Origin of the sequence: Paenibacillus sp. EC2-1 (genome assembly GCF_049311625.1) — a bacterium.
Lineage (GTDB): Bacteria > Bacillota > Bacilli > Paenibacillales > Paenibacillaceae > Paenibacillus_AQ.
Window position 1 is genome coordinate 4,040,247 of sequence record NZ_CP186006.1, and the last position, 57,671, is coordinate 4,097,917.

Genomic DNA, 57,671 nt, shown 5'->3' on the forward strand with positions numbered 1-57,671 from the left:
CTTGTTATTCTTGTCTTTCGCTTCCAGGGACAGTGAGAGCATCATACCGCCAAGCTTGTATTGTCCATCATTCGCAGCATTCGCTTGCTGCAACACCTGTTTCGCTTTTTCCTGTACCGCTGCGCTGAGATCCATCTTCACGAGGAGCGTCATATCATCAGCGGATACCGGAACTTTACGCAGCAATGAATCCATCACATCAGCAGAAATTTCCCACTGAGCATTATCCGTCCGTACGATCAGCGACCGTTCACCAAACTGCTCAGCCTGCTTCCTTGTAATGATAATCAGTTCCTTACCCTCTTCCAGCCTAACCTGAATGGAGGAAGCTTCATCATTCAGAGCTTTGTCCGGAAGTGCGATAGCATTCTCCGGTAGCACTGGCTTCGGTTCAGGTGTGACCGGTGGTTGAACTGGTGGTTGTACCGGAGGATTAATCGACGGATCTACTGGCGGCAGTGTCGTGTCCTTCGCCCGTACCACATTTATCACATATGTGTTCGAAGCCGCTCTCCTTCCGAGCTCTCCCATATCGTTTGTATCGGCCTGAATTTCTACATTTGCAGCTGTAGCTGCTTCTGGATCTACTTCTGGATCTACTTCTGCGGTTGCTGCTGTAACGGTTACCTTCACTTCATTATTACCTACGGCCAGGTTTTCACCGCCACTTACCGTGACAGTTGCTTCTGGGTTTGCTGCCGTATACGTGACATCTACCACCGTTGTGCTATATGGTACTTGCACTGTATAGGCCAACTTATCTGGTGCAAACTCACTTACCGTTGTCCCGTTTATTTGCAAGTCGGTTAGTGTTGCAGCTATTTCCACGGGCTCTGCTGCACGCTGTACATTTACAGTGTACGTATTGGTTTTACCATCTTTCGTCGTTACAGTTACTAGTACAGAATTATCTCCGACGACCAGGTTTTCTCCGCCACTTACCTTGACAGTTGCTTCTGGATCTGCTGCCGTATACGTTACTTCCGTTCTTGTTGTGCTGTATGGTACTTGCACCGTGTAGGAGAACTTGTCAGGCGCAAATCCGTTCACCGTCGTACCGTTAATCTGCAAATCTGTCAGTGTCGCATTTTCAGAAGCTACAACTTCACCAGTAAAATCAATTTCACTCATGCTCGTAAAGGTTCCTTGAGCATTATAGGTGTTTGTTACAACAAACTTGACATAGCGTCCTTGTACCGGATTATCGAATGCTAAGTAATCCTTATACACCTTAGTTGTCCATGTTTTCCCAAAAGATCCTGTCACCTTATTAGCAGGATTGCTTAAATATTGAGGATCCTTCAAATCTTCTAGATTGTCCGAAGCATACACTTCGAATTCCCGCGGAAACTCCATCGCGCTCTGATTCAGTCGGCTTGTACGCTCTATTCCGCTTAGCTTGTACGTATTTTTCATATCAATAATTACCCAGTGCGGGAATGGATCAGCTGTACCTTCCCAATGTGTATGCCATATCGTCGATACATCGTTGTCCAATATATTGTGACCATAGCCGTTATCTACTTCAGCAACGGAGTTCACGTCTAAAACTTCAAACCCCGATTTTGGAATGAATGTATATATAATCGATTCTTTGATGGCTTTGAGCGCCCATGTCAGATCAACATAAAATGCATCGATTTGAGCGGGATCACTCTCAGCTGTCATTGCTCTAGCAGCCTCCAGCAACTGAGCAAAACTTCCAAGCATCTGCTCCGGGTAAGTAATGCCTACCACATCATCACTTGCTGCCAAAAAATCATCCGCCTGAGCGATTAATTCAGTCAACTGCTCGAACGTAAAGAACTGTACTGTTTTGTAAGAGTCCGATAATGCTTTCACTTCAGTTGCATTCAGCGCCCGTTTCCAAATTTTCAAATCATCAAGTGTAACATTTGAACCTCCATTACCTTTATTGCCGTCGGTTCCAATATGAATGTTATACTCGGTATCGAGCGTGTTTTCCGCTGGAACAGTAATTTCACCAGATGCTTTCTCAACCCCATCTACATACACTTTTGCAGATTTGTTGGTTCGGTCCACTGTAACAGTGTATAAATGCCACTCATTCCCAACACTTGTCGCCCTAATATCAGAACGATTAGTACCATCGCTCAGGTTCAGGGTCATATCGTTGCCGATCGCCGAACCGACATACCAGCCCATATTTTTGCCTGAACTCCAGTTTTTATTGGCAATAATCGTCTGGTCACCTACAAGATTGCCCGTATGCCAGAAGGACACGGTGTAGTCACCTGTACCGATGTTTACATCCTCGCGATTACCGAGATCTATCGAATCTGCATTACCTGCCGGAATTTGCACGGCTTGTTTCGATTTTCCCGGAACAAAGTTGACGGTACCGTTCGCTTTCGCCTGCCCTGAAACATCCTTCGCATCATCTGCCAAGTTCTCATCAAACTTCATATCGACCACAAGTTCTTTCCACATCGTTTCTGGATCAATCGGTGTCAATTCTCCCTCAGAACCGCCTGTTCTGAAAGATTGTTGAAGCGTCTCGGAACGGTTACCATAGCTGTCTACAGCCGTTACCTTAACGATATATGAAGTGGACGGCGCTAAACCATTTAGCGGGATCGTCATATCCTTCGGAACCGGTGAGAAAAAGTAATCTGCAAATACTTTCACATTTTTCACGACTTCTGCTGTCCGCTTATCCGCTACTTTCACTTCATAATGGTGGGTCATCTGGTCGTCTTTTGCTTGTTCGAAGTGGAGCGTCGGGATATCTTCCGATGTAAGCACCTCGATCTCACTATTGAATACTGGAGCTGACTTATTACGACCGGCATATTTAAAGTTACGTTTAATTTCTTCGTTCGTATCGCCCTTCAATTCAACAACCCATGATTCGCCCGCTGCCACACCTTTACTCAGATAAGGTGGAACAGGCTGACCATTGACGTCGATATCACCGGGGTCTGCGTTCATCGCTACCCGATCCACCTCAACCCGATCCTTATACACCTCTACAAATTGAGCCTGAGAACCTGGTATTAGAACACGATTCTCTAGACCGTTTGAAGTTACTTGCATATAACCATGATCGGATTCCAAGTACGACATCGAACCAAGGTTAATCGATGTAAAATCTTGCTGATGAATGGATCGATCATCATTAATATTCAAGTGTGAATGGCCAGAAAATACAATCGCTTGTGGATAATCCTTCAGATCCGTGTACAAGTTTGCATTCGAGGATTGTTGACCATCCATAACCGTCCCTGAAATTGGCCGATGAATATTAATAAATACCGGCTTGTTCTTATTCTCTTCATTTTTCATAATCTCAGCAAGCCGACGCTTTAACCAATTACGTTGTTTCGTATTGTTTTGATAGTTCTCGCTGTTTAAATAAAAGAAATAATAGCCGCCCAATTCCTTTTCATAGTAGCCGTCGGGATTATCCGTAAACCAATCTTCAGGATAAAACTCTTTAATATAGCGAATTTCATTGTCGTGATTACCCGTTGTTAATTGAATCTTGGTGTCAGTCCAACTCTTCCTCTCTAAATTTTTCTCAAAAACTTCTCGAACCATTAAGTGATCACGCTGCCGACCATCCCAGTTATCGTTAATCATATCACCAATACTAAGAATAGCATCGGGCTTCGGAAAGAGGGATTCAATCGTATCAAAATAGCTTTCATAACGAGCCGATGCGTGCTCCAAATTATAAATATGTACGTCCGACATAACCACAAATTGTAGCAGAGGTTTCTCTTCCGTTTTTATGAAATAAGTATACGTCGCTCCCCTACTCGCAACGCCATTTTTGAAGGCAATTGTACTAAGGTTGGTCGTCTCCACAATATGAATCGGCGAGCCATCATATTTCATGCTGGATTCATCAGGCAGTGTACCGTCTAACGTATAATAGATTGTTGCACCAGGCGTAGTAGTCGTTAAAGACACCTGCTGAGCAGAAGTATATCGTCCAGTCTCAAGCGAAGGTCGTGGATGCTCGATGAATTCAATCTGGACTTCTTCCGCTGCATTTACAGCGTAAGAAAAACCCGGTAATGTTGAAATAAGCATTGAACTAGCTAATAATACTGACGCCATTCTAGTTGCTTTCTTTTTTAACAATCAAAATACCTCCCTAATTTTCATCACAAACTTATACTTCGTTCGAATTGACTCCCTTTTACAGCCCCACCACCTTCCAAATTACCTTCTTCGTTGTTTAAGCTAAGTTGCGACAATCCAATGAAGGCCTTTATCGTCAAGTAGAAGCTGCCACTCTGGTGGTGGCGCAATATTGCTTACAACGATATCAACCTCTCCCATATCAGCAATACGACAATAGTGATTCGTGCCAATTTTCGTATGATCAGCTAGTACGATCGTCTGCTTAGCCTGCTTCATGAACATGCGAGAGAGCATGCCTCGCTCATCGTCATAGCTGGTGACACTACCATCAAGATTCAGACCATCAGCGACCAAAAACGCTTTATCCACATGAAAATTGGCCATAAAATGCTTAGCCAGTGAGCCAGATGTTCGGTAATGCTTCGCATTGACGCGTCCGCCGATAAACACGATTTCTCCATCAAAGATTCCCTGGTTTTTGTAGGCAATCAGCATATTAAGTGTATACACGGAAGAAACCAGTACAGTAAGCCCTTTTTTCAATACAAGTATATCGACCATTTGCAGCGTAGTTGTACCATCATCCAATATGACGATGTCCTTATCCTGTACAAGCGCAGCTGCAGCTTGTCCTATTAACCGCTTTTCCGCAGCTTGCTTCACTTCCCGATTAAAGAAGGAGGGCTCCTCCCGATCAACATTGATTTTGATCGCTCCGCCATAAACTCGCTTCAGCTTATTCGTTGATTCCAACTCTTCCAGGTAACGTCGTATGGTCTCCGAAGACACCTCAAACTTGGTGACAAGCTCTAAGGTACGAACTTTCCCCTGTAACTGTAATAAGTTCAAAATAATCTGCTTCCGTTCTTCTCCAACAAGCGACATATCAGCCCTCCGACTATACCTATATGATTGAACATCCTCATTCTAGAGGACAAACGTAAAACACATGTGAAATCCAAGTAAAAGTTGTGTGTTTAATTGTAATTTATTGCGACAACAAAAAAGCCGCCAATTCGGCGACTTCTCTATTCATATTGCTTTTACATTCCATTAACCTTTCTACTGGCATGAAACACGGAACGCAAATGCTCCATTCAGAACATGATCTGCAGGCAACTTGATCACTAACCCATTATGGTTGCGCGACCACTCCATATCTCCATCGTAACCAATCAGCTCAACCGACTCAATCTTGGCTGGAAGGAGGCGCAAATTATCAGATAGAGAGTGAATAACCACGTAATCACTCGTAGGTTTCGCCAATATGATCGCGTACAAGCGGCCATTTTTTGTTGTGAAACGAATGTCTTGTGCCGTAAATGGACTTCTCTTCGTATCATTGAACGAACCACCTACAATTTCTGTAGGTCCTTCCCCAAATACTTTCCATGGACGTGTGCTATATATGGATTCTCCATACACCGAAAGCCATTGCCCGATTTGACTTAAAATTTCCTGTTCTTGATCTGGAATTGTACCGTCAGCACGGGGACCAATATTAAGTAGCAACGCACCATTCTTACTCACAATATCGATCAGATCGCCGATAATAGAATCTGCTGTCTTGTATTTATGATTGATAATATAACTCCACGAATTTTCTGATATCGAAGTATCCGTCTGCCAGAATGGGTACTGTATATCTGCAAGTTGTCCTCGTTCAACATCAAACACCGCGGTGCCTTCAGGAAACGCATCCTCTTTATAATTAATAGCAACTCCCCGTTTCCAATCCAACCCTTTGTTGTAATAGTATGCAGCGAGCCGTTTCAAATAAGGCTTAAATGCAGGTTGACTAATCCACCAGTCGAACCACAGCAACTGCGGTTCATAGCGTTCGATTAAATCGCAGTTGCGTGCAAGCCAATCCTCCAGGAATCGTTCACTTGGTTGTTGCTCAGGCGTCCAGCCATTCGGGTCACAATGCTCTGCAGGACCATACAGTCCAGCATAACGTGGGTCTAGCACGTCAGATTTAAATGTTCTTCCTCCATTATAAAACCACCAATTTTCCGCTCGATGGTTGGATACACCAAATACAAGATGCTGGCGCTGGGCTGCATCAGACAATTCACGAATGACATCACGCTTAGGTCCCTTTTGCATGGAATTCCAATCTGTGAATGGGCAGTCATACATCGGAAAGCCATCATGATGTTCTGCTACGGGAACGACGAACTTGGCACCAGCTTTCTTAATAACGGATATCCATTGATCAGCATCAAAGTTCTCTGCCGTAAACTGAGTTATAAAATCTTTATAGCCAAACTTATCTTGCGGACCATATTGTTCACGGTGATGTTCATAAGCAGTATTGCCTTCAATATACATATTCCTTGCATACCATTCACTGTTAAACGCAGGTACGGAATATACTCCCCAATGAATGAAAATGCCGAACTTAGCATCCTCATACCATGACGGAATGTGGTAGTTACTTAGAGAACCCCATTCAGCATCGTATCTTCCCTCATTGATCACCGTATCGACATTACTCAATTGTGCAGCGAGTCGTTCACGATATTGCACCAATCTCATCCTCTCCTGAGCTATTTATTCCAGACATTTTCATGCATTACGGTATACCACAAATATACCATCTCATTTTTAGAATAAAATAGCCTGAAATGACGGATTTATACTGTTTTTTGATGTTTGCTCAACGAGAAAATAGGTGATACAACTAGAGTGGTTCATTACTCAAGTTCTTAGTTATACCCGCAAAAGGTAGCAACCTAGTTCATTACACGACTTAAGCTGTCACGCATAAAATGTAGCCGCTCTTTATGCCAGTCCAACAAGCTATGAAGACAATCATCAATCTCTTCGGAATGCACTAGCTTCCTAAAGATATCAATGCCTTCTTGCTCATACCTCTGAATCATGACTTTAGTCTTTTCAAGACTGTTGCGGTAATGCATTGCCTCCCGATCAGACAATACATAATAGCGATGCTTATACAGGTATTTCTCCAACTGCATCATCAAATTATCCATTTTTCTTTGAAGGGAAAATTGCTCCGCCATATAACCATAATAAAGCAGATTATGACGGTTACACTCAGCAGCTTCAGCAAACTGCTGAAACAAATTACTTAGTGATATACTTCTCGGAAGTCGTTGTTGATGACGAATGAGCCAAATGGCATCCGTCACAGCTAAATTCTCAGGAGCCTTGAATGTCTTATTCAAACGATAGAATCTTCTGCAGAATTTTTCATCAAATGCTTCAATCGTTGTTCTATCATGACTCCAGCAATACTCCCCCGCCGCCACAAACTCGTATCTCATCCCTTCTATTAGACCATTCAAAGGATCCATTCCATTGTTTCGTGTCCAGCCTGTAGCAACAACACCAAGAGCTTGATGTTTCACAACAGCCTTTGACCATTCTCTGATATTAGGCAATGCTCGGCTCGGGTCTGCTAGTATCGTGTCTCGCATCATTTGAGCGGCTGATGCACCAATCACTTTAAATCCTTGATCCTGAATATACTGTAGAAATATCGTACTATTGATTTGAGTTGGGAACTTTTCGCCACCGCCATATTGCTCTATAAAATCCCACTCTTCTTGGGATGCGTGCTCGAGAAGCTTCGAGACATCATTAACAACCCCGGGATCTTTTCCATTCGATTTATGCAGCCATTGACTGCTTATCAGGGTTCCATCGAATCCATCTACAGTCGGCATCGTTTCATAAGTGAAACGATAGTTCCAATACATCAATACCGTCTCTTTCGGCAACTTGCACATCAATTCTGGAGCATGGCGTGTAAACATATCATCCCATATAATAGGTGTTTTTCCCGCTTCAATTACGTAGTGACATATCTTGGCGATGTATTCAGCATATAAAGCGTACTTGCCAACTTCCTGCTCAATCTTCGCACAGGATGGACATTCCCCCAATTGATGAGCTTCATCCCCACCTATATGAAAATAGTTACTATTCGGATGTAAACGAATCAGTTCCTGAAACAGATCGCTAAACAATTCAAATGATCCAGGATGGCACGGACACATCTGCTGATTCCAATCATGACTCTCTCTGAGATGGGCATATTCGTCATGCCTAATCATATACTCTGCATGTCCTAAGGCTTGCACCAACGGTATGATCTGAATATGATGTTGGTCAGCTAACTTGACCAGTTGCTGAACATCGGCTTGACTCAGTGCAGACTTTGTTGCCAACTTCGGATGACCCGAATATTGCAGTTTGTCCTCATATTCCATTAGAATCGTATTGATCTTGTAGTGTCCCAATTCTTTAATCAGATCTGCTAAATACTCTCCTGTCGGAACTCCACCTTTTAGATCAAAATGCACACCCCGTATTTTCATATCAGGCCAATCCACAATTTCACACGAAGGAATATTCTCATGGTCTTCTATAATCTGAATCAATGTCTGAAGTCCGTAATATAATCCAGAAGCTTCTATCGCTTGGATCACAATACAATCCGAAGTAATATGAATTCGGTATGCTTCCTCCCTGTCAATTTTCAGTGGTGGCATGAAATATTGATTCGTTTCATCTTCTCTGCACAGAATTATCTCGTACTGATCACCTTGTCTTTGTTGGACATCAACGTTATATTGATTTTGAAGTAGATCAGCTAATTTATGAGACTGCTGATAGACAGCTTCAGGCGTAATTAACTTCAAAGCACCACATATTTTAAAGGAACCTTGATGAAATTGAACCTGTTTGGGCTCCGGTATGATCTTAAACATACGAACCACCTCTCTATTGAAAGAAAGGCTAGCCATATATGTACGGCTAGCCTTTAACTCATCCATTAATTTTTATCTGCGTATTCCGGCCAAATGAATTTCACACCTAGACGTTCCTTGGCCTGTGTAAATTTTTGATTTTTATAATTGTATAAGTCTTCATAACCTAACTTCTCTTGATCTTGGATCATCTTCGCATACAACTGATCTACTTCTGCCTCTGATTTAGCCAAAATCATCTCAGCAACCATCTTACTCGTAAAATCGTTGATTTTTACTTGAATCGCAGATTCCGGAGTTCCACCTTGAATCCGTGTTGCCTCATGAGCTAAAGCATTATAGCTATATTGATCAAAGTAAGCAGACCCCTCTACTTTCGCTTTTTCATGTGGTGTTATCGGATCAGGCATCGTTCTAGCTATCGGCAGCCAAGTTGTAAACCACCCAAACGTATCCATCCCATATTTTATTTGTGCTTTAGCAAAGTCTGTATCGACTTCTTTTCTTACTTCTGGAAGATATTTAACCTTTCCATTATCATCGTAGTCCCACGTTATTCCTTTCGGGCCATACTTCACATTTAAAGACATTTCATCAGCAGACATATATTCAAAGAATTTGATGATTTTTTCTTTATGCTTAGAATTCTTGTTAATAGAAGTGAGTGTCCAGCCGGACAATGAATTCGGAAGAAGGTGTACATCTCCAGACATGGAATCTCCCTTAATTGGACCAATTGGAGTGAAGCTTGCGTTTGGATCTGCATCAGAAAGCGCTCTTGTCATTTCCAAGATTCTGCCGTTGGTATAAGCAAAGACTGCCCCTGCAGCAACCTTCTCACCGATCTCATTCTCATTTAAAGTCACATTATCTTCAGGCAATAACCCTTCCCGATACAATTCATTTAGGAATTTAATGGCCTCAAGATCTGCTTCAGAGCGTTTAATTAAGTTGCCTTCCTCATCCTCAACTTTTCCAGCTCCAAAGAATTGTGCAATATTTGAAGTGTCAAAGTAAGCCGGAATGACTTTGAATCCATTATATTCAATGTTTGCCTCTTTTACTTTTTTCAGTGCAGCAATCGTTCCCTCTTTTGTATCAAAATCTTCTTTCTTAATGCCTAGTTGGTCCATGAGGTCTGTTCTAGCATACATAGCCGTATGAGTAGAGAAAGCATCTCCTTCTTGCATTTTCTCTGCTGGATAAAAGAAATTCGCATATCCATAGAAATGACCGTCATCGTTTCTATACCAGTCCTGCATGGACTGTGGAACTTCATAGGTTGGTGCAAATTCTTTTATTAATTCGTCAAGTGGCGCAAGCATACCCGAATTTTCAAGCATCTTTCGTTGTGGTGCAGAGTGTCCGGCTGTAATCATATCGGGAATTTGGTTGGCAGCAATCATAGCGCTCAGTTTTTCTTCATTTCCTGTCGTAATCTTAAACGTAAGTCCTGTGTTGTCCGTGATCATTTTATCAAGCGCATTATTTACAGCATCCCACTTCTTACTGTAAGACTCCACCGCAATAAACCACTCTACCTCGGTTGGCTTATTACTAGTATTAGTACTCGTATTATCAGAATTCGCTTCATTCTGTGCCGGCGCAGAACCGGATTGACAGCCTGCAAGCATTAGAGAGAACACTAACAAGCATGCCATTGACCATTTAAATCCTTTCATCTCAAATCCCCCTTGTTTTTTGAATTAGCCCTTAATTGAGCCTATTAATACACCCTTAACAAAATATTTTTGTAAGAATGGATAAACAATAATAATAGGTAGTGAAGTGGCAATCATCATCGCCAGTTTTAATGTTTCAGGGCTAATCTGCTTGGCTACTTCTGGCATGTAAGATGCTGCTGCCCCACCCACTGATCGAGCAAAATCGGAGTTGGTTACAATTTTCATGAGAAACAATTGAATGGTCTGCAAATCTGGTGAATTCGTAAACATCATGGAATCAAAGTATGTGTTCCAGTGTCCAACACCGTTAAATAATGCGATTGCCGCGAGAACCGGTTTGGATAACGGGAGAATGAGCTGGAAAAATATCCTGTACTCCCCGGCCCCATCGATTTTGGTGGATTCGATTAAGGTTTCGGGAATCCCTCTAAAGAAACTCATCATAATGATCATGTTCCACACGCTAAATAAGCTAGGAATGATATAGACCCAAAATGTATCTAATAAATGAAGGTCTCGATATAACAAATACGTCGGAATTAAGCCGCCAGAGAAAAACATCGTAATCAGCATGATCACCATATAAATCCCTTTAAATTCAAGATATTTCCTTGACATAGCATAGGCTGCAATCGCCGTGAACAACACCGATCCAAGAGTACCTAGAAGGGTACGAGATACCGTGACGAAATAAGCTTGATAAATAGACGTATCTACAAAAACCGCCTTATAGTTAGACCAAGTAAATTCCCTGGGCCATAAGTACACACCACCACGTGAGTAATCCAGCCCTTCATTAAAAGATCCGATGATCGAGAACCAAAAGGGTGCAAGGGTTACAACCATGACAATGACCATAATGATGGTTATAAACACATCAAAGACTCGATCTGTTTTTGACTTAATGTTGATCATTTAGATACTCACCTCCTTTTGCTAAAATAAGCTGTTATCGGTCATCTTTTTGGACAAATAGTTCGCCAGAATTAACAATATAACGGCAATAACCGATTTAGCTAAGCCCACGGCTGTTGAGTATGAATATCTCATTTGCTGTAGCCCCGTTTTATACACATAAGTATCAAGCGTCTCACTTGTACTTAAGTTCAGTGGATTCTGCATCACTAGAATTTGCTCAATTCCTGTATTCAACATCGCACTGACTGCAAAAATAAACATAATGACGACCGTTCCCATAATGGTTGGAATGGTGATGTATCTGATTTTCTGAAACCTACCTGCACCATCAATGGTTGCTGCTTCATAAAGTCCTGGATCTACCCCGGAAATAGCGGCGATGTAGATAATAGCGCCCCAACCTAGACCCTTTAGCATTTCAGCACCCACAAGAATAAACCAGAAGTAATTCTCTTGCCCGATAAAATTGACGGCATCATCCAAGATTCCTAGTGAAGTCAACAGATAGTTAATAATTCCGTTCGAAGGAGACAACATCGTTAGGATCAAACCACCAAAAATAACCCATGACACAAAATGAGGCAGATAGGAGATCGACTGAACAATACTCTTAAACTTCTTATTCGTAACTTCATTTAATAACAAAGCAAATATAATCGGTGCTGGAAAACCTATGAGCAGACCCAGCCCATTGATTACAAGGGTATTTCTAATTACATTTCCTAATAACGGGTCATTGAGAAACTCCTTAAAGTGAGTGAATCCAGCCCATGATGATCCCATAATACCTTGAAATAAATCATAATCTTTAAACGCAATAACAACACCGTACATCGGTATATAAGAGAATATGATTAAGAACAGGATTGACGGGAGAACCATCGATTGAATTTCAAATTGAGACTTGAGCTTATGCCATTTGTAACTACTCTTTCTTTTCATTTGTGTTGATGAATTCGCCGAGTGTTTTACTTGCAGGGGTCTCACCTCCATCATTAAATTACAGTTGCCATGATTCCTACACAGTGTTAACGCTTTCATGTTTGCCATTCTGTATCACAGCATTAGGTTCAATCTTGACTAAGACTACACAAAGTATAAAAAAAATAAGCGATCCAAAGTTTCAATTTTTTAGGGAAACCTTGCACGATTTCAAGATAAAAAAACATCCAGTTAGACTGGATGTTGAAAGATTTTACGATTGGATACATGGGATCACAATCGTTACTATGGTGCCTTCCCCCTTTATACTTTCTATGTTTAACCCGTACTTATCACCATAATGTAATTTAATCCTGCTGTTCACATTAAAAATCCCTGCTTGTTCCATGCTCGATGATGCTAGCTGTCTCTGAATTTGTAACAATCGATCCTCAGCAATCCCCATGGCATTGTCTCTAATCATAAATTCAATCGTGTCGTTTTTTAGTTGGCAGCTGACCTCAATTCGTATGTTTTCCGTTGTCATTCTAGCGCCATGTTGTATGGAATTTTCTATAACAGGCTGTAAAATCAGCTTTACTGTCTGATAATCCAACACTTTTTCATCCATATTCCATACGCATTCAATGTTACTGAAGCGATAGGACATAATGGTCACATAGGTTTTGGTATAAGTCATTTCATCGCGAATGGATAGGCTCGACTGATCCTTATTCGTAATAAAGCGAAATAACTTGCTTAGTGAGTGGATCATGTCTAAAGACTTCTCAATTTCATTGGACTCCACAAGAAACATTAAATTGTCGAGGGTATTATAGAGAAAATGCGGCTTAATTTGTGACTGTAGAGCATTTACCTGTAGTTCTCTTTTCTCGTATTTCAATTGGATACGTTCTTTATTGGATTCTATTGTCTGCTTAATCAGCTCGTCCATTCGATTCATCATTTTATTGAAATTACGACTCAGCAAATCGATTTCATCGATACCTGATAGTTTTTCCACAACCGAATAATGAGAACCATTTAGATCGAATACATTAAATGATTTATTTAACTGCCCTAATGGCTTCAGTATACGTTTGGACATCCAATAGGAGATAATAAGGATAAACATAAAGATGAATAATATAAGGAAGAAATCGCTCAAAAATAACTGATTAACCTGCTTTTGAATATCTTGATAGTTATACTTCGAAACAAACACCCAACCCAGTTCCCCGATCTTCGTAGAATAAGAGATCGATTTATCCTGATTTACTTGATTTACAAAAGTTCCTACTTTGTTTGGATCTGGATGAGATATTATTTTTCCGGTGTCATCCAGAATGAAAGCTTCATATGAAAGTCCTTTTATCTGTGAGTAGGAGTCAACCAAATTACTATTATCTAAATCTGTCGTGATGTACCCAATCTTTTTAGGGAATTCAGGGATTGAAAAGATGGGGATTCCTAAAATGATTTTAATATGGTCGAATCGATCCTTTTCTATAAAATAACTTATTTTGCTATTCGATTCCTTTAGTAACTTGGAGTAATTCGTATCTAAGTGTGCAGCATGTTGTTTATTGCTCGAAAAAAAGATGTTATTAGATAAACTATAGATGCCTATATTTTTATCGATCTCCATAGCTTGCGTAATTCTCATTAAATCTTGCTCAACTTCTTCATTGTGGCTGTTGTTCAGTTTATTTTGAATGCTTGTATTTAGAGACAAGTGAGATATCGTCAGTTCATGCTGGCTAACTTCATTGTTCAGCATATGAGCTAATCTTTCATGCGCAGCGTAGAAACTCTTTTGCACATCTTGAGAAACAATCTTAGATGTCTGCCAGTAGTAGATACACAGAAATATTAATAATGGGAGTAAAATCGAAATTAAAAAGTAGAAGAAAAAACGTTCATGCAGACTAAACGTAATCGCTCTTCTCTGCTCGCCCGCTAAGGAATCTTTTACTTCTTCTTCTCTAATGCGGTAGTTTTGAATCGTTCTAAGTAATTGGTACAGGGGCCTTAGAATTCTATTCGAAATGATGCCCGAGCTTATGATGCTTACAATAACAGCAAATATCAATGTCCATATGATAATTTTCCACAATTGCCGTAATTGATCCTTGTATACATAGATTGGTTCTGAATATAGAAGCTTAAAATTATAATAAGGGACACTTGCTGCGTATACTTCGACTTCTTGGTCCCTGAAGAATAATCCGTTCTCGCTCTTCTTGTTTTTTTCAAACTGAAGGGTTACTTGTTCACTTACCTGCTTACCCTTATAGAACATCTCATTATTATTCGTGAATAGAGCGATATTCTCAGCATAAAAAATTGAATTCGATAAATTTTCAGGGTTGATAAATATCAATATGGCTCCAGGATACTTTCCATCTGACGTTTCAAGGTTAGCACCAAAGAACATTTTTTCATTCAAGTCTTGTAGAATATAACTCTTATTCCGATGCTCTATATATTGATCTGTATAATGAATACTATTATCCGCTTCCCCTAGGGCTACAAAATAATTATGGTTGGCCACTTCCTCTTTCATTGACATTCCGTCATAAATATAGTCAATCGTTCTCTTATTTGAGCTATATTGCCCATCAGGCATCACTAATAAGATATTCTCTATTAATGGATTATCTTGTTTAACGGAGTATAGATAATTTTGTAAGGTTTGTAGCTTGTCGTACCTTTCAATCGAATCCAGATCTTTGTTATTTAGATCCTTTAAGTACTGAATGACAGATTCATTCGTTTTTAAATTGTTCACCAGATGGTATACTTCTTCAAAATTTGTATTCAGTTCTCTTGCGATATGCTCCATCTTCACTTGAATAGAATCTTGCCTTTGTTTTTCAATCGAATTTTTCGTCTTCAGAAATGAATTACTACCTAGGATCGTGATTAATATCAATACGATAACTAAAGAGAATATCGTTAAAAACTTCTGAAAGGATATCTTTCTCCGCTTACGTATCAGACTTCTCATGAGGTGCCTCCGTAAACCCATTGATTACAAACTTCTTTTTGTACTGTAGTGGAGAGATTTGTTTGATTTTTTTAAACACTCGATTGAAATACGATTCGCTTTGAAAGCCAACAATATAGGATATTTCTTTGATCCTGTATTCATCTTTTCTTAGTAGTTCAGCTGCCTTTTGTACCCGCACCTCATTGATATAATCGATGAAGTTCTGTCCCGTCTCCTCTTTAAAAATGGCACTAAAATAGGCCGGGTGCAGATAAAGCGTTTCCGAGACTTCGGTTAACGTTATTTTCTCGTTAAAATGCTTGCTAACATATTCCTTAGCTTTCTGAACGTACAGACTTCCCGTATGATCACTTGGAGTCATGATTGTACGAGATATATTGTCAAGGATACCGACTAGCCAATTCTTCAGCTCGCTTAACGTTTCCATTAGATAAATATGTTCGATCTTCTTTTGCATTTCAGAAGAATAGGGTTCGTATCCTTTTTCTTTAAGAAGGAACATGACCACAATAATGAGTTCGGTACACGCTCCCCGAATGTCCGTAATATTGATTCCTAATCTATTTCTTAATTCTCCAAAATAATCATCCATGTGATCTGATATTCCATTTGAATCCCTTTGTAAAATAACTTCTATTAATTTCTCTTCGATATGATATACTGATCGGTCTAGTCTTGTACGTTGGGGTGGATTGATTTCATTAACGTAGTTCACCGGTAGATCCTCAAAGAAAATCACCGTATCATAATCATAAAAAAAGGTATAACTGTAAGCGTAAATAGCCTCATTGTAAGATTTTTTAATGTTACCTGTACCCTTGGCAATATTACCGATTCCGACCACAAACGTCTCTTTTTCTAAATTTGTGGTTTTGGTATAAGCACACAATAGAGTTTTATATTTACCAATCAGAAGCCTCAATTCCTCTTTTGATTTAGCTAAATCTCCCTGAATAATCATGATCATATTGTCGCCATGTAGACAACAAAGAGAAGTGAAGCGCTTCCAAAAGTGAAAAGATTCTTCAGCAATAACTTGTCTTAAGGAAGATATTGTTTGTTCCCTAAATAAGCGATTTAACGGGAATATCATGACTCTACTCTCTCCAACAAGTAATTCCTCACCCTCATCATCCTTGCCGCTTCCATTAATCAGATCTAACACCCGTAATTCATGCGATAACATCTCATCTTTATGTACAGAAATGTCTTGTAAATATGCTTCTCTCTTCAGTTCTTCTTTTAACTTACTAAAAGTATCCAAGAAATCATCTTTACTTAATGGTTTTAATAAATAACCCCTTACGTCATAGCGTATGGCTTCTTGAGCATATTTAAAATCATCGTACGCACTAAGAATGATTACCTTAGTACTTGGATATTGAATATGTATCTCTTTAGCTAGCTCGATTCCATTCATCTCGGGCATTAATACATCCGTTATCACCGCATGCGGCTCTAGACGCCTCACCATATCAAGCGCTTCTCTGCCATTTCCAGCCGAACCTACCACTTCAAAATGAACTTGGTCCCAAGGAAAGAATTGAACCATTCGATCTCGAATATACTTCTCATCATCTACAACAATTACTTTATGCATTCCATCTTCACTCCTACAAAATGATCGACTTACCCTAGACAGTTATCATTGACAATATCACTCCAGACTTCCTATATCAACGATTGATTAGACAGCCATAAATCAATAATACATCGCCTCATCATTTTCTTCTGTAAGTTACCTAAGGAACTGGAGGAAGCAATATTTAATCATATATCCGTTCTTACAACGCTTCCTCGTCTAAGGAGTTGCCATGTTACCGCTAAGGAAATGTCACTTCATAAAGGCCAACCGAAATGCTCCGGTTGGCCTTTATCGTAGTACAATGTGCTTTTAAAATATAAATTCAGTTTAGTTTAGATCAGTTCATTTCAATTGAGATCTTCGTTCGTTGATATAAGAAATTTTATTTCACCGTTACCTTAACCTGCTGCGTCGTTACCAGCTTACCACTGTTATCGTATGCCTGGACGATGATCTCAATTTTCTTGCCCTTGTATGGGCTAAAATCGATCTCCGCCTTCCAAGGTAGAGCTGATGAACTCGCAACCGTGCGTCCACCGATCTTATACGTTACCTTTGAGAGCGTTGGCGCCCACGTCTTCACATAACTCGATACCTTTTGCTTGCCTGCAAGAATTGTGCTGTTGTTTATCGGTTTGTAAGATATAGGTGCCTTCTCGCCAATAGAGCCTAAGTAGAACGGATTGGAAACGGCCTTCTTATATGCGTTAAGCAACTGGTCATTGGCTGATAGCATATAATATTTGATTCGCTCCGTGGCATTACCGTTGCTGTCGAACCAGAACACACCTTTCACTTTTGGGTAAACCATAGGCAGAGAAGCGTAAAATTCCTGCATCTTGTATACTGCCCACTTGGTCTTGTCCTGACGTTTCTCCGGGTACATGTAGGACACTCCACCCTCGGAGATGAATACCGGTTTGCGATCTGCATATAGCTTATAGATATAATCGAACTTATCTAGGTGACTTGACCGGTCTTCACCCTGCTTCAGCGGATCTAGCGACGGGTCAAAGATCGAGTACAGGCTGACACCGACCCAATCCACATAAGCATCACCCGGATAATAGGACTCGATCGTATATGTTGGGTTAGCTCCCGGCGCCCATACCATCGCAACATTGTGCTTGGCCTCTTCCCGAAACACCTTCGTGACCAGACGAAACTTCTCAATGTATTTTTTCGGGTCACCACTCCATTTCACCCAGCCACCATTCATCTCATTGGCAAATCGCATAAATACAGGTACGCCCGAATCCCCAATCGTGCGCGCGAAGTCGCGCAGGTAGGCATCATCCTTAACCTGATCCAACCCCTTGATCGGCTGAAGTCCAATCTGTAGTGCCGTTCCGCTAGCCGCCGCACGCTCCAAGTGCTTGGCCAGCAATGCCGGATCACTGCCGTAGTTAAAGTACAACAGATAAGCGGCATGTTTTTTCCCAGTCATGCGAGGGAATTGATCGGTAAAATATTTGCGCTGCTTCGGATCGTTAACCGCTTTGTCCATTTCTGCATACGCACCAATCAAAGCGCCGTTAGCCGGTACAAATTTTGTCCCGCCATAATTTGTTCCTGGGCTGGCAGACTGCTCCACATACAGCTTCGCCGTACTGCGGAGCAGATTGGCTTTCCGCTTCGCGGCAATGCTAATCTGTGTCTGGTTTGCCTTCCCCGAATATTCGGCTTCTAAGTCCCAATTGGCTACAGCGTTATCGTACTGCTTCAGCCCCTTATAACAATCACCGATCCGGCGGTATATCTGCGCGGCGTTCCCGAATTCTTTTTCCTTAATGAATTCAGGTGCAATTTTCTTGTATTTGGTTATCGCCTCATTATATTTCCCTTGAGCCTCCAGCTTCTGCGCGTCCTTGTACACCAACCAGACGTTAGCTGCCTCTGCTTCTCCATAATGAAAAGACGATAAACCGATTACCATAATAGCTAGTGCGAGCACCATTTTGAACAGCCATGCTGCCTTCCTCTGTGCATTGAACTTTAATCCCCGTTGCCTTACTTCCATGCTGTTTCGTTCCCCCGTCTCCCCTGCTACCTGCAGAATGATGATAAATTATGTTGAATATTGTCAACATATAGCAGATGTTATCATACCAGATTATACCACTAGAGGGGAATGAGAAAAATCCAAAGAACCGTCAGGATGCGTTTCTTTGGATTGGGAATAGCAATTAGGGTAGCTTCACACTACATCCAAGCATATGAGTGAGGAAGCCGTTGACGCGCTGCGTTCTTTTTACCGCTTAAAACAAAGCACTTATCTAGCAATTAAGCTATGCTGAACAATATGGTTTTGGCCCCGACCAAAGTTGAACCGCTATTCACAAAATAATAGTTAGATGCCGTGTCTAACGTGATGGGCCCTGTCCATGTTATTGTAGCAAATTGACTACTAAAGATGCCTGAAGGAGTCACGTCTGGAAGCACTGTACCAGAGGTGACATTTCCGTTGATCATAGAATTAGTGATTTCCGAATAACCAGCAATAGTAAGGGCGCCATCAGATCTGCTATCAACCATTCGCTGAATGTTAAGACCGGGATCATTAATTGTATTAATTCTGCTATTGTAAAGATACGTATTCAATATACCCAGATGGGGGTCGCTAGGATCGGGCGCGATGCTGCCTACTACTCTTGCATTTAATAATTGAAATTCAATGGTTGTAAATGGATCCACAGGATCAGTATTCAAGAATGAAATGTTACCACTAATAATGGCTCCGTCAGTATAGTTCGTATGAGTACTGACCGAAGTTCCATTATCCAATGTGCCTATAACAGTAACTGGACGAGCATTAAATGCTGGACCTTGGTTAGTATAAAAATCTTCTGCTGCTGAGTTTGTTTGTATCGTGATGTTTCTAGGAACAGATGATCCAAAATTGGCTAGGCTAGCATCGCCGAGTACCCATGGCCCAAGACCTATCAGTTGTACATGTCTTGCTGGAGGAATAACAATATTTTCATCAAAAGCTGAGTTAGAAGCGATTAAGACAATCATACGTGCACGCATTCCAAATGTGGTTGCGAGTGGACTGGTTACTGCAGCTGTAACAGCAGCTTGCAATGATTTAAAAGGATCATAAGGGGTTCCTGTCCCCGGTCCGGGCGCACTTGAGTCAGCCCAAAAAACTGTTTCCGCTCCCCAGAGAAAAGGCGCATTGCCCGTCACTCCTGTTACTCCCGTTTCTCCTGTTGCACCGGTTGCGCCTGTCGCGCCCGTTGCTCCCACTTCGCCTGTCGATCCTGTTGCACCTGTTGCGCCGGTTGCTCCCACTTCGCCTGTCGATCCTGTTGCGCCCGTTGATCCCTCATCGCCTGTCGGTCCTGTTACGCCCGTTGATCCCGCATCGCCTGTTGGTCCTGTCGCACCGGTTGCTCCCACATCACCTGTCACTCCTGTTGCGCCCGTTGCTCCCACTTCGCCTGTTGGTCCTGTCGCACCGGTTGCGCCTGTCGCCCCCGTTCCTCCTGTTGCGCCGGTTACTCCCGTTGATCCCGCATCACCTGTCGGTCCTGTTGCACCTGTTGCTCCCGTTGATCCCGTCACTCCTGTTGCGCCCGTTGATCCCGCTTCGCCTGTTGGTCCTGTTGCACCCGTTGCGCCTGTCGCCCCCGTTCCTCCTGTTGCGCCGGTTACTCCCGTTGATCCCGCATCACCTGTCGGTCCTGTTGCACCTGTTGCTCCCGTTGATCCCGTCACTCCTGTTGCGCCCGTTGATCCCGCTTCGCCTGTTGGTCCTGTTGCGCCCGTTGATCCCGCTTCGCCTGTCGGTCCTGTTACACCTGTTGGTCCTGTCGCGCCCGTTGATCCGGCATCGCCTGTCGATCCTGTTGCACCGGTTGCTCCCGTTGATCCCGTTACTCCTGTTGCGCCCGTTGATCCCGCTTCGCCTGTTGGTCCTGTTGCACCCGTTGCGCCTGTCGCCCCCGTTCCTCCTGTTGCGCCGGTTACTCCCGTTGCTCCCGCATCACCTGTCGGTCCTGTTGCACCGGTTGCTCCCGTTGCTCCCGTCACTCCTGTTGCGCCCGTTGATCCCGCTTCGCCTGTTGGTCCTGTTGCACCCGTTGCGCCTGTCGCCCCCGTTCCTCCTGTTGCGCCGGTTACTCCCGTTGCTCCCGCATCACCTGTCGGTCCTGTTGCACCGGTTGCTCCCGTTGCTCCCGTCGGGCCTGATAAAGAGGGAGCAGCTAATATGGATTCTAATGAGGATTGAAGAAGTATTTCCTTCTTGGTTACTTCCTGCATAGTGTTTTGTACGCTCTTATTAATCGCGAGCAAATCGCTTATTGTTGCAGGCGTTTCTAGTCCTGGTAGAGTACCAACACTGTATTGAATTTTTTCAGCTTCAGAGTTAATTATATGTCCTAGACCTAGCTCTTCTATAGCAATCGCTGCTAATAATAGATTCAGAGCATCATCTCTAGAAAGATTAATAACAGGGGTAATATTTGGAATATTAGCTTGAGACATGTTTTGTCACCCTCTTATTTTTATTTAAGCCAAGCTATATATAATATGCTAAAAAAAGGTAGTAGTTCCCCTAATTTTGTATAGTCAATCCGTTTTTTTATCGTTCTTAGAATTTATGTCGTTAAAATGCATCACCTAGAGATTCCGCAAAAGATTTTTTTGAATGTGGCTAATGCTTGATCTTATATTCATGGTTTTATCGGACAGGATATGTCATATATGCATATACGTTATTTTCGGTCAATTTGATGAAGGGTTTGGTCTTAATCCGTCTCCAACACAAATATATTAATCATTAACAGTAGTCCATAATGCAAAAAAACCTTGCTATGCAAGGTTTTTAGATATGGAGTCTAGGGGATAGAAACCCTGACCTCATCGCTGCCAGCGATGCGCTCTTCTAATTAGTTCAGAAATATCACCATTCCCACTGTTAGAAAGAAACTGTGCAACATCCAATCTGAAAGCAATATCCACTCTATCTTTAAAGACTTTTATCTCCTCTATAATACCTCTTAGCATCACCTTCTTTTTTTATGGGTCACAACAATCTTTGTTACATCATGTATTTTAGAAATTGATTCTTCAACAAGTCTCGCAGTAGTATTATCAAGTGATGAAGTCCCCTCGTCTATGAGCAGGATTGGCGATTTTCTGATTAAACTTCTTGCAATGGATATCCTCTGTTTTTCACCCCCTGACAGTTTATTTCCGTTTAAACCACAAGAGTAGCTATAACCTTTCTCTTCTATGAAATGAGACAGCCCTGACATTTCTACTGCTGCTTTTATTTCTTCTTCTTCTTCAAAATGATTAAATAATGTGATGTTATCCTGAATATTCGTATCAAACACAAACACATTCTGCTGTATGACCTAGATCAGCTTATACAGGCTCGTTCGCTCTATTTCTCTAAATTCGGCACCATCGAACCAGATATCTCCGCTATAGTTTTTATGATAAGAAATCAGCATGTTTAACAAGGTTGTTTTCCCGCTTCCGCTTGAACCTACAATGGAGTAGTTTTTTCCTTTTTCAAAGGTATAGGATATATTCTTGATCCCTATCTTTCCTGCTTCCTACTCAAAGGATACATTTTAAAATTCGATGGCGCGATTGAATTCCGATACTTTTATCTTTTCTTCCATGTCATTATTGTATTCTGCGTTCTTAACATGCTTAATCACTAATGCTTCAGCTGTCTTATATGCAGCAAATAAAGGACGAAACACACTTATGGGTCCCAATACATAATTCAATAATTCATTAAAAGCAACGATCGTGCCTGCTGAGATTTTCCCCTTGATCGCAAAATATACCCCGACTCCAAAGACAGTGATTACAACTCTTCATTTCTTTTCTTAAATACTTCAATCACTTGAGAGTCTGCATTAAAACTCTTAATGGTAATAAAGCCGGTTAATAAGTCCTTAACGAGTTCGATGAAAGTGGCATTCTTGGAGGAGACAATTTGTTCGTTTTGCATGATCTTTTTCCCAAAAAAAGATGATACGAGGATTGGAAAAGTGCTGGCAAATAGGATGCAGAGGGTAATAATCCAGTTCAAATAGAACATGGCAGCTAATCCGCCAATGAACGTAAGAAGATGCAGAATTAAGTTAAAGTTTCCTTCTAAATAGTTTTCTTCGATCACCTTTAAATCATTAGAAAAACCGGATATGTACGTGCCTTCCCCTTCCTGGTTGAAAGAGTTTATACTTTTTTAAATATTTTCGAGAAAATATTATTTTAAAACTGAAGAATCGCTTTCGCTATAAATTTATTAATAAAATAGTATTTCCCAAAAAAAGAATTCACTTCCCTTGTGTGGAAGCAAAAAAGATTTTCTTAAATCAGGCGTCTTTCTTTTTCTTTTTTTCTTACCTTGCCAAAACCACACAGCGAACCCCTCCTCCCGAGATTTTTGAAAGAGCTAAAAAATGCCTATGGCATCTCCCTCCTTTTGAGGGAAAGTCCGTAGGCATTGATGTCTATCTCATGTAACATGTATGAACCTTAAGCTCGCTGAACGCGCCTAAACGTCGTTTAAGTACACTTGATTTATTGTTATGTCTCGCAAATAACCACTATGTGTAAATTACTATATATACAATAATTCGTAAAGCATAATTCAACCAACGATCTGGAACACCTGGCCTTCCCCGCTTAAATCTAAAATTCCCGTCTCCAATTCGTCCCCAACAAATAACAAAAAACCTTGCATAGCAAGGTTTTTTAAGTATGGAGCCTAGGGGGATCGAACCCCTGACCTCATCGCTGCCAGCGATGCGCTCTCCCAGCTGAGCTAAGGCCCCAGAATATATAGGTTTGTTAAAAACAGTTACCTCAATAATATATCACAGGCATTTATCACGTGCAACCTTAATATTTAGTGGATATCCATCAGTGTTTCTATCTCGAAACACTGTCTTTCACTTGAAGTTATCGTCACCCGCTTGACGCTCAAATCAACTCTCATCTCAACACAAAAAAGCCCTCAAAAATCATGAGGACTTCCCTCTTTATAAGAAGACGCTGAATTGGTTCAGCTATTCGTGTCAGGCAATGAATCTTTGGACAACAAGCCGTTCAGCTCTTTCATGAACATGTTGATGTCTTTGAATTGTCTGTATACGGAAGCAAAGCGAACATAGGCTACTTCATCTACTGTATACAATTGCTCCATCAAAAGCTCGCCGATCTGGCGGCTCTCAACTTCAGCAGCAGCTGTCTTACGAAGTGCACTCTCCACCTCTGAGACCATCATATCCAGTTGCTCTACGGATACAGGACGCTTCTCGCAAGCTCGGATTAATCCGCGCAGTACCTTTTCGCGACTGAACTCTTCGCGACTGCCATCCTTCTTAATGACCATCAGCGGAGTTTCCTCCACCATTTCAAATGTTGTAAATCGACGGCTGCACTGCTCGCATTCCCTGCGGCGGCGAATAGACTTGTTCTCATTGGCAGGACGCGAATCGAGTACCTTCGTTCCAGCGTAACTGCAGTATGGACATTTCATAAAGCGTAATCACTTCCTTCTCAAACTAATTTCCAGAAAATGTAGTACAAATAATTGTAATGAAGATTGCTATTCTGAGACATAATACTTTTACCAACTCAAGGAGGTGAACAAACATGGGACAAGGAAACAACAACTCTAACAACCTGGTAGTACCTCGTGCTAGCCGTGCATTGGAGCAAATGAAATATGAGGTTGCTCAAGAACTCGGCATCAGCATTCCACAAGACGGTTACCAAGGTAACATGACTTCTTACGAGAATGGTTCAATCGGGGGCTACATTACCAAACGTCTGGTAACCCTAGCTGAACAACAATTGGCTGGTCAGCACTCCGGTCAATAATTATTCTTCATCTAAAGAGCGTTGGGGTGGCTTGATGATTTCAAGCCCTCCAATGCTCTTTTTAATAATTAGAACTCATCATATACATCGGTATATTGATTATAATAATAAATTACTCTTTGTACATAATGGCGAGTTTCACCAACCGGGATATCTTTGACGTTCTCATAGGTCCCATCCCATAGCCCTTTTTTAAGCCAGCTCCGCACATTACCTGGACCTGCATTATACGCAGCTATCGCTGCGATTGGATTCCCATCCATTTGATCATGCAGTTTCTTTATATACCAGGTACCGAGCTGGATATTAGCATCCGCTTCATGCTTAATGCTATCCATGGTCACAGAAGGCAGCTTGGCCATTTCCATAGCCCAATTCGCCGTATCCGGCATCAGCTGCATAATTCCAAGTGCTCCCACCTTGGACTCCTTACCCGGTTTATAGTTCGTTTCTACCCGGATAATGGAGGCTACAAGAAATGGATCGACTTCATAATGAATCGCATGCTTGCGAATTTCGTTCTTGTAATAGATCGGATAAAGCCATGTCATCCATATATTACTTAAGAATAACACGGCTATAAAAGAGATCAACAGAGGCAGCAGAACACGTTTTTTACGGAGCCAGCTTAAACTCATCATTCAAACAACCTATTCCATAGCTTGTCCACTTGTTCATGAGTCTCGCCCAAGGTCCCACTATTATCAATAACTTCATCAGCCAGACGCTTCTTTTGCTCGATATCCATCTGGCTATTCAGTCTTGCCAGTGCCCGCTCTTCAGTAATCCCATCACGCTCCATCAAACGCTCAAGCTGCTTATCCCTGGGTACATACACAACAATAACCTTCTCAAAAAGAACCTGCAGCTCTGACTCGTACAAAAGAGGAATATCCACAACGACCAATCGTTCAGGATAGGCTGATTCATACTCAGCCATCTGTCTGCGAATCTCTTGCCTGATTGCAGGATGCGTAATTCCATTAAGCACTAGTCGCTCATTGGGATCATTAAATATAATCTCGCCGAGCTTTTTTCGATTCAATTGTCCATCTTCCTGAATTACATCTTGTCCAAAATGCCCGGCCACCGCCGCCAATACCGGATGACCCGGGAGCATAACCTCCCGAGCGATTAAATCCGCATCAACGAGAAGCGCTCCCTTCCGGATTAGCATGGAGGACACGGTGCTCTTTCCTGTTGCAATTCCCCCAGTTAAACCGATATTCATGTTTTCACCTCATAACAGCTTCATTATACCCATCAAAATTAATAAGAACGCCGGCAGATATGAGAAATATCTCATACCACCTTTCGAGGCAACTCGAAACCCTGTCTTCATTCCAAGTACAAGGAACACCCCACTAAAAAGTGCAACGACCATAGACGTTAATAATGGAGAGAAGCCGAGCATCGCTGCACCTAATCCCGCACCAAAGGCATCCAGTGATAAGGCAATTCCTAACCACATAGCCTCCCATGACGAGATGCTACCGGAGTCATCCAGATCCGCGCGAGATGGACTTCTTAATATTTGAATCACAAGACCAAGCTTACGAATTTCCAATTGAAATACAGCAAGTGGAGGCTGAGCATCCGTCCCCTCCACCAAGACGGATTGATCAGCTTTAGGATCTTGTGACGACACCTGTTCTGTCTCGAGCGTTCGCTCATGTGAGGACCTGATTTGCTGAATGAAGGACCACCCACCTAGTGCAATCAGTATGACTGCACCGATCATTGAAGCGACTTCAGGGGAGAATATGCGCTGCAGCAATGCCCCTGCCTGCATAGAGACATTAAGGACTAGACCAGAACATAGCGAAATAATAATTACCGATAACAATGGAATTTTCGTTTTACGCAGCCCGTATGTAATGCCGGCTCCAAAGCTATCCAGGCTCAATGCCAGTGCCAGCAGTACAGGTGCAAAAAATAGACTAAGCACCCCTTCCCCCTCCTCCGGCCAAATACGTCTGTCATTCACACGTCTTCGGCTAGTTCTAGGAGTAGTATATGGGCAGGGGATAGGATGGGTGCATGCCTATTCGCTCAGCTTGTCTGGTTGACAGCGAGGACAGAAATGGGTGCCACGTCCACCGACGACCGTCTTTGTAATTGGCCCCCCACAATTGTGGCAAGGCTCGTCCTTCCGACCGTAGATACGTAAACTATGTTGGAACATCCCCATCTCACCTTGTCCGTTAACATAAGACTTAATCGACGATCCGCCTGCTTCTACGGCCTCTGTTAACGTATCGATGATCGCATGATAAAGGGATTCTAGCTCGGCATCAGTTAATGTATTAGCCGTCCTTTCTGGGTGTATTCCTGCCCGAAAGAGCGCCTCATCCACATAGATATTACCAATACCTACGACATATGCTTGATTTAACAAGACAACCTTAATCCTTGTTTTTTTGCTTCCTATGATTCGTTTGAACTCATGTAGGGTGAACGTTTCATCTAACGGTTCGAATCCCAATTTAGAGAGCGGAGGACTACTAAATTCCTCACCTGGCGCGAACAAATGCATGGTTCCGAACTGACGAACATCTTTATAACGCAGCTCGGTTCCATCATCAAAATGAAAAATAACATGGGTATGTTTCTCCACCGGTTCATCAGAGGCGTAAAGTCCATATCGTCCCTCCATCCGAAGATGAGAAACAAGCACTAGCCCGTCCAGTTTAATTCTAAGAAACTTCCCCCGTCTTTCAACACCTTCTATGGTATGTCCCTGAAGCATGAAAGCAAACGCTTCGATATCGTCAGGACGCTGTATAATCCGTGGTAAATTTACTGTGACTCGTTCTATATGTTTACCCTTAATAAGTTGATTAAGGGTTCTTTTAACAGTTTCTACTTCCGGCAATTCCGGCATGATGTCTTCACCTCTATCCCATTATAACGGATGCGAAGCGTCAGTCGCCATCAAGGTTTTATGGAAAAAGCCTTCCCGCACCCTTTACTTCGCCTCGTACCAATTCTCACCATAGCTTACTTCCGCTTTTAATGGAACGGCTAGCTTGAGCGCCTTACTCATCACATCTGGCACAAGTGCCTTCATCGTTTCCATCTCATCTTCCGGCACTTCGAATACCAATTCATCATGTACTTGAAGTAGCATACGACTCTTTAACTGACGCTCGTGCAGTGCTGCATCCATATGAACCATAGCCAATTTAATAACATCAGCTGCTGTACCTTGAATTGGCGTGTTCATAGCGGTCCGCTCAGCGAATGATCTGAGATTAAAGTTACTTGCATTGATCTCAGGCAAATAACGTCTACGCTCAAGCAGTGTTTTGACATAACCATCCTGCTTCGCTTGTTTCACAATCTCATCCATATAACGGCGCACACCTTGGTATACTTCAAAATACTGATCGATAAACTTAGCAGCTTCTTTACGCGTAATGTTCAAGTTCTGGGACAAACCGTAGTCACTAATTCCATACACGATACCGAAGTTAACAGCTTTTGCAGAACGACGCATGTTGGAATCCACTTCTTCCTCACTTACACCGAATACATCCATCGCAGTTTTCGTATGAATATCCATATCATGCAGAAAAGCTTCTTTCAGACGGTCGTCATCAGAAATATGTGCTAGAACCCGAAGCTCGATCTGGGAATAGTCCGCTGCGAGGATAGACCAACCCGGCTCAGAAGGCACGAACACCTTGCGAAGCTTACGACCCTCTTCCAGCCTAATCGGAATATTCTGCAGGTTCGGATACTGACTGCTCAGTCGGCCTGTTGCCGCAATCGTCTGACGGTAGTACGTATGAACTTTCCCCGTTTCGCTCGAAATCTCCTTCAGAAGCCCTTCCACATAGGTAGACTGTAGTTTTGCAAGCGTTCGATATTGAAGAATATGCTGGACGATCTCATGATACGGTGCGAGCTTTTCAAGAACTTCTGCATCTGTGGAGTATCCTGTCTTCGTCTTCTTAACTACAGGAAGCTCAAGCTTCACGAATAGGATTTCACCCAGCTGTTTGGGAGAATTCAAATTGAATTCTGTTCCAGCAATTTCATATATTTTCTCAACAAGCGTTTTGATCTGTTCTTCAAATTCTTTTCCAAGCTGCTTTAGAGCATCCACATTGACCGCAATTCCCTGTTTCTCCATATCGGCTAGAATACGGGATAGCGGCATCTCCAGATCGTAGAAAAGTGGAAGCATCTCGTTATCTTTCAGTTCCTGTTCCTGCCGAGGAATGATCTGGGCTACGGCTTCACATTTTCGCGCCAGATGTTTGCTGAGTATCTCTTCATCTGGTATTTTATACTTCGCTCCCTTACCAAATATATCGTCATCCGAAGTAAGGAATGAGAGACCATATTTCGCTGCTAGACCGCTAAGGGTCTGATTGTTATCCGTTGGATCAAGTAAATAAGCAGCCAAGTGAACATCAAAAGACGCACCCGCAAATGCAATTCCTTGCCAGTGCAGGGCCAAGTCGATCCGGTGAAGATCGTATCCGCGCTTGGGCACATTACTATCTGCCAGCCAGTTCCGAATTGGTTCTGCTGCTGCATCCTTAAGTACCTCGAACGGAATATAATAATAGAGTGTTTCAACTGAAAGTACGAGGCCCGTCACACTCGCATGGTGCGGATTATCCCCATGTGTCTCCACATGCATGAATTGCACCTTTTTCAGAGACTCAGATACTTCGGGTAGTAAGTCCACATCTACCGTGACCACTTCAACTTCGACTTGTGGGTGATCCTGTTCAGAAGACCCGGTACCGCCCGCGTCTAGCTTAAGACGTTCTAATAAGGATTTAAACTCTAGCTTTGCGAGTGCAGGGCCAGCCGTTTCCTGATTTAGACCATCGAATTGCATATCTTCCCATGATTGTTCCAAAGGAACCTCACGGAAAATCGTCGCGAGCTTTTTACTAAGGATAGCGGATTCTGCGTTAGTCTCAATTTTTTCTTTCATTTTACCTTTAAGCTCACTCGAACGCTCCAAGACCTGTTCAACAGACCCGAATTCATGGAGCAGCTTAAGAGCAGTCTTCTCCCCAACCCCCGGTACGCCAGGAATATTATCGGAAGCATCGCCCATTAAGCCCTTCAAATCAATAATTTGCTCTGGTGTTAGACCATAACGCTCCTGTATTTGTGCAGGACCATATGATTCAATCTCGGTAACCCCTTTACGCACCATCGCAATCTCCACATGATCAGAGGCTAGTTGGAGCATATCCTTATCCCCGGATACAACCATAACTTTACGGCCCTCTTCATCAGCCAATCTTGTAATCGTACCGATAATATCATCCGCTTCATAACCTTTGATCTCGAACTGAGGTACTCCTAGTCCTTGTAAAAGCTCTTTCAATAGAGGAAACTGTCCAGAAAGCTCTGGCGGAGTTTTCTCCCGCTTCCCTTTATAATCTTGAAAATCTGCATGACGAAATGTCTCTTTTCCTGCATCAAAAGCAACCATCATATGTGTAGGCTTATGCTCGTCAATAAGACGGAGCAGCATCGTAGTAAATCCATAGACTGCGTTCGTCTGTTGCCCACTTGCATTCGTAAGTGGAGGCATCGCAAAAAACGCACGATAAATAATGTTGTTTCCATCAATCACAATCAACTTGTCCATTCAGGCACCTACCCCTTTATAACTTCCTTCCCACATGATAACATAGGTTCCCCTCAAAACCGAAGACTAGGGGACAATACCCTGTATATTTATAGGATAAACCCATGATTCACTCTATATTCCTTCTCTATCCCTACAAAAAAACGCCGGCTTTCGCCGGACGTTCTTGGTCAATGATTCACTTCATTATTATTGGTTCAGATCAGGTCGATGACCTGTTACCAGATATACCGTACTCTCTCCTATGTTTGTTGCATGATCTGCAATCCGTTCGATATAGCGTCCTACCATCACAAGCAGCATCGCTTGGTTCGCAGATTCCGGGTCACCCGTCAGGTGTGAGAACAGATCATGAAGGATAACACTGTACAGGTGATCCACCTGATCGTCATCCTGTGCCATTTTGTAAGCCAGATCTGTATTCTCCGTCAAATAAGACTCAATGGATTCCGCAATCATAGCTCGCACGATTTCCGCCATACGTGGGATATCCACAAGCGGCTTAATGAGCGTCTGCCCTTGCAATCTAATCGTAACTTTGGCCACGTCACGCGCTAGATCACCCATTCGCTCCAGGTCACTTGCAATCCGAAATGCAACAAGAATACGGCGGAGATCCTTCGCTACAGGTTGCTGCGTTACAATTAGACGAGAACCGATGTCCATAATTTGCTCTTCCATCGCATTCAGCTGCGCATCGAGCTTAACCACATTCTGAGCTTTGTCTACGTCCAATGTTTGTAGTGATGATACAGCTGCTACAAGTGCCTCCTCAGTATGCCTGCTCATATCCTGAAGCAATGTTTTCAGTTCATCGAGCTGTTGATCAAACTCAATTCTCCGGATCATAATATCATGCCCCTCCCATTCTTCTTTAACGTTTCATTAGCCAAAACGACCAGAAATATAATCCTCTGTACGCGCATCAGATGGTGTTGAGAACAATACATCCGTATCCGCAGATTCGATCACTTCACCGTTCAGGAAAAATACCGTGCGCCCAGAAATACGCGCAGCTTGATGCATATTATGAGTGACCATTACAATCGTATATTTACTTTTCAACTCTTGAACTAATTCCTCAATTTTAAGTGTCGAGATCGGGTCTAGTGCTGAAGTGGCTTCATCCATCAGAAGAATATCAGGCTGAACCGCAAGAGCACGTGCAATGCACAAACGCTGCTGTTGTCCCCCGGACAGACTAAATGCTGAGCGCTTCAAGTAATCTTTCACTTCGCCCCAGAGTGCTGCCTGCTTTAGACTTTGTTCTACGATTCCATCCAGCTCTGATTTATTACGAATTCCATGAAGCCTTGGTCCGTAAGCGATATTGTCATATATCGATTTCGGAAATGGATTCGGTTGCTGGAACACCATGCCGACCTGTTTACGCAAGGCCTCAACATGGACCTCTTCACTGTAGATCTCCGTGCCCCCAATCTGCACACTGCCTTCAATTCGAGTACCTGGGATCATGTCATTCATCCGGTTTAGCGTACGAAGCAATGTTGATTTACCACAGCCAGATGGACCGATAAATGCCGTTACTGTCTTCTCAGGAATATCAAGATCAACATTTTTAAGTGCATGATACGCTTCATAATATAAGTTTAATTTCTCAATATGAATAATAGGTTCCATAGAATAATCATGTCTCCTTTTTCTGAACATTCACGATATGGATATGGCTGATTTGTCTCAAGTATTAGGTGTTCTTCTGATATTTGTTCCGCAGCCAAATGGCAGCCAGGTTCATAAGGAACAACATAATTAGTAACAGGATAATACCTGATGCAGCTAGATCATGGAATTCCTCACTTGGTCTTGATACCCAGTTGAATATTTGAATCGGCATAACTGTGAATGAATCCAGTAGATTTTCTGGCAAAAAGGCAACATAGGTAAGGGCACCAATCATAATCAGTGGTGCTGTTTCACCGATCGCACGGGACAGCGCAAGAATAACCCCTGTCATAATCCCCGGCATCGCAGAAGGCAGTACCGACTTCGCAACGGTTTGCCATTTTGTAGCCCCAAGTGCGTAAGATGCATCTCTTCGGTTTTTAGGAACAGCACGAAGTGCCTCTTGTGCAGATACAATAATAATAGGGAGAACGAGTAACGTCATGGTTAATACACCGGACAACAGGCTTCGTCCAAGACCCATCCCCCGTACAAAAATCGCGAGTCCAAGAATACCATATATAATAGAAGGAACGCCTGCGAGTGTACTAATATTTAGCTGAATTAGACGCACCCAGCGGTTTTTCCCTGCGTACTCCTCCAGGAAGATCGCGGCCCCCACACCCAGAATGAATGACAGAGGCGCCATGAGCAGCAGGAGATAAATCGTACCTACAATCGGAGACTTCATTCCTGCTCGTTCGGCCACACGCGAAGGATAATTCGTAAAGATTTCCGGTGATAGTCTGTGAAGACCATCCGCGAGGATCGATACAATTAAAGCCATCAAGGCTACAATACCGATACTTGTACAGATCAGAAAAACAAGATGCAAGATGCGGTCGCCACGGCGTCTTCTAGTAATCCCTTTGGTTTCTCCCAGATTCATAGATTCCATCTAGTATTCCTCCCTGAAGCGGCGAGCAACCCACTGCGCCAAGATGTTAAGTAAAAAGGTAATCACAAAGAGTGTCAGACCTACGGCAAAAATCGTCCCATATTCAACCGTTCCCCGCGGAACGTCTCCATTGCTGACTTGAACAATATAAGAAGTCATCGTCTGAATGCTATTCAGCGGATTAGCCGTCAATTGTGGCGTAGCCCCTGCAGCAACCGTAACAATCATCGTCTCTCCGATGGCACGTGAGAAAGCTAACACGAATGAGGATACAACACCCGACATTGCTGCTGGGAGCACAATCTTAAGTGCCACCTCGAAACGAGTTGCACCAAGCGCATAAGCTCCATGTCGCAGACTCTTCGGAACAGCGCGCATCGCATCTTCGCTAAGTGACGAAATCATAGGTAGCACCATAATTCCTACAACAATACCTGCACTGAGTGCGTTGAAGATGCCCATATCCGGAAATATCTTTTGTAGTATGGGTGTGACGGTCTCTAGCGCAAAATAACCATACACAATTGTTGGTACACCAGCTAGAATCTCAAGTATGGGTTTCACAACTCCCCGAACTCGGGCAGGCGCATATTCATTCAAATAAATAGCGGATGCCAAGCCGATAGGCACTGCGAATAAAATCGCAATGCCTGTAATCAGCAATGTGCCGCCCAGTAGGGGCAGCACGCCGAATTCTTTTGGGGAGAGAATAGGGCTCCATACCGTTCCTGTCAAGAAGGACCAGACCGGTACTTCCTTGAAGAAAATGATGGATTCCTGTAGAAGTGTGTACACAATACCAATGGTGGTGAAGACCGATAGCACCGCGCACAATCCTAGAAAAATCGGGATGATTTTATCAGATAGGCGCGTTTTGCCTCTGCGAAATGTCATCTTTCCGGCACTTTCCACCACGGATGATGTTTTATTCATTCTCCTCTTCCCTTTCTATATCATCACTAGGGATGCCCTGTGACTTATTGAGCCAATTTATCTTTTTCTTTCTGGTACTCTTCATCTGGAAGAGCTACGAAGCCGACTTCACTTGCCAGTGCACCAGCATTACTCAGGTAGAAATCCATGAAAGCTTTTACTTCAGGACGCTCTAACTCCTTGTCACTTACATAGATATACAATGGACGGGACAATGGAGCGTAGCTGTTGTCTTTAATGGTCTCAGCACTTGCTGTTACTGTAGCTGTTCCATTGTCAATTGGAATCAATTTCAACTTATCTTTGTTCTCTTCGTAGAAGGAGAAACCAAAGTAGCCAATAGATTGTTTATCACCTGCTACACCCTGCACAATTGCATTCGTGTCAGCACTAAATGTAATTTGGCTGTCATTACGGCTCACTTGAGCTTCACCGTTAATGACTTCAGTGAAATAATCGAATGTTCCGTGATCTGTACCTGGAGAGTAAATTTTAATTTCTTCAGCAGGCCATCCTTCGCGTACATCAGCCCATGTCTTTACTTTACTGTCTGGTTCATATATTTTCTTGAGTTCATCAATGGTAAGTTTATCGATAAAGTCGTTCTCAGGGTTAACCACAACGGCAAGACCGTCATATGCTACCGTAACTTCGTGGTATTCAATGCCTTTTTCCTTCGCTTCCGCCGCTTCTTTATCTTTGATAGGACGGGATGCGTTTGTAATTGCAATTTCACCATTCAAGAAACGTTTAAAGCCTGCGCCTGTTCCACCTGTTCCGATCGGAACGCGTACATCTTTATTCTCTGCACCAAACTCTTCAGCGATAGCTTCTGTCATCGGATGAACCGTACTTGAACCATCAATTTCAATCGTTCCGGAGAGTGCAGTTGATGCGCCATTCTCGCCTTCTGTTTTCTTGTCTCCGCCTCCACAAGCTGCGAGCACTGTGCTAAGCATCATGATCAATACGAGAATTCCTGCGCTTTTACGACCCCTGTTTCTAAACAAACCTATCCACTCCTTAAAATCTGGTCTCTTGTAGTATCTTTTGCTTACTTACATTTTCAATCTTAATCCCCGAATGTAATTTCAGTTATCGAGAATTGTAAACTCTGTGTAAAATCATTAATAATTTAGTAGACTGATAGATTCAGCATTAGAATCATAAGAGATACTTTCGTTCATGCCCGCTAATTCTTCCCTTACACGCTTTACCTGAATGGCTGCTTTTTCAGCCATATCATAAGCCTGGTTCCCAGCATCCTTAACTTCCAAAACGACTTGTTCCATCTGAGTGAACATTCTCCCGCCTTCAGCAACAATACGCTCACAGGCACGAATTTCGGTTAGATTATGATCTGTAGCGGTGGCTGTTTCTTGTACAAGATGTTGAATATATGTGAGAAGACTAGAAATATCCGTGGCCAAACTTCGGGTCTGCTTGGATAAATTCTGTACTTCCCCTGCTACGACTTGAAACCCTCGTCCATGCTCCCCGGCATGCGCAGCTTCAATTGAAGCATTAATAGCAAGTAGACTACTATGATCAGCCAGCTCACTGATCTGCTTCGTCATGGAAGAAATATTCTGTGCATTCTTCAAAAGCTCAGTAACAAAACTAGCTCGCTCTTCCATGTCGCGTACAAGCTCGCTATAAGATTCACTCACTTGTTGCAAGTTCGTTCTACCCGTCTGTGACCATTTCTGCATTCGTTCACTTTTGGTGCGTGTTAAATTCGCTTTTTCAGCTACTTGACTTAAAGACACTTCAATCTCATAAGTATGACGACTGCTCTCACCCAAAATATACTCCCGCTTGTTCTCCGCTTCGATCTGCATCATCGTGGATAATTGCAATAAATCCTTCACTGTAAGAACACCAAGCAACTGATCCTGATCCAGAACAAGCACACAATCGTAGAATTGTGACTCTGGCCTCTGCAGTGCTTTCTGGAGAAGATGAGACAACGAGTCCGAAATATCCACGGCCATAGGATTCATGTTTGTAATATATGAAGCTGGTCTTGGGTCATAGATTTCTCTGAAAAACCTGCCACTCATCCGGTGGTAAAATGCTTCTCGCATGATCAATCCTTCCGGTTTTCCGGACTCTTGACAATAGACAATACACGGAGCCTCAGTGTCCTTCTTGAACTTGTCCATCACTTCACGACAAGTTTCATCCTTCCCAATGATTGGGACCGTTCTGCATAATAGACGCGCTGATATTTCGCTGGTCTGGGGATGGGTTAACTCTGTGCACATTGCATTAACCGTATTTAAAGTGTCATCTGTCCTAAGCTGAAGCAGCGTCATGCAGCCCCACTCCTTTAACTAGTTCTTAAGACGCATCTTAACGAACGAGTATTATCGTACTGTTACGGGAATGTAAACGGAATGTAAACACATAATTATTTCTTTCAAAAATATGCAAACAAAAAAGAACTCATCATTTATGTTAAATGATGAGCGCTTTTTTTCGGGTTCACGACCAGCTTATATCCTACTCCACGGATCGAATCAATAAAGACTGAATCCGGATCAAGCTCAAGCTTCTTACGCAGGGAACTAACATGAACATCGACGGTACGTTGACCGCCAATATAGTCAAACCCCCACACCACATTCATAAGATCATCCCGTGTAAGAACTACCCCTGGCTTTCTTGCCAAATATAACAATACCTCAAACTCCTTAGGCCGCAGATTAATATTCTGTCCACCCAATCGAACCTCGTATTTATCAGGATAAATCTCGAGTTGGCCTAATACTATGACATTAGTATGCTTGTCAGTCTCTTTTACTTCTTCAACATGTCCAGATACTCTCCGCATGACAGCTGTAACTCTTGCCAATAACTCTGATACACCAAAGGGCTTCGTAATATAGTCGTCTGCTCCCATTTTGAGCCCTTGTACTACTTCTTCCTCCGCATTTTTAGCCGTTAAAATAATAATTGGAGTCGTTATACCTTGTTGACGCAGCTTTTCCAGAATCGAAAATCCATTCATTCCAGGAAGCATCACGTCTAGTAAGATCAGGTCAAAGGAATGTTCACATGCCCGGTCATATCCAGCCGTTCCATGCTCCTCCACCGTGACTTCAAAGCCTTCTTGTGTCAAATTGTATGATAGAAGCCGTGAAAGTGTCGGTTCGTCCTCAATAACAAGCAAACGTTGAGCCATGTTAACCCCGCCCTTAAATCCATTATTTTATAATTCGTTATTTATAACACTTGTACCAGTATATCAACGGAATGTTATCTCTATGTTAAATCATAACCGCCTCATCAATCATTTTCCTGTAATAAAGGCATCTCAATGATGAATGAACTTCCAAGTCCAAGCTCACTTTCCACTTTGATCGTACCGTGATGCAAATCAACTAGGTGTTTTACAATCGATAAACCAAGTCCAGTACCGCCTGAGCTTCTTGACCGAGACTTATTTACGCGATAAAACCGTTCAAAAATCCGTGGAAGGTCTTTTTTAGGAATACCCAGACCCGAATCTTTCACAATAAACTGGACCGTGTCACCATGTTCATGCACATGCATATCTCTAACGATAAGCTGGACCCTCCCGCCTTCCTGTGTATAGTTGATGGCGTTGGATAAAAGATTCGTAAATATCTGTCGTAGTTTATCCTCGTCTCCCTCCAAGAACAGCTCTTCCGGCACTTCCATATGCAGGCTGATGCGTTTTTTATTCGATTCAGGCTGCATAAACTCAACCAGGGATTGAAAGAATGGGAATAAATGAATCGGTGAGTATTCCATCGCAATTCGTTTGGATTCAATCTTAGACAGCTCCAAAATATCACGAATTAATCGGTTCAAGCGCTCAGATTCATCATATATAATCTGCAAGAATGATCTTGATGTCTTCTCATCCTCGACGCCTCCAAGTAAAGTCTCTGCAAAACCTTTCACTGCGGCTAGTGGAGTCTTCAGTTCATGGGATACGTTCGCAACAAATTCGCTTCGCATACGTTCCAATCGCCTAATATCCGTCACATCCTGCATCAAGAACAGCATTCCTCGATATGATCCATCATCTTGTACCATCGCTACTCCGTCCATTCGCACAATGGACTCAACAGGGTAGTACAGATTACGTTCTTCCCGAAAATTCGTTCGATGCTCCAGCCCTTCTTCGATGAGCTTAGTCAACTCGTAATGCTGCCTCAACTCTCTATAAGGTTTACCCGTTACATGCTCTGCCTTCACGCCCAGCATTTCCTCTGCTGCCCGGTTTACCAGTACAATGCTTCCATCATAACTAAGCATTAGAATACCGCCGGTCATGTTATTAAGCACACTTTGGAGTAAATCTTCATTATCTCTTATTGTTTTCAGTTGAGTTTGAAGACTATCTGCCATCCCATTGATCGCTAAGGATAACTGTCCAATCTCATCTTGGCGATTAAGCTGAACACGGGCGTCATAGTCCTGTCTCGTAATCCGCCGGGCTACACTTGTGATTTTCTCAAGCGGAGAGGTAAGACTTGCTGCAACTCTGTAACTGACAAATGCCGCAATAATAAACAGAACAATGATTCCAGCGCCCATAACCGTCCAGCCTTGCCGCACACCTTGATCCACTTCTTTCAAGCTCATCGCCAGCCGGATATACCCATCAAAGCTGCCTTGCTTTACAGGAATGGCAACATAGATCATATCTTCTCCAAGCGTGCTACTGTAACGTATTGTACTTCCTAATCCTTCTGTTTCAGCTTGCATCATCTCTTCACGATGGGCATGATTATCCATAGAAGCAGGATCACTTTCGGAATCACCGATGACTGTTCCATCCTTCTGGATGAATGTAACCCTCGCATCAGCCAATGTTTCAAACATTTGCGATTTCTCAGTATAGTACGAAAATTTCTGATCCCCTGTTAGCGGTGGGAATTCCATCGTTGCCTGGATCAACTTGATCTCACGCCCCATATTTTCTTCCTGCAGACCAATGTGAGAACTCTTAAATACATTTGCCATAGCCAAACCGGCACCGAGCATGGATAATCCAATAAGTGTCATCATAATGAGCGTTAATCGATTACGAAACGGTTTCATCAATCTCTTCCTTTAACAAATGTAATATGTTCTGAATTGAACTTACTGAACAAAGCATGGACAATTGTGGCAACCGGTTGTTGGAACATGATGGACAGAACAACAGGTACCGATGCCTGAGGTGAAAAATAAGCCGTTGCAAGTACCATTCCAAGTGATATATTCCGCATACCTGAAGCATAAGTCTGTGTAACTTGTTGCATCCGATTACGGCTGGGAAGAACATAACTGCCGTAATAACCTAACGCATAACATATGCATATGAGTAAGATAACGGTTGGTACAATTCTGACCATCTCTTGCTTCATACTGGCTGCATGAGGCGCAATTGCAGCTGCGTTCAGCATCACGACTAACATGAACGCAATTTTCGATAGGGGCTGAGCAACAGGCGCCGACCACTCTTTAGCTCTTCCTTTTGACAATTCGTATAGCAGAACCCCTACAACTGTCGGAAGGACAACCATTTGAAGCAGATCTACCATAATTGCCTTCATGTCTAAAGACAATGAGTCCCTACCCAGCAGTATTTCCATAAGGGCAGGTACAATCAACGGACTGAGAAGCGTGTCCAACACCACAACAGATAATATAAAAGGCACACTCCCACCTGAACTACCAACCCAAAGTACGGAGGATACACCAAGCGGTATAATTGTAAACAGCACAAGTCCTGTCGTATATTCCGATTGAGATCCGAATACCGCCGCCCCAAGTCCGTATGCTAGTAAAGGTGCAGCTGCATGAGCAAGAAGTAACGTCCATAGTACTGGAAGGGGTTGCTTCATTACCGCACGCAAATGAGAGACACCACAACCAAGTGCCATCACAAGGGTAATATAACCGAACAAATAAGGAATTGAAGATACGAATGGCAGTAGCAGATCAGACAAAAACCAACCTATCACAAGTGAACCGGGTATCAGAATAAATGTATATTTCTCAAACCACGATGCAAATGACAAGCCGAATCGTTTCACAATAATCCCCCTGCGGACTTCAAATCTCGTTTTGTTGTTTATCATAAACCTCATTATATTAATCTGCAACGCTAAGTCTATAAAAAAAGAATCCTTCGACTATATCAGTCGAAGGATTCAAATCCCACGTTATGATTATGTTATATAAATACAGGCTCCTTGAACATTTCAAGTTTCGCTGCTGAATCTTTACTCACATCCGCATGCAGACTGTTGCCGTGTGAATCCATCGTAACAATCGCGGCAAATCCGTCTACTTCCAAATGCCACATCGCCTCAGGGATTCCGAATTCCATAAAGTCAACGCCATTCACATTTTTAATACACTCAGCATAATACTGTGCGGCACCACCAATGGCATTCAAGTACACACCACCATGCTCTTGAAGAGCTTGGAGCGTCTTAGGCCCCATTCCCCCTTTACCAATGACTGCGCGAATGCCGAATTTTTTCAAAATATCACCTTGATATGGCTCCTCGCGAATACTTGTCGTGGGCCCTGCTGCCTTTACATGCCATCCATCTTCATCCTGTAGCATCACAGGACCACAATGATAAATGACGGCGCCATTCAGATCCAGAGGTGCATCGTGATCCATTAAATGTTTGTGTAACGCATCTCTACCTGTGTGCATCTCACCTCGAATGACAACCACATCTCCTACACGAAGGCTGCGAATCTGTTCCTCACTAATCGGTGTTTGAAGAACAATCTCCTTACCATCACGCTCTGATTCAACCATAACAGTTGTCTCAGATGTAGCAGCAGTAACCGCATCGGTCTCCGTATCCGTCATTCGAATTCCGTTCCCCGTTTCATACAGCCATCCCTGAATTTCTCCGTTCTCCGCTTCAATTAGAACACCCTGACGGCGGAACGCCCAGCAGTTATAAGCAACTGAAACAAAGAAACTAGCTGGCAGACGATTCATTGCACCGACTTTGCAGCCGAGAAGTGTAACCTCTCCACCAAACCCCATCGTTCCAATACCCAGCTTATTCGCATTATCCAACACGTACTCTTCAAGTTTCTGCAGATCTGGATTTGGATTCACATCTTCTATATGTCGGAACAACTGCTGTTTTGCGAGCTCATAGCCAGTTGTACGATCTCCCCCAATGCCAACCCCGATAAACCCAGCACTGCAACCTTGCCCCTGTGCCTGATACACAGAGTGCATAATGCATTTACGAATACCATCCAGATCTCGGCCAGCTTTACCCAGCCCCTCAAGTTCTGTAGGCAGACTGTACTGGATATTCTTATTCTCACATCCACCGCCCTTTAATATCAGACGAACATCTATGGTATCCTGTTCCCACTGTTCAAAATGAATGACTGGTGTGCCTGGTCCTAGATTGTCTCCGCTATTCTTACCCGTTAGCGAATCTACAGAATTCGGGCGCAGCTTTCCGTCTTTAGTAGCTCGAATTACCGCTTGGTAAATATCCTTCTTCATTTGAATTTGGTTCGCACCTACAGGAGTATGTACAACAAAAGTCGGCATACCTGTATCCTGACAGATCGGCGAAACTTGAGTCTCCGCCATTTCAATATTTTGCGCGATCGTTGCGAGTGCCAATCCGGCACGGGTAGCAGCATCCTCTGCATCACGTCCACGTTTAACCGCCCTGCGCACATCTCCCGGAAGGTTCGTCGAGGTTTCTACTATGAGTCGGTATACGCTCTCTTCAAAATGCTTCATATTTGTTTACTTACCCCTTTCTTTTCTGAACAGTCAGTTATGTAACTCCATGTTGAAATATTTATAATTTGTCCTATGGTCTATCATACCAAAAAGTGCGTGAAAGGGTTTACTTTAAATTTACTAATCTATCAAAATACTTGTCCGTCCTATGTGCAAACAATACTCTCAATCACCCATCTAATGCGGAACCTTTTAGTTATAGCAAAAATAAGACCCTATCTTATCAGATTTATAGATAAGATAGGGTCTTATACGCCTTACATTCTTGCTCTATGGTTAGTTACATCACTATTATAGAATAATCCATGCACTACCCGTTAATAACTTCTCCACCATTTATATGAATGATCTGTCCACTAACGTAAGATGAATCCGAAGAAGCCAAGTACACATATGCCGGTGCCAGCTCTTCAGGTTGTCCCGGGCGCTTCATCGGCTGACTTGCACCAAATTTACTCACTTCATCTTCTGTAAATGTAGATGGAATAAGCGGAGTCCATATAGGTCCAGGTGCTACTCCATTAACCCGTATCCCTTTATCAACAATATTCAAGGATAGGGAGCGAGTAAAGGATACAATGGCTCCTTTAGTAGCCGAATAATCAATCAGATTAGGACTACCGCGATAAGCAGTAATTGAGGCTGTATTGATAATCGCACTACCTTGTCCCAAATGCGGCATTGCTGCTTGTGTCATATAGAACATACCTAGAATATTTGTACGGAATGTTCGTTCTAATTGATCTTTAGAAATATCCTCTATCTTCTTCTGTGGATGCTGCTCAGCCGCATTATTCACGAGAATATCCAGCTTCCCCAATTGTTCAATCGTCTGTTTCACAGCTTCCGAGCAAAAGGTATCATCTCCGATATCTCCTGCTATGAGGATACACTTCCGTCCCTCCTGCTCCACTTGGCGCTTAGTCTCTTCCGCATCTTTATGTTCACTTAGATAAACGATAGAAACATCTGCACCCTCCTTAGCATAAGTGACGGCAACAGCTCTACCAATACCACTATCACCACCTGTGATCAAGGCAACCTTACCATCAAGTTTACCAGCAGCTTTGTACTGACTGGACTCATACTTCGGAAGTGGATTCATTTCTGTTTCGGATCCAGGACGATGATTTTGATGTTGTGGAGGTAGCGTTTGTTTTTGTCCTTCTTGTGGCATATTACATTTCTCCCTTCAAGTCAGTAAAAGTGTTTATACAATCATAGCTATTATTCCCTATTACGATACTTTAGGCACAGGCATATTAATCACAACAGCTTACGATATGTTAATTACCACATTACATAAAAATTAAACGTCTCTTCTCTAGGAGAAGAGTTCGTAATAGAGAATACAACAACAAAAAGACCGCTCCATTAATAGAGCGGTCTTTACTGGAAAACTTATTTATACAACGGGTAAACCATGAAATAAATCATAACAAGCAAGAGAATAGCAAGCACGATACTGAATGTACGAAGCTTAGCAATATCAGCACCTACTTCACGTTTTTCACGAATGCCAGCAAGTGCATTCTTCAGTGGCTTACCCATAATGCCTCCAAGAGCAAACATGGCAAGAAGAATTAGAGTAATGATAATCATCCAAGCTACTGAATACTCACCCTTCGACATCATATAACCACCCGTGATGAGCTGAATAACCAAGCCATATTGAGCAAATCGATTAGCCACACGAACGGTGTTGATTCCACCTTCTTTAGCGCCTAAAGATAATTTTTGAAGACCACTTACGATGAACGGCAGAATTAAATAAAAACCAAGAGCAGCCGTACCAATCATATGTAGCAGCATAAAAACACCATACATATCCTTATTCCTCCAATTCGAATTAGTGTGATATTTGTTATATCCTTTACACATTCCATATTATACTGAACAAATGATATAAAGAAAAGCAATCCCGCCCCTCAATTGTGGAACGGGATTGCTTTGTCATTCATTCGTCATAATATATGGTGGGATATTACAATTTCACTACAGAAGTTACGCTGCGTACCGATTCAGCTGATTTATCGAGTGCAGTCTTCTCAGCTGGGGATAAATCCAGCTCGAATACTTTCTCAATTCCGTCTCCACCCAGAATTACAGGCACGCCCATGAACAGATTGTTATAGCCGTACTCGCCTTCAAGAAGTGCGATGACTGGGAGGATACGCTTCTTATCCTTCAAGATTGCTTCCGTCATCTGGACAAGGGAAGCAGCAGGTGCATAGTAAGCACTGCCGTTCCCAAGCAGATTCACAATTTCGCCTCCACCGACGCGGGCGCGTTGTACAATCTCCTGAATCCGATCCGCAGGAATCAGTGTCTCGATTGGAATACCACCCACACTAGAATAACGAACGAGTGGAACCATGTCATCCCCGTGACCACCAAGAACAAATCCACGTACATCTTCAACGGATACATTCAGTTCTTGCGCAATAAATGTACAGTAACGTGCAGTATCCAGTACACCGGATTGGCCGATTACACGGTTCTTAGGAAAACCTAAGGTATTGTAAGCTACATAAGTCATCGCATCCACTGGGTTACTCAGCACGATAACAACCGAGTTCGGTGCGTACTTCTTTATGTTCTCACATACAGACTTCACAATTCCTGCATTGGTATTAACAAGATCATCGCGGCTCATACCAGGCTTGCGTGCAACACCAGCTGTAATGATGACCACATCGGAATCAGCGGCATCCTCATAGTTGGATGTACCTACGATGTTGCTATCAAACCCTTGAACTGGACTAGCTTCCATCATATCAAGAGCCTTACCTTTGGTTGGGTTGTCGAGTTGAGGAATATCGAGTAGTACAACATCACCCAGTTCTTTTTGCCCAAGCATAAGTGCTGTAGTCGCTCCCGTAAAGCCGGCACCCACTACCGTAATTTTTTTACGAATAATAGCCACGATGCATTGTCCTCCTTACATGTTCTTGATAATTTCGTTCGCGAACTCGGAGCATTTAACTTCAGTTGCACCTTCCATCAAACGTGCAAAGTCATACGTAACGGTCTTATTGTTAATAGAAGTTGCCATACCTTTGTAGATCAGGTCAGCTGCTTCCTGCCAGCCCAAGTGCTCAAGAAGCATTACGCCGGACAAAATAACGGAACCAGGGTTTACTACATCTTTATCAGCATACTTCGGAGCTGTTCCGTGAGTTGCTTCAAAGATAGCATGGCCTGTTACATAGTTGATGTTCGCGCCTGGTGCGATACCAATACCGCCAACTTGAGCTGCAAGAGCATCAGACAGGTAGTCACCGTTCAAGTTCAGAGTTGCGATTACATCAAAATCAGTAGGACGAGTCAAGACTTGCTGTAGAGCGATGTCAGCAATTGCATCTTTAACGATGATTTTACCTGCATCTTCAGCTGCTTTTTGAGCTGCATTCGCAGCATCTACGCCGTCTTTCTCCTTGATGATATCGTATTGTGCCCAAGTGAACACTTTATCGCCGAACTCTTGCTCAGCAACTTCGTATCCCCAGTTCTTGAAAGCACCTTCTGTAAACTTCATAATGTTACCTTTATGAACAAGCGTTACACTCTTACGACCGTGCTTGATTGCATATTCAACAGCAGCACGTACAAGACGTTTCGAACCTTCTGAAGATACTGGTTTAATACCAATACCAGAAGTTTCAGGGAAGCGAATTTTGTTAGCTCCCATTTCATCTTGTAGGAACTTGATCATTTTCTTAACTTCTTCGGAACCTTCTTTGTACTCGATTCCCGCATAGATGTCTTCTGTATTCTCACGGAAAATAATCATATCTACCAACTCAGGACGTTTAACCGGAGAAGGCACACCGTCAAAGTAGCGTACAGGACGCAAGCAAGTGTAAAGATCGAGTTCTTGGCGAAGAGCCACGTTCAGGGAACGGATACCACCGCCGATAGGCGTTGTAAGAGGACCTTTGATTGCTACGATATACTCGCGAATAGCTTCAAGCGTATCATTTGGAAGCCATTCTCCGTATGTATTAAAAGCCTTCTCACCTGCAAACACTTCGTACCAAGCAATACTCTTGGAACCGTTGTAAGCTTTCTCTACAGCTGCATCAAGAACACGCTTGGATGCACTCCAGATGTCGCGACCTGTTCCGTCACCCTCGATAAAAGGAATGATTGGGTTGCTAGGCACCTGCAGTTTACCATTGTCAATCGTAATTTTTTCGCCTTCAGTAGGTAGTGCAAATTTTTCAAGTTTCATAAGTATGAGTTCCTCCTTAAATTTAATAGATTTCTCTAAATCTCCCAAATAAAAACACGGGGAAAGGGCATATCGAAATCCGCCGGCACGGCATTTACCGCTCAAGCGTCTTCTCTGCCCTATTGTACATGATCATCGGTCAATTAGCGAAGATCGATAGGTACATATTGCTGATCCGTCAAGCCAGTGTACTCTGCACGCGGACGAATAATCCGATTGCCATCATACTGTTCAAGAATATGTGCTGTCCATCCGGACACACGGCTAATTGCAAAAATAGGGGTAAACAACTCATGCTCAATGCCAAGTTGTGTATAAACAGATGCTGAGTAGAAGTCTACGTTAGGCTTCAGACCCTTCTGACCTGTCACAGTCTCTTCAATAAGGACAGATATGTCGTAGAGGGTTGTGTCGCCTTTCATTTGTCCGAGTTCACGAGACATTTTTTGTAGATGCTTCGCACGTGGATCGCCGTTCTTATACACCCGATGTCCAAACCCCATGATTTTCTCACGATTGTCCAGCTTCTCTTGAATATAGGACTCCGCCTTATCAAGAGTACCCACCTCGTTCAACATCTTCATAACCGCTTCGTTTGCGCCACCGTGAAGTGGGCCTTTGAGAGCGCCAATAGCAGATGTCACCCCCGAGTAAATATCGGACAATGTAGCCACGGTTACACGGGATGCAAACGTAGATGCATTGAGCTCATGATCTGCGTGAAGTACCAGGGCCTGGTCCAGAGCTTTAATCGAGGTTTCATCCGGTTGCTCGCCTCTCAGCATATAGAGGAAGTTCTCGGCGATAGATACGCCAGCCTTCGGAGCGATTGGCTCCTTGCCTTGACGAACACGAGAAATAGCTGCAATGATGGTAGGCAATTGAGCTTGTAGCTTAATCGCTTTCTTCTCATTGGCTTCACGACTCATGTCATCCGCGGACTCGTCATACAGTGCGAGGGCAGATACAGCAGACCGAAGAGCAGCCATCGTATTCGCATCTTGTGGATACAGCTTGATTTGTTCTATCAGTTTATCCGGAATAGCTGCGAAGTTGCTCAAATCTTGCTGCAACGATTGTAATTCCTGTTCGTTCGGAAGTTTTCCGAACCAAAGCAAATAAGCCACTTCTTCAAAAATAGCATGTTCTGCGAGGTCATCAATATCATAGCCTCGATATGTAAGAACACCATCAACGATCGAGCTGATCGAGGAAGTAGTGGCTACAATGCCTTCCAAACCCTTGGTAGCTGTCATGCATCATCTCTCCTTTATAATCGGGATAAACTGAGTTCAGCATCATGAAAACATTTTCATGAAGCCGGATAATAAAGAATAACCTTGGAAGAGGCCAATAGCCATGATTTAGTCGTAAAACCTCCTCATATCATACTGGATATTGTCTGATATGTGAACAATGACAGAGCATTCTATCATTAAAATGTTTTATCGACTTCATAAACTATTTTTTGAAAGTACTTACAATTCCATTATAACCATGATAATTGTCATTGTCGAATAATGAAATTTTTTCCTGTAATTTCATTCATAGCACTCATAAAAAAAGACCAACCCATCTAATTTAAAAGTCGGGTTAGCCTTCATAAAATAGGGAGTAAAATGAATTAACGACGAAAGATTCTAATCTTTCCGTTCTTCATATTTTTTTTCATCCATAGTAGTAACAGGTATCGATATAGCGGACGAGTTAGTGGAAAGATCATTGTGAATCCTACTATATCCGTTACAAAACCAGGTACGATGAGCAGAATCCCACCTAAGAAAATACAGAGTCCTTCTGCCATAGATGATCCAGGAACCATCCCCGTATTCATCTTCAGCTTGGCATCCTCCATCGCTTTGCGGCCTTCAAATCGCATCATCGCCACACCGATAGCGGAGGTAAGCAGTGTCAGAAGAAATGTGTACATGCCACCGACCCGCTCCGCTACGATAGAAAATCCGAATATTTCAATGGCAGGCAGAAAAATAAAGGCCGCCAGCATCCACTTCCACATATTATCTTACTCCTTTCCTCCCAAAAGAGAACTCCTTAGAGCATCATACAACTTGGGAGCACATTTATCCAGTCTAGCTGGTTTCCAGTCCTTATTTACCCATACATGCTTAGTTGAACCTGTAACCAGCTCGTGACCTGGCAAACGATCCAGTCCTATTCCTATAGTGCTCAATAAGTCGTGTTCTTCCTCCTTCAATCGCCGCACTTCGTATTCATAATGAATGCGTAGTGGAGAAAATTGAGTCATTCGGGTAAACACCGTTACGTGATCATCGTAACGCGCTGGACTTTTATAATGAATATCTAGATCCACAACAGGAAGTAAGACCCCCTCTTCCTCCATCCCACGATAGGTAAATCCAAGCGCACGAATCATTTCAGTTCTCCCAATTTCAAACCAATTCAAATAATTCGCATGGTACACCACGCCCATCTGATCGCTTTCTTGGTAGCGCACACGGAAAGAAGTTGTAAACCATCGACTCCATTGTTGTTTCATCATTCTAGACATCTATTCACCCCATCTATAGAAAAAGCAATGGACGATTACTCGGCCATTGCTTTTATCTCATCTATTGTTACCCAGATCAGTCAACTAGTTCTGAGCAGGGATTTGGCTAACTTTAACCAAGTTTGTAGAACCGGATTTTCCAAGCGGTACTCCAGCTGTGATAACAACCAGGTCCCCTTCTTTAACGATTCCGGATTTTTGACCACCTTGAAGGGCATATTCAAACATCTCATCCGTAGAGGTTGCTAGTTCGCCTTTAACCGGCGTAACTCCCCAAGTCAATGCCAAACGTCTAAGTGTTCTATCTTGAGTCGTTACAGCGACGATAGGAGCCTTAGGACGGTACTTGGAAACCATACGAGCAGTTTGTCCGGATTCTGTGGAAGAAATAATCGCTTTTGCGTTCAAATCCAGTGCAGAGATTGCAACAGATTGGCTGATCGCTTCTGTGATGCTAGTTTCTTGAGCAATACGTTGCTTCAAGAATAGTTCACGGTAGTTCAAAGCGGATTCCGCTTTTTCTGCAATACGGGACATGGTCAGAACGGATTCTACTGGATATTTACCAGCAGCTGTTTCACCTGACAACATGATTGCATCTGTACCATCAAAGATCGCATTGGCAACGTCACTTGCTTCCGCACGAGTCGGGCGAGGGTTACGCTGCATGGAATCAAGCATTTGTGTAGCTGTGATAACCGGCTTACCTGCAATGTTACATTTTTCGATCATGCGTTTTTGCGCAAGAGGTACTTCTTCAGCTGGAATTTCAACACCCAAGTCACCACGAGCTACCATCAAACCATCAGAAGCTTCAAGGATTTCATCGAGGTTGTCCACACCTTGTTGATTCTCGATTTTCGAGATAATTTGTACATGTTCAGCGTTGTGTTTTTTCAACAGTTCGCGAATTTCTAGTACGTCACTTGCTTTACGAACGAAGGAAGCTGCGATAAAATCGATGCCTTGTTCGATCCCGAAAATGATATCGTTCGCGTCTTTTTCAGTAATACCTGGGAGAGAAATGTTCACACCCGGTACGTTTACGCCTTTTTTGCTCTTAATTGTTCCGCCATTGACGATACGGCATTTAATCTCCGTGCCCTGAACTTCTACGACAGTAAGACCGATCAAACCATCATCGATCAGAATCGTTGATCCCGCTTGAACATCTTCCGGCAGCTCTTTGTAAGTGATAGAAATACGATTCTTATCACCAAGGATTTCTTCCGTTGTCAGCGTGATGAATTCATCCTGTACAAGCTCAATTGGTTCTACTTCCAATTTGCCGGTACGGATTTCTGGCCCTTTTGTGTCCAAAAGAATAGCCACCGTTTTGTTCAATTCCTGAGAAGCTTGACGAATCGTTTTGATTCGGTTGCCATGCTCTTCAAAATCGCCGTGGGAGAAGTTCAGACGAGCTACGTTCATGCCGGCCATAATGAGCTTCTTGGTGTTTTCCAACGATTCACTGGAAGGACCGATAGTACAAACAATTTTAGTTTTACGCATTTGGGTTTCCTCCATTTTCCAAGTGTTCTCTATATCTCTTATCCAACAACTAAATCTACTACAAAATTTCTCGTTTGTATAGGAATATTGTCATATCATTCATTTTCTTATACGTTCAATGATCCTCTCAAACGATTGAATCAGGTGGTTCTGACGGTGCAAAATCGAAACTACCGATCTTACGGAACTTCTGATATCGGTCTTCTTTCAGCTCACAAACATCCATCACCGAAAGTTCTTTCAGATGACGAACAAGAGCGTCTTGAATAGCAGAAGCTGTTTCTTCATAACCACGGTGTGCTCCACCTTTAGGTTCTGGAATGATCTCTTCGATCACTTCCATCTCAAGCAAATCTTGCGCTGTGATTTTCATTGCCTCTGCAGCTTGATCTGCTTTCGATGCATCTTTCCAGAGGATGGATGCTGCACCATTCGGCGATATAGCCGCATAAATGGCATGCTCAAGCATCAACACACGGTTACCTACAGCCAGCGCAAGGGCACCGCCGCTACCGCCTTCGCCGATGACCACACAAACAACAGGCACTCCAAGTGCAGACATTTCCCGCAAGTTACGGGCAATTGCCTCGGACTGACCTCTCTCTTCAGCAGTATTACCAGGATAAGCGCCTTTAGTATCAATAAATGTAATAACTGGACGCTTAAATTTCTCAGCTTGCTGCATTAGCCGCAAAGCCTTCCGAAAGCCTTCCGGGTGCGCGCTTCCGAAGAAACGGGCAATATTATCCTTCGTATCTTTTCCCCGTTGCTGGCCAAGAACCGTAACCGGAACACCATTTAGCTTGGCCAACCCGCCAACAATCGCCAGATCGTCACCATATAGCCGATCTCCGTGCAGCTCGATGAAATCCGTAAATACAAGCTGAATTAGATCAAGTGAAGTAGGCCGTTGCTGATGACGGGCTAGATGCATTTTTTGTGAAGGTGAAATGGAGGAATAGATCTCTTCTTCTAGACGACTATAGCGTTCTTCTAAACGAGCAATTTCATCCGTGAAATCTATACCTTTTTCCTGACCGAATTGTTTCAATTCCTCAATCTTCTTACGCATCTCTGCAAGGGGCATTTCAAAAGGAAGTTCGCCTGACATCAAAATCCTCCTTTCGAAGTATGCATTTCGATCAATTTTCCAAGCATGTTACGCAGATCCTTACGATGCACGACCATATCAAGCTGTCCGTGTGCCAAATTGAACTCAGCCGTCTGGAAGTCATCTGGAAGCTTCTGACGGATGGTCTGCTCAATGACGATGCGGCCAGCAAAGCCAAATACCGCTCCTGGTTCGGCAATATTAATATCACCCAGTGTAGCGAAGCTTGCTGAAACACCACCTGTCGTCGGATCGGTAATCACGGATATATACAGTCCACCGCGTTCGTTGAAACGTGACAAAGCCGCACTTGTCTTAGCCATCTGCATCAAACTCAGGATACTTTCCTGCATCCGCGCTCCACCTGAAGTTGAAAAAATAATAAGTGGTAGACCATGCTCTGTCGCATGTTCAATCGCACGTGTTATTTTTTCCCCGACAACCGATCCCATACTTCCCGTGAAGAAGTCAAAACTCATCACAGCGACAACAACGGGCTGTCCAAAAATCGAACCTTTGCCCGTTATGACCCCATCCCGCAACCCAGATTTCATCTGTTGCTGCTCAAGCTTCGCTGCATAGCCTGGAAATTGAAGAGGGTCAACAGAGATCATATCGGCATCAAACTCTTCAATTCCTGTCTCATCCAGCGTAACGCCAATACGCTCCCATGCATTCAAGCGCATGTGGTGGCCGCATTCGGGGCATACCTTCAAATTCTTCTCAAGTTCCTTACTATATTGAATAGTGCCGCATTTGCTGCACTTGTTCATCAGACCTTCCGGTATTTCCCGTTTCGGACGTTCGCCCTCTTCAGGCTGTCCTTCCCGTCCAAGACGTTCCGAAGGAATTGTCGCATATTTTCTTTTTTTCTGAAATAGATCTTTAAACACAACTACACCTCTCCAGCCGCAAATTTGAATGGCCGTAAACTTAGCAAATCTATAAATCCTTTAAACAAGCTTCGCTATGTATCCCTTTAAGCTAGGGGTGCAAAATCGAATTTAACACTTCCTGTACTTCCTCAAGCTCTCCGGAGGGAACCAAAATCTCAAATTGTTGTTTGGAAAGATTTACAGGACGGCTCTGAACCAAAAAACCTTCTATCGTAAGTTTGGCTTTGATCATTTCCGCAACCTTTGCGGTTGGCGCAATATAGATTACCGTCCACATGCCTTTCAGATCCCCCTAATCTCGTGCCATAGGCATATCCTGAGCCGATATAATGGATAATGATAACATACTTCACTTTTTACCTCAACAAAAGAGGAAGGGGGTTGAAAGCGCATTTTCCCTTATTTTCTAGGAGATGCAACAGCGAATTTTAATCTTTATCAATCGTATAACGAGTAGCATCAGGGTTATTATGGGCAATACGGGAAGAAGCGGCAGCGGCAATTCCAGCAACAAGATCATCTAGAAAAACATGTATGCCATCCTTCTTTTCGTTCAAAGTTTCAATAACCCCAATCTTTTCTTTATCCAAATAGCCGAAGCTCGTTAAACCGATCATACCATAAATACTCGTGACACCGAGTGCCATTGTTTCGTCCACACCATAAAGCGGCTCATCCTGCTCCATAATGGATTGGAGTGGCTGTGGAAGCAACTTTTGTTCAGCTAGCTCATCGAGTGCGATTCCCGTAAACAAAGTATACTGCACTTCTCGTTTGCCAAGCACAGCTCTTACACTTTCTTCACACTGCTGCATCGTTAATGCCGGATGATACTTTCTCTGCAGACGATATACAATATCCGCGATTGCAGTAACGCTGACTCCTCTTCTGCTCAACATAGCCTCAGCCAATGCCATTGACATAATAATCCCTCCCGCTTTTACCGGAACGTTCTGCAGCACTTTGAAAAGGATAAAGGCCTCTTGGATGATATTCCGGACCTTGTTGTCCTGTAGTGTCCTATGTTTATGCGGGAGGAAGGTGAAACGTTCATGAATTTTATTAAATTAGAGTAACCACTATTTTACTTTAACTGTTTCTTTTCCCAGCATTTCCTCCATACTAGCAAATAATGCAGGGGACGGTTTAATTCGATAAGCATCACTTAATCCAAGTACCTTCTGGCTTTTTTCATAAAAAAGCACGGTCGCAACGGGACCCGGGTGTTCCTGAAGCAGCTCTTTCAACCGTGCCAGCAGCTGTGGATCTTCTGCTTCGGGCGTGATCTTCACAAATACGCGTTGTTCATGCTTCTTTGACTTGCCTAGGACCGAACGTGAAGCTGAATAGTTAGGGCTGGAGTTCTCAGAGGACTCTTGCATACCATCCACACTAGTTGTCGTCTGATTAGCTAAGTTAACGTCCTCGGTAGGTGCAGCCTCGGATCCATTCTCTCTTGGAGTTGTTGCCTTTCGGTTGAATCCCGTTCTCTTCATAGAGCTTGCGCTACCCTTAGCTGTTGGAACACTCCGAGACTTGCTCCGGCGGATCAGTTGTGTCAACTTCTCCTCTTCTAACGGTGCTACCTCTTCTGCGAGCAGCTTAAAGTCTTCATCCTGCTGCTGAACCTTGGCCCGAAGAGCTAGGAGAGCCCCTTTCTCAACAAGATGAGCACTCCGTTTCCATACTTCAGGAAATAAGACAACCTCACAGCGTTCAACCTGATCTTCCCACTCCATGAATGCCATGGCCTTACCTTGCTTGGTTGTGATTGTCTTGAGGGATACGACCATTCCCGCTACTGTAACGATTGTATCATCAGGAACTTCGGTTAAATCCATCAGTCTGTCTGCACCTGCTTGCTGCAAAAGTGAATCATAATCATCCAGCGGATGTCCAGAGAGGTACATACCTAAGAGTTCACGCTCCAGCTCAAGCTGCTGACTTCCAGAATAGGGGGAAACATCCGGATATTCGATATCCCAATTTGTCGTTTCGACGAAATCAAACAACTGAATCTGCAAGTCTTCCCGCTCTTTCCGCCACTTCACAGCAGCCTCCACGGTTTCATCTAGCATGGCAATTAGCTGCGCACGATGTCCAGGCAGTGAATCAAATGCCCCCGCCTGAATTAATGATTCGATAACTCTTTTATTACACACACGCAGATCTACACGCCTACAGAAATCGAGCAAACTCTCAAATGGCTTATCTTTTCGGATCTGAACGATATTCTCCACAGCCTGTGTGCCAACATTCTTGATTGCGGCCAGTCCAAAGCGAATTCCACCTTTGTGTTCTTGCCCCTCGGTATCCTCTTGACCTTCTTCTGTAGATAACCCTCGTACCGGCGTGAACAGCGAGAAGCTCTCGTTCACATCTGGAGGCATCACATCGATATTCATACGATGGGATTCCAAGACATACTCCGCCACTTTACGGTGGTTCCCCATCACGGCTGTCAACATGGAAGCCATAAATTGTACGGGATAATGAGCTTTTAGGTACGCTGTTTGAAAGGCCAATACCCCATAGGCTGCTGCATGTGCACGTGGGAATCCATAATTCGCAAACCTTACAATCATGTCGTACACTCGGTTTGCTTCCTCTTCCGTATAATTCTGTTTCAAACTTCCCGTCACAAAGTGTCCCCGTTCTCTGTCGAGCACTTCACGTTTCTTTTTCGATACTGCTCGTCTGAGCAGATCAGACTCCCCAAGAGAGAATCCAGCCATAGCCGAAGCAATCTGCATAATCTGTTCTTGGTACACGATAATACCATAAGTGTCGCCGAGAATTGGAATCAGGTCAGGATGTGGATATTCCGGCTGAATGAGCCCATGCTTCGCCTGAATAAACTTAGGAATAAACTCCATAGGACCTGGGCGATAAAGCGCCAAGACCGAGACAATATCCTCAAATGCTGTAGGTGCCAGTTCTTTTAATACACGGCGCACACCTGCGGATTCCATCTGAAATACGCCTGTCGTTTCTCCGCGTCCAAGCATTTGATAGGTCAAAGGATCATCATCAGCAACTTTCGTAAAATCAGGAGCATCCTCTCCGATCCAGCGCATCGTACGTTCAATAATGGAGAGGGTTCTCAAACCTAGAAAATCCATCTTAAGCAGTCCAATGCTCTCTAAATGTTCCATGGAATACTGCGTTAACGCTGTCTTTTCACTGCCTTCTTGCAGCGGTACTGCATCGGTTAATGGATCGCGAGAAATAACTACCCCAGCCGCATGTGTCGAAGCATGGCGAGGCATTCCCTCTACCTTGAGCGCCATATCTATTAGCTCACGCACCTTGGGCTTTGTATCATATTGCTCTTTAAGGCCAGGGCTTTCCTGAAGCGCTTTGGCTATACTTATCCCCAAATGGTTTGGAATTAGCTTAGCAGCTTTGTCCACATCTCCATACGGTACATTTAGTGCGCGACCTACATCTCTGACAGCGGCTCTTGCAGCCATCGTTCCGAAGGTAATAATCTGTGCAACATGCTCTCGCCCATATTTATGAACGACGTAATCAATGACTTCATCTCGCCGTTCATCACTAAAGTCAATATCAATATCCGGCATCGTAACGCGCTCTGGGTTCAAGAATCGTTCGAAGAGCAGATTATATTTAATGGGGTCCACATTCGTAATTCGAAGCGTGTAAGCAACAAGACTACCTGCTGAAGAACCCCTCCCCGGTCCAACTGCAATTCCTTTACTGTGGGCATATGCGATAAAATCCCAGACAATGAGAAAATAATCGCTGAAACCCATACTTTCAATCGTATTCAGCTCATAATCGAGACGCTGCACAAGCTCTGCTCTGCCATCACTAGAATGCCAGCGTTCATGATCTTCATAACGCTCTCGGAGACCCGTATTACAAAGCTCACGCAAATAAGAAGCTGCATTCTTCCCCTCTGGTAATGGACGATATTCTGGAAGAATGGATCGCCCAAATTCCAACTCTAGATTGCACTGATCTGCTATGACCGCTGTATTGTCCACCGCTTCCATAACATGTGGAAACAGTCTCTTCATCTCATCATCGCTTTTCAAATAGAGCTGATTCGTCGGTATTCGAAGTCTGTCTTCATCCTCAGTCGTTTTGCCTGTCCCGATACAGATCAGCACATCCTGCACTTCAGCATCTGATGCGGTTAAATAATGCACGTCATTCGTCGCCACAAGAGGTATCCCAAGTTCTGAGCTCAAGGCGATAAGCTGAGGATTAACCCGCTTCTGCTCCGTTAACCCATGGTCTTGAAGCTCTAAATAATAATCATCACCAAATATCGCTTTGTAACGTAGTGCGGCGGCTTTAGCTTCCGCCTCCCTGCCATGCAGCAAATGCTGCGGAACTTCTCCGCCAAGACAGGCACTAAGACAGATAATACCTTCATGATGGGAAGCCAGCGCATCCATATCAATCCTCGGTTTGTAATGATATCCTTCCAGATGACCGATAGAGCACAGCTTCATCAAATTCCGGTAGCCGGTTTCATTCTTCGCAAGCAGAATCAAGTGATAAATCGGTTGATCTTTACGACTTCCCCGTTCCTTCCGTGATCCAGCCGTAATATATGCCTCGCATCCAATGATCGGTTTAATGCCATGACGAATGCATGATTTATAAAATGGGACGGCACCGTACATCACCCCGTGATCGGTCAGCGCCAGTGATTTCATTCCGAGCGCTGCCGCTTCCCTCACGAGATCTTCGATACGTGCCGCCCCGTCGAGCAGACTGTATTCGCTATGCACATGCAAATGCACGAAAGTACTCATATTTCGCCTTCCTTTCGCCGCTTAAATTCTTATTCACATTTTATCATAATGTAGCTCTACTAGCCCATACAATGAATCAGGAAGCATCTGGACAGGCGGTTCATGACACCGCCGGGGCAAGAAAGGGGACAAATAGGATGAGTATTTTCTTATCAAAAGCAATATTGGATTTTTTCATAGCTTTCGGCATTGTGCTTGGAGGAGCCATGGTTGGTGGAGTGGGTGCTGTCCTCTCCATGCAGCCCCCTACTACAACCATGGTTGAAATTGCAGGCCGTATAAAGATATGGGCACTGGCTGCCGCTGTCGGAGGGACGATCGATCCCATGCGTGTGATTGAAAGCAATATGGTAGTTGGCAATCTATCCCCTGCACTTAAGCAAATTTTATATCTTGTCTTTGCGTTCCTAGGCGCACATATGGGCAGCGAACTCGTCAAATGGGTTTGCAGCGGTCGGAACTAATCTATGAGAGTGCCTCCATTACGTCGATTCCGTCCTTTTTATCAAGCCGCCTCGATCTTCGTGCTCGGTATGGTGATCGGAAGTGTGGTGTATAATTCGCTGTATCATGCGGCCTATGAGAAGATGTGGGAGAACAATATGGAACAAAAGCTGAAAATTAGCCAGTACGAGGAAGATATCGACAATTTAAAGAAATACAGTAATCAATCCACTGTCATCAAGGAAATCAAAATCCGATCTGAACAAAAAGCAAAACCTCTTGACTCCCTCATCGTGAAAGAGATTATTCAGCTCATGGGAAAAGATCTTTCAGCCCTGCGTGGGCGTAATGTGTTCGACATCGATACCGACAGCAAACTTACACGCTCGCTGCTCGATGATAAGGTATATAC

Annotated in this window: 45 protein-coding genes, 1 tRNA gene and 1 pseudogene (2 of these 47 cut by a window edge); 3 read left to right on the top strand and 44 right to left on the bottom strand. The window is 43.3% G+C overall.

What is annotated here, in order from left to right:
• The 16 genes and pseudogenes from ACK8P5_RS18845 to nrdR form a co-directional block, all read right to left on the bottom strand.
• Positions 1-4,110 carry the 5' portion of an S-layer homology domain-containing protein gene (locus ACK8P5_RS18845; protein WP_422657790.1) on the bottom strand. Its footprint begins 738 nt before the window's first position, so the window shows 4,110 of its 4,848 coding nt (coding positions 1-4,110); the start codon lies at positions 4,108-4,110; its stop codon lies off the left edge, out of view.
• 102 nt (positions 4,111-4,212) lie between these two features.
• Complete coding sequence (locus tag ACK8P5_RS18850) at positions 4,213-4,998, bottom strand: DeoR/GlpR family DNA-binding transcription regulator (RefSeq protein WP_422657791.1); 786 nt, start codon at positions 4,996-4,998, stop codon at positions 4,213-4,215.
• Positions 4,999-5,175: 177 nt separating this feature from the next.
• Entirely contained in the window at positions 5,176-6,645 is a 1,470-nt protein-coding gene (locus ACK8P5_RS18855; RefSeq protein WP_422661519.1) for an alpha-L-fucosidase, read from the bottom strand.
• Between the two features lie 206 nt (positions 6,646-6,851).
• Positions 6,852-8,921 (bottom strand): family 20 glycosylhydrolase, encoded by a 2,070-nt coding sequence (locus ACK8P5_RS18860; protein ID WP_422657792.1) that lies wholly within the window; start codon positions 8,919-8,921, stop codon positions 6,852-6,854.
• A complete protein-coding gene (locus ACK8P5_RS18865) occupies positions 8,921-10,537 on the bottom strand; it encodes an extracellular solute-binding protein (protein ID WP_422657793.1) in 1,617 nt (538 codons plus the stop codon). The genes ACK8P5_RS18860 and ACK8P5_RS18865 overlap by 1 nt, the downstream gene beginning before the upstream one ends.
• 24 nt (positions 10,538-10,561) lie before the next feature.
• Positions 10,562-11,455 (bottom strand): carbohydrate ABC transporter permease, encoded by an 894-nt coding sequence (locus ACK8P5_RS18870; RefSeq protein WP_422657794.1) that lies wholly within the window; start codon positions 11,453-11,455, stop codon positions 10,562-10,564.
• A 21-nt stretch (positions 11,456-11,476) separates the two neighbouring features.
• Positions 11,477-12,400, bottom strand: a complete 924-nt coding sequence (locus ACK8P5_RS18875) for an ABC transporter permease (RefSeq protein ID WP_422657795.1) — start codon at positions 12,398-12,400, stop codon at positions 11,477-11,479.
• A 253-nt stretch (positions 12,401-12,653) separates the two neighbouring features.
• Positions 12,654-15,389 carry a sensor histidine kinase gene (locus ACK8P5_RS18880; RefSeq protein WP_422657796.1) on the bottom strand — a complete coding sequence of 912 codons (2,736 nt, stop codon included), beginning with the start codon at positions 15,387-15,389 and terminating at the stop codon, positions 12,654-12,656.
• Positions 15,370-16,992 carry a response regulator gene (locus tag ACK8P5_RS18885; RefSeq protein ID WP_422657797.1) on the bottom strand — a complete coding sequence of 541 codons (1,623 nt, stop codon included), beginning with the start codon at positions 16,990-16,992 and terminating at the stop codon, positions 15,370-15,372. Before ACK8P5_RS18885 ends, ACK8P5_RS18880 begins: the two co-directional genes overlap by 20 nt.
• 367 nt (positions 16,993-17,359) lie before the next feature.
• Positions 17,360-18,997 carry a glycosyl hydrolase gene (locus ACK8P5_RS18890; RefSeq protein ID WP_422657798.1) on the bottom strand — a complete coding sequence of 546 codons (1,638 nt, stop codon included), beginning with the start codon at positions 18,995-18,997 and terminating at the stop codon, positions 17,360-17,362.
• Between the two features lie 263 nt (positions 18,998-19,260).
• Positions 19,261-21,468 carry a spore surface glycoprotein BclB gene (locus ACK8P5_RS18895; protein ID WP_422657799.1) on the bottom strand — a complete coding sequence of 736 codons (2,208 nt, stop codon included), beginning with the start codon at positions 21,466-21,468 and terminating at the stop codon, positions 19,261-19,263.
• 521 nt (positions 21,469-21,989) lie between these two features.
• Positions 21,990-22,535: pseudogene (locus tag ACK8P5_RS18900) on the bottom strand (ATP-binding cassette domain-containing protein).
• Between the two features lie 30 nt (positions 22,536-22,565).
• Complete coding sequence (locus ACK8P5_RS18905) at positions 22,566-22,727, bottom strand: hypothetical protein (protein ID WP_422657800.1); 162 nt, start codon at positions 22,725-22,727, stop codon at positions 22,566-22,568.
• A gap of 80 nt (positions 22,728-22,807) precedes the next feature.
• Positions 22,808-23,185, bottom strand: a complete 378-nt coding sequence (locus ACK8P5_RS18910) for an ABC transporter transmembrane domain-containing protein (protein ID WP_422661520.1) — start codon at positions 23,183-23,185, stop codon at positions 22,808-22,810.
• A gap of 525 nt (positions 23,186-23,710) precedes the next feature.
• A tRNA-Ala gene (locus tag ACK8P5_RS18915) sits at positions 23,711-23,783 on the bottom strand.
• Between the two features lie 230 nt (positions 23,784-24,013).
• Positions 24,014-24,490, bottom strand: a complete 477-nt coding sequence (gene nrdR, locus ACK8P5_RS18920) for a transcriptional regulator NrdR (protein ID WP_422657801.1) — start codon at positions 24,488-24,490, stop codon at positions 24,014-24,016.
• 116 nt (positions 24,491-24,606) lie between these two features.
• Between nrdR and ACK8P5_RS18925 the strand changes: the two genes are divergently transcribed.
• Positions 24,607-24,834 carry a small, acid-soluble spore protein, alpha/beta type gene (locus ACK8P5_RS18925; RefSeq protein ID WP_422657802.1) on the top strand — a complete coding sequence of 76 codons (228 nt, stop codon included), beginning with the start codon at positions 24,607-24,609 and terminating at the stop codon, positions 24,832-24,834.
• A 68-nt stretch (positions 24,835-24,902) separates the two neighbouring features.
• Here the strand turns inward: ACK8P5_RS18925 and ACK8P5_RS18930 are convergent, their stop codons facing one another.
• From ACK8P5_RS18930 to ACK8P5_RS19065, 28 genes are all read right to left on the bottom strand, one after another.
• Positions 24,903-25,472: a lytic transglycosylase domain-containing protein gene (locus ACK8P5_RS18930; RefSeq protein ID WP_422657803.1), complete on the bottom strand. Its 570-nt coding sequence runs from the start codon at positions 25,470-25,472 to the stop codon at positions 24,903-24,905.
• Positions 25,472-26,065 (bottom strand): dephospho-CoA kinase, encoded by a 594-nt coding sequence (gene coaE / locus ACK8P5_RS18935; protein ID WP_422657804.1) that lies wholly within the window; start codon positions 26,063-26,065, stop codon positions 25,472-25,474. The genes ACK8P5_RS18930 and coaE overlap by 1 nt, the downstream gene beginning before the upstream one ends.
• 9 nt (positions 26,066-26,074) lie before the next feature.
• Positions 26,075-26,782: a sporulation membrane protein YtaF gene (gene ytaF / locus ACK8P5_RS18940; RefSeq protein ID WP_422657805.1), complete on the bottom strand. Its 708-nt coding sequence runs from the start codon at positions 26,780-26,782 to the stop codon at positions 26,075-26,077.
• A gap of 96 nt (positions 26,783-26,878) precedes the next feature.
• Positions 26,879-27,718 carry a DNA-formamidopyrimidine glycosylase gene (gene mutM / locus ACK8P5_RS18945; RefSeq protein WP_422657806.1) on the bottom strand — a complete coding sequence of 280 codons (840 nt, stop codon included), beginning with the start codon at positions 27,716-27,718 and terminating at the stop codon, positions 26,879-26,881.
• A gap of 84 nt (positions 27,719-27,802) precedes the next feature.
• Complete coding sequence (polA, locus tag ACK8P5_RS18950; RefSeq protein ID WP_422657807.1) at positions 27,803-30,460, bottom strand: DNA polymerase I; 2,658 nt, start codon at positions 30,458-30,460, stop codon at positions 27,803-27,805.
• Between the two features lie 189 nt (positions 30,461-30,649).
• Positions 30,650-31,309, bottom strand: a complete 660-nt coding sequence (phoU, locus tag ACK8P5_RS18955) for a phosphate signaling complex protein PhoU (protein WP_422657808.1) — start codon at positions 31,307-31,309, stop codon at positions 30,650-30,652.
• 36 nt (positions 31,310-31,345) lie between these two features.
• Positions 31,346-32,101: a phosphate ABC transporter ATP-binding protein PstB gene (gene pstB, locus ACK8P5_RS18960; protein ID WP_422657809.1), complete on the bottom strand. Its 756-nt coding sequence runs from the start codon at positions 32,099-32,101 to the stop codon at positions 31,346-31,348.
• A 64-nt stretch (positions 32,102-32,165) separates the two neighbouring features.
• Positions 32,166-33,041: a phosphate ABC transporter permease PstA gene (pstA, locus tag ACK8P5_RS18965; RefSeq protein WP_422657810.1), complete on the bottom strand. Its 876-nt coding sequence runs from the start codon at positions 33,039-33,041 to the stop codon at positions 32,166-32,168.
• Complete coding sequence (pstC, locus tag ACK8P5_RS18970) at positions 33,042-33,974, bottom strand: phosphate ABC transporter permease subunit PstC (protein ID WP_422657811.1); 933 nt, start codon at positions 33,972-33,974, stop codon at positions 33,042-33,044.
• Between the two features lie 44 nt (positions 33,975-34,018).
• Positions 34,019-34,984 (bottom strand): phosphate ABC transporter substrate-binding protein PstS family protein, encoded by a 966-nt coding sequence (locus ACK8P5_RS18975; RefSeq protein ID WP_422657812.1) that lies wholly within the window; start codon positions 34,982-34,984, stop codon positions 34,019-34,021.
• A gap of 117 nt (positions 34,985-35,101) precedes the next feature.
• On the bottom strand, positions 35,102-36,292 hold the full coding sequence (locus ACK8P5_RS18980; protein ID WP_422657813.1) for a methyl-accepting chemotaxis protein: 1,191 nt from the start codon (positions 36,290-36,292) through the stop codon (positions 35,102-35,104).
• A 137-nt stretch (positions 36,293-36,429) separates the two neighbouring features.
• Positions 36,430-37,161, bottom strand: a complete 732-nt coding sequence (locus tag ACK8P5_RS18985) for a response regulator transcription factor (RefSeq protein WP_422657814.1) — start codon at positions 37,159-37,161, stop codon at positions 36,430-36,432.
• Between the two features lie 104 nt (positions 37,162-37,265).
• Positions 37,266-39,053, bottom strand: coding sequence for a two-component system histidine kinase PnpS (gene pnpS / locus ACK8P5_RS18990; RefSeq protein WP_422657815.1), 1,788 nt, complete (start codon positions 39,051-39,053; stop codon positions 37,266-37,268).
• On the bottom strand, positions 39,053-40,033 hold the full coding sequence (locus ACK8P5_RS18995; RefSeq protein ID WP_422657816.1) for a bile acid:sodium symporter family protein: 981 nt from the start codon (positions 40,031-40,033) through the stop codon (positions 39,053-39,055). The genes pnpS and ACK8P5_RS18995 overlap by 1 nt, the downstream gene beginning before the upstream one ends.
• Before the next feature lie 140 nt (positions 40,034-40,173).
• Positions 40,174-41,739 carry a fumarate hydratase gene (locus tag ACK8P5_RS19000; protein WP_422657817.1) on the bottom strand — a complete coding sequence of 522 codons (1,566 nt, stop codon included), beginning with the start codon at positions 41,737-41,739 and terminating at the stop codon, positions 40,174-40,176.
• A gap of 313 nt (positions 41,740-42,052) precedes the next feature.
• On the bottom strand, positions 42,053-42,919 hold the full coding sequence (locus tag ACK8P5_RS19005; protein WP_422657818.1) for an SDR family oxidoreductase: 867 nt from the start codon (positions 42,917-42,919) through the stop codon (positions 42,053-42,055).
• A 224-nt stretch (positions 42,920-43,143) separates the two neighbouring features.
• Complete coding sequence (locus ACK8P5_RS19010; protein ID WP_422657819.1) at positions 43,144-43,569, bottom strand: hypothetical protein; 426 nt, start codon at positions 43,567-43,569, stop codon at positions 43,144-43,146.
• Positions 43,570-43,726: 157 nt separating this feature from the next.
• Complete coding sequence (mdh, locus tag ACK8P5_RS19015) at positions 43,727-44,668, bottom strand: malate dehydrogenase (RefSeq protein WP_422657820.1); 942 nt, start codon at positions 44,666-44,668, stop codon at positions 43,727-43,729.
• Positions 44,669-44,683: 15 nt separating this feature from the next.
• Positions 44,684-45,976 carry an NADP-dependent isocitrate dehydrogenase gene (icd, locus tag ACK8P5_RS19020; protein ID WP_422657821.1) on the bottom strand — a complete coding sequence of 431 codons (1,293 nt, stop codon included), beginning with the start codon at positions 45,974-45,976 and terminating at the stop codon, positions 44,684-44,686.
• Positions 45,977-46,119: 143 nt separating this feature from the next.
• Entirely contained in the window at positions 46,120-47,232 is a 1,113-nt protein-coding gene (citZ, locus tag ACK8P5_RS19025; protein ID WP_422657822.1) for a citrate synthase, read from the bottom strand.
• Positions 47,233-47,600: 368 nt separating this feature from the next.
• On the bottom strand, positions 47,601-47,993 hold the full coding sequence (locus ACK8P5_RS19030; protein ID WP_422657823.1) for an FxsA family protein: 393 nt from the start codon (positions 47,991-47,993) through the stop codon (positions 47,601-47,603).
• Between the two features lie 6 nt (positions 47,994-47,999).
• Entirely contained in the window at positions 48,000-48,506 is a 507-nt protein-coding gene (locus ACK8P5_RS19035) for an acyl-CoA thioesterase (protein ID WP_422657824.1), read from the bottom strand.
• Between the two features lie 84 nt (positions 48,507-48,590).
• The gene (gene pyk, locus ACK8P5_RS19040) at positions 48,591-50,018 is read right to left on the bottom strand and encodes a pyruvate kinase (protein ID WP_422657825.1); all 1,428 of its coding nucleotides are present in this window, start codon (positions 50,016-50,018) and stop codon (positions 48,591-48,593) included.
• Between the two features lie 127 nt (positions 50,019-50,145).
• Positions 50,146-51,129 (bottom strand): acetyl-CoA carboxylase carboxyltransferase subunit alpha, encoded by a 984-nt coding sequence (locus ACK8P5_RS19045; protein ID WP_422657826.1) that lies wholly within the window; start codon positions 51,127-51,129, stop codon positions 50,146-50,148.
• Complete coding sequence (accD, locus tag ACK8P5_RS19050) at positions 51,129-52,022, bottom strand: acetyl-CoA carboxylase, carboxyltransferase subunit beta (protein ID WP_422657827.1); 894 nt, start codon at positions 52,020-52,022, stop codon at positions 51,129-51,131. The genes ACK8P5_RS19045 and accD overlap by 1 nt, the downstream gene beginning before the upstream one ends.
• 91 nt (positions 52,023-52,113) lie before the next feature.
• On the bottom strand, positions 52,114-52,302 hold the full coding sequence (locus ACK8P5_RS19055) for a hypothetical protein (protein ID WP_054957048.1): 189 nt from the start codon (positions 52,300-52,302) through the stop codon (positions 52,114-52,116).
• Between the two features lie 151 nt (positions 52,303-52,453).
• Complete coding sequence (locus ACK8P5_RS19060; protein WP_422657828.1) at positions 52,454-52,948, bottom strand: phosphatidylglycerophosphatase A; 495 nt, start codon at positions 52,946-52,948, stop codon at positions 52,454-52,456.
• A 156-nt stretch (positions 52,949-53,104) separates the two neighbouring features.
• Entirely contained in the window at positions 53,105-56,815 is a 3,711-nt protein-coding gene (locus ACK8P5_RS19065; protein ID WP_422657829.1) for a DNA polymerase III subunit alpha, read from the bottom strand.
• Positions 56,816-56,952: 137 nt separating this feature from the next.
• On the opposite strand from ACK8P5_RS19065, the gene ACK8P5_RS19070 reads away from it, so the two are divergent.
• Together ACK8P5_RS19070 and ACK8P5_RS19075 are read left to right on the top strand one after the other, a co-directional pair.
• Positions 56,953-57,279: a YtrH family sporulation protein gene (locus ACK8P5_RS19070; RefSeq protein WP_422657830.1), complete on the top strand. Its 327-nt coding sequence runs from the start codon at positions 56,953-56,955 to the stop codon at positions 57,277-57,279.
• Between the two features lie 3 nt (positions 57,280-57,282).
• Positions 57,283-57,671 carry the 5' portion of a hypothetical protein gene (locus ACK8P5_RS19075; RefSeq protein ID WP_422657831.1) on the top strand. The gene runs 88 nt beyond the window's last position, so the window shows 389 of its 477 coding nt (coding positions 1-389); it begins with the start codon at positions 57,283-57,285; its stop codon lies beyond the right edge, outside the window.

Coding starts and splice junctions, on each gene's coding strand:
- ACK8P5_RS19000 (WP_422657817.1), bottom strand. CDS start 41,739: ATGAAGCATTTTGAAGAGAGCGTATACCGACTCATAGTAGAAACCTCG.
- ACK8P5_RS18850 (WP_422657791.1), bottom strand. CDS start 4,998: ATGTCGCTTGTTGGAGAAGAACGGAAGCAGATTATTTTGAACTTATTA.
- pstA (WP_422657810.1), bottom strand. CDS start 33,041: ATGGAATCTATGAATCTGGGAGAAACCAAAGGGATTACTAGAAGACGC.
- ACK8P5_RS18880 (WP_422657796.1), bottom strand. CDS start 15,389: ATGAGAAGTCTGATACGTAAGCGGAGAAAGATATCCTTTCAGAAGTTT.
- ACK8P5_RS18885 (WP_422657797.1), bottom strand. CDS start 16,992: ATGCATAAAGTAATTGTTGTAGATGATGAGAAGTATATTCGAGATCGA.
- pnpS (WP_422657815.1), bottom strand. CDS start 39,053: ATGAAACCGTTTCGTAATCGATTAACGCTCATTATGATGACACTTATT.
- phoU (WP_422657808.1), bottom strand. CDS start 31,309: ATGATCCGGAGAATTGAGTTTGATCAACAGCTCGATGAACTGAAAACA.
- ACK8P5_RS18985 (WP_422657814.1), bottom strand. CDS start 37,161: ATGGCTCAACGTTTGCTTGTTATTGAGGACGAACCGACACTTTCACGG.
- nrdR (WP_422657801.1), bottom strand. CDS start 24,490: ATGAAATGTCCATACTGCAGTTACGCTGGAACGAAGGTACTCGATTCG.
- citZ (WP_422657822.1), bottom strand. CDS start 47,232: ATGACAGCTACCAAGGGTTTGGAAGGCATTGTAGCCACTACTTCCTCG.
- ACK8P5_RS18980 (WP_422657813.1), bottom strand. CDS start 36,292: ATGACGCTGCTTCAGCTTAGGACAGATGACACTTTAAATACGGTTAAT.
- ACK8P5_RS19010 (WP_422657819.1), bottom strand. CDS start 43,569: ATGTATGGTGTTTTTATGCTGCTACATATGATTGGTACGGCTGCTCTT.
- ACK8P5_RS19055 (WP_054957048.1), bottom strand. CDS start 52,302: ATGTGGACGGTAATCTATATTGCGCCAACCGCAAAGGTTGCGGAAATG.
- pstC (WP_422657811.1), bottom strand. CDS start 33,974: ATGAATAAAACATCATCCGTGGTGGAAAGTGCCGGAAAGATGACATTT.
- mutM (WP_422657806.1), bottom strand. CDS start 27,718: ATGCCGGAATTGCCGGAAGTAGAAACTGTTAAAAGAACCCTTAATCAA.
- ACK8P5_RS19030 (WP_422657823.1), bottom strand. CDS start 47,993: ATGTGGAAGTGGATGCTGGCGGCCTTTATTTTTCTGCCTGCCATTGAA.
- ACK8P5_RS18875 (WP_422657795.1), bottom strand. CDS start 12,400: ATGAAAAGAAAGAGTAGTTACAAATGGCATAAGCTCAAGTCTCAATTT.
- ACK8P5_RS19035 (WP_422657824.1), bottom strand. CDS start 48,506: ATGTCTAGAATGATGAAACAACAATGGAGTCGATGGTTTACAACTTCT.
- ACK8P5_RS19045 (WP_422657826.1), bottom strand. CDS start 51,129: ATGTCAGGCGAACTTCCTTTTGAAATGCCCCTTGCAGAGATGCGTAAG.
- ACK8P5_RS18890 (WP_422657798.1), bottom strand. CDS start 18,997: ATGGAAGTAAGGCAACGGGGATTAAAGTTCAATGCACAGAGGAAGGCA.
- pyk (WP_422657825.1), bottom strand. CDS start 50,018: ATGCGTAAAACTAAAATTGTTTGTACTATCGGTCCTTCCAGTGAATCG.
- pstB (WP_422657809.1), bottom strand. CDS start 32,101: ATGGAACCTATTATTCATATTGAGAAATTAAACTTATATTATGAAGCG.
- ACK8P5_RS19060 (WP_422657828.1), bottom strand. CDS start 52,948: ATGTCAATGGCATTGGCTGAGGCTATGTTGAGCAGAAGAGGAGTCAGC.
- ACK8P5_RS18870 (WP_422657794.1), bottom strand. CDS start 11,455: ATGATCAACATTAAGTCAAAAACAGATCGAGTCTTTGATGTGTTTATA.
- ACK8P5_RS19065 (WP_422657829.1), bottom strand. CDS start 56,815: ATGAGTACTTTCGTGCATTTGCATGTGCATAGCGAATACAGTCTGCTC.
- icd (WP_422657821.1), bottom strand. CDS start 45,976: ATGAAACTTGAAAAATTTGCACTACCTACTGAAGGCGAAAAAATTACG.
- ACK8P5_RS18930 (WP_422657803.1), bottom strand. CDS start 25,472: ATGAGTTTAAGCTGGCTCCGTAAAAAACGTGTTCTGCTGCCTCTGTTG.
- ACK8P5_RS18860 (WP_422657792.1), bottom strand. CDS start 8,921: ATGGATGAGTTAAAGGCTAGCCGTACATATATGGCTAGCCTTTCTTTC.
- ACK8P5_RS18925 (WP_422657802.1), top strand. CDS start 24,607: ATGGGACAAGGAAACAACAACTCTAACAACCTGGTAGTACCTCGTGCT.
- ACK8P5_RS19005 (WP_422657818.1), bottom strand. CDS start 42,919: ATGCCACAAGAAGGACAAAAACAAACGCTACCTCCACAACATCAAAAT.
- ACK8P5_RS19070 (WP_422657830.1), top strand. CDS start 56,953: ATGAGTATTTTCTTATCAAAAGCAATATTGGATTTTTTCATAGCTTTC.
- coaE (WP_422657804.1), bottom strand. CDS start 26,065: ATGAATATCGGTTTAACTGGGGGAATTGCAACAGGAAAGAGCACCGTG.
- ACK8P5_RS18865 (WP_422657793.1), bottom strand. CDS start 10,537: ATGAAAGGATTTAAATGGTCAATGGCATGCTTGTTAGTGTTCTCTCTA.
- ACK8P5_RS18895 (WP_422657799.1), bottom strand. CDS start 21,468: ATGTCTCAAGCTAATATTCCAAATATTACCCCTGTTATTAATCTTTCT.
- polA (WP_422657807.1), bottom strand. CDS start 30,460: ATGGACAAGTTGATTGTGATTGATGGAAACAACATTATTTATCGTGCG.